Origin of the sequence: Nostoc sp. DedQUE05 (genome assembly GCF_034530955.1) — a bacterium.
Taxonomy (GTDB): Bacteria; Cyanobacteriota; Cyanobacteriia; order Cyanobacteriales; family Nostocaceae; genus Nostoc.
In genome coordinates this window covers 5,186-47,946 of record NZ_JAVRCB010000057.1, presented here as the reverse complement: position 1 = coordinate 47,946, position 42,761 = coordinate 5,186, and the positions used below count along the sequence as shown (strand labels likewise).

The 42,761-nt window shown below is 40.7% G+C and carries 39 protein-coding genes and 1 pseudogene; 21 read left to right on the top strand and 19 right to left on the bottom strand.

Annotated elements, in window-relative coordinates; translation table 11 throughout:
• Window positions 1–42 precede the first annotated feature (42 nt).
• Window positions 43–1,263: a glycosyltransferase family 4 protein gene (locus tag RMZ42_RS30535; protein ID WP_322674939.1), complete on the bottom strand. Its 1,221-nt coding sequence runs from the start codon at window positions 1,261–1,263 to the stop codon at window positions 43–45.
• 1,062 nt (window positions 1,264–2,325) lie between these two features.
• Between RMZ42_RS30535 and RMZ42_RS30530 the strand changes: the two genes are divergently transcribed.
• Together RMZ42_RS30530 and RMZ42_RS30525 are read left to right on the top strand one after the other, a co-directional pair.
• Complete coding sequence (locus tag RMZ42_RS30530; protein WP_322674938.1) at window positions 2,326–3,321, top strand: DUF1517 domain-containing protein; 996 nt, start codon at window positions 2,326–2,328, stop codon at window positions 3,319–3,321.
• 305 nt (window positions 3,322–3,626) lie between these two features.
• A complete protein-coding gene (locus RMZ42_RS30525; protein WP_322674937.1) occupies window positions 3,627–4,007 on the top strand; it encodes a calcium-binding protein in 381 nt (126 codons plus the stop codon).
• Between the two features lie 2 nt (window positions 4,008–4,009).
• Here the strand turns inward: RMZ42_RS30525 and RMZ42_RS30520 are convergent, their stop codons facing one another.
• The 3 genes from RMZ42_RS30520 to folB all read right to left on the bottom strand — a co-directional run bounded on the left by RMZ42_RS30520 (window position 4,010) and on the right by folB (window position 7,381).
• Window positions 4,010–4,570 (bottom strand): sugar O-acetyltransferase, encoded by a 561-nt coding sequence (locus RMZ42_RS30520; protein WP_322674936.1) that lies wholly within the window; start codon window positions 4,568–4,570, stop codon window positions 4,010–4,012.
• A gap of 69 nt (window positions 4,571–4,639) precedes the next feature.
• Complete coding sequence (locus RMZ42_RS30515; protein WP_322674935.1) at window positions 4,640–5,923, bottom strand: diguanylate cyclase domain-containing protein; 1,284 nt, start codon at window positions 5,921–5,923, stop codon at window positions 4,640–4,642.
• Between the two features lie 1,089 nt (window positions 5,924–7,012).
• Window positions 7,013–7,381, bottom strand: coding sequence for a dihydroneopterin aldolase (gene folB / locus RMZ42_RS30510; RefSeq protein ID WP_322674934.1), 369 nt, complete (start codon window positions 7,379–7,381; stop codon window positions 7,013–7,015).
• Between the two features lie 167 nt (window positions 7,382–7,548).
• On the opposite strand from folB, the gene menD reads away from it, so the two are divergent.
• Window positions 7,549–9,297, top strand: a complete 1,749-nt coding sequence (menD, locus tag RMZ42_RS30505; RefSeq protein ID WP_322674933.1) for a 2-succinyl-5-enolpyruvyl-6-hydroxy-3-cyclohexene-1-carboxylic-acid synthase — start codon at window positions 7,549–7,551, stop codon at window positions 9,295–9,297.
• Between the two features lie 51 nt (window positions 9,298–9,348).
• Here menD and RMZ42_RS30500 read toward each other — a convergent pair whose 3' ends face one another.
• The 3 genes from RMZ42_RS30500 to RMZ42_RS30490 form a co-directional block, all read right to left on the bottom strand.
• Window positions 9,349–10,011 carry an alpha-ketoglutarate-dependent dioxygenase AlkB family protein gene (locus tag RMZ42_RS30500; RefSeq protein ID WP_322674932.1) on the bottom strand — a complete coding sequence of 221 codons (663 nt, stop codon included), beginning with the start codon at window positions 10,009–10,011 and terminating at the stop codon, window positions 9,349–9,351.
• A gap of 26 nt (window positions 10,012–10,037) precedes the next feature.
• Window positions 10,038–10,952, bottom strand: coding sequence for a hypothetical protein (locus RMZ42_RS30495; protein ID WP_322674931.1), 915 nt, complete (start codon window positions 10,950–10,952; stop codon window positions 10,038–10,040).
• 266 nt (window positions 10,953–11,218) lie between these two features.
• On the bottom strand, window positions 11,219–12,055 hold the full coding sequence (locus RMZ42_RS30490) for a DUF2887 domain-containing protein (protein ID WP_322674930.1): 837 nt from the start codon (window positions 12,053–12,055) through the stop codon (window positions 11,219–11,221).
• A gap of 140 nt (window positions 12,056–12,195) precedes the next feature.
• Between RMZ42_RS30490 and menB the strand changes: the two genes are divergently transcribed.
• The gene (gene menB / locus RMZ42_RS30485) at window positions 12,196–13,029 is read left to right on the top strand and encodes a 1,4-dihydroxy-2-naphthoyl-CoA synthase (RefSeq protein WP_322674929.1); all 834 of its coding nucleotides are present in this window, start codon (window positions 12,196–12,198) and stop codon (window positions 13,027–13,029) included.
• 128 nt (window positions 13,030–13,157) lie between these two features.
• Here menB and RMZ42_RS30480 read toward each other — a convergent pair whose 3' ends face one another.
• Together RMZ42_RS30480 and RMZ42_RS30475 are read right to left on the bottom strand one after the other, a co-directional pair.
• The gene (locus tag RMZ42_RS30480) at window positions 13,158–13,472 is read right to left on the bottom strand and encodes a hypothetical protein (protein WP_322674928.1); all 315 of its coding nucleotides are present in this window, start codon (window positions 13,470–13,472) and stop codon (window positions 13,158–13,160) included.
• A gap of 427 nt (window positions 13,473–13,899) precedes the next feature.
• Complete coding sequence (locus RMZ42_RS30475) at window positions 13,900–14,457, bottom strand: DUF721 domain-containing protein (RefSeq protein WP_322674927.1); 558 nt, start codon at window positions 14,455–14,457, stop codon at window positions 13,900–13,902.
• A 323-nt stretch (window positions 14,458–14,780) separates the two neighbouring features.
• Here RMZ42_RS30475 and RMZ42_RS30470 point away from each other — a divergent pair, with 323 nt between their 5' ends.
• From RMZ42_RS30470 to RMZ42_RS30440, 7 genes are all read left to right on the top strand, one after another.
• Window positions 14,781–16,136: a hypothetical protein gene (locus tag RMZ42_RS30470; RefSeq protein ID WP_322674926.1), complete on the top strand. Its 1,356-nt coding sequence runs from the start codon at window positions 14,781–14,783 to the stop codon at window positions 16,134–16,136.
• A gap of 323 nt (window positions 16,137–16,459) precedes the next feature.
• The gene (locus tag RMZ42_RS30465; RefSeq protein ID WP_322674925.1) at window positions 16,460–17,209 is read left to right on the top strand and encodes a PspA/IM30 family protein; all 750 of its coding nucleotides are present in this window, start codon (window positions 16,460–16,462) and stop codon (window positions 17,207–17,209) included.
• A gap of 162 nt (window positions 17,210–17,371) precedes the next feature.
• The gene (locus RMZ42_RS30460) at window positions 17,372–18,148 is read left to right on the top strand and encodes a PspA/IM30 family protein (RefSeq protein WP_322674924.1); all 777 of its coding nucleotides are present in this window, start codon (window positions 17,372–17,374) and stop codon (window positions 18,146–18,148) included.
• Window positions 18,149–18,322: 174 nt separating this feature from the next.
• A complete protein-coding gene (locus RMZ42_RS30455; protein WP_322674923.1) occupies window positions 18,323–18,658 on the top strand; it encodes a thioredoxin family protein in 336 nt (111 codons plus the stop codon).
• A gap of 134 nt (window positions 18,659–18,792) precedes the next feature.
• On the top strand, window positions 18,793–20,079 hold the full coding sequence (locus tag RMZ42_RS30450) for an LL-diaminopimelate aminotransferase (protein WP_322674922.1): 1,287 nt from the start codon (window positions 18,793–18,795) through the stop codon (window positions 20,077–20,079).
• A 604-nt stretch (window positions 20,080–20,683) separates the two neighbouring features.
• On the top strand, window positions 20,684–21,982 hold the full coding sequence (locus tag RMZ42_RS30445; protein ID WP_322674921.1) for an NF038130 family PEP-CTERM protein: 1,299 nt from the start codon (window positions 20,684–20,686) through the stop codon (window positions 21,980–21,982).
• A 556-nt stretch (window positions 21,983–22,538) separates the two neighbouring features.
• Entirely contained in the window at window positions 22,539–22,961 is a 423-nt protein-coding gene (locus RMZ42_RS30440) for a response regulator (RefSeq protein ID WP_322674920.1), read from the top strand.
• A 20-nt stretch (window positions 22,962–22,981) separates the two neighbouring features.
• Here the strand turns inward: RMZ42_RS30440 and RMZ42_RS30435 are convergent, their stop codons facing one another.
• The gene (locus RMZ42_RS30435) at window positions 22,982–23,161 is read right to left on the bottom strand and encodes a hypothetical protein (RefSeq protein WP_322674919.1); all 180 of its coding nucleotides are present in this window, start codon (window positions 23,159–23,161) and stop codon (window positions 22,982–22,984) included.
• Window positions 23,162–23,900: 739 nt separating this feature from the next.
• Between RMZ42_RS30435 and uvrC the strand changes: the two genes are divergently transcribed.
• Window positions 23,901–25,778 (top strand): excinuclease ABC subunit UvrC, encoded by a 1,878-nt coding sequence (uvrC, locus tag RMZ42_RS30430; protein ID WP_322674918.1) that lies wholly within the window; start codon window positions 23,901–23,903, stop codon window positions 25,776–25,778.
• 267 nt (window positions 25,779–26,045) lie between these two features.
• Here uvrC and RMZ42_RS34845 read toward each other — a convergent pair.
• A pseudogene (locus tag RMZ42_RS34845) lies at window positions 26,046–26,135 on the bottom strand (hypothetical protein); the annotation flags it as partial.
• A 295-nt stretch (window positions 26,136–26,430) separates the two neighbouring features.
• On the opposite strand from RMZ42_RS34845, the gene RMZ42_RS30425 reads away from it, so the two are divergent.
• Entirely contained in the window at window positions 26,431–26,610 is a 180-nt protein-coding gene (locus tag RMZ42_RS30425; RefSeq protein ID WP_118168842.1) for a replication restart DNA helicase PriA, read from the top strand.
• A gap of 80 nt (window positions 26,611–26,690) precedes the next feature.
• Here the strand turns inward: RMZ42_RS30425 and RMZ42_RS30420 are convergent, their stop codons facing one another.
• From RMZ42_RS30420 to lgt, 5 genes are all read right to left on the bottom strand, one after another.
• The gene (locus RMZ42_RS30420; protein ID WP_322674917.1) at window positions 26,691–27,209 is read right to left on the bottom strand and encodes a hypothetical protein; all 519 of its coding nucleotides are present in this window, start codon (window positions 27,207–27,209) and stop codon (window positions 26,691–26,693) included.
• A gap of 474 nt (window positions 27,210–27,683) precedes the next feature.
• The gene (gene rlmN / locus RMZ42_RS30415; protein ID WP_322674916.1) at window positions 27,684–28,775 is read right to left on the bottom strand and encodes a 23S rRNA (adenine(2503)-C(2))-methyltransferase RlmN; all 1,092 of its coding nucleotides are present in this window, start codon (window positions 28,773–28,775) and stop codon (window positions 27,684–27,686) included.
• Between the two features lie 79 nt (window positions 28,776–28,854).
• On the bottom strand, window positions 28,855–29,208 hold the full coding sequence (locus RMZ42_RS30410; RefSeq protein ID WP_322674915.1) for a phenylpyruvate tautomerase MIF-related protein: 354 nt from the start codon (window positions 29,206–29,208) through the stop codon (window positions 28,855–28,857).
• Between the two features lie 140 nt (window positions 29,209–29,348).
• Window positions 29,349–30,131 (bottom strand): precorrin-4 C(11)-methyltransferase, encoded by a 783-nt coding sequence (cobM, locus tag RMZ42_RS30405; RefSeq protein ID WP_322674942.1) that lies wholly within the window; start codon window positions 30,129–30,131, stop codon window positions 29,349–29,351.
• 214 nt (window positions 30,132–30,345) lie between these two features.
• A complete protein-coding gene (gene lgt / locus RMZ42_RS30400; protein WP_322674914.1) occupies window positions 30,346–31,245 on the bottom strand; it encodes a prolipoprotein diacylglyceryl transferase in 900 nt (299 codons plus the stop codon).
• Window positions 31,246–31,657: 412 nt separating this feature from the next.
• Between lgt and coaD the strand changes: the two genes are divergently transcribed.
• The 3 genes from coaD (at window position 31,658) to RMZ42_RS30385 (ending at window position 33,261) form a co-directional block, all read left to right on the top strand.
• A complete protein-coding gene (coaD, locus tag RMZ42_RS30395; RefSeq protein ID WP_322674913.1) occupies window positions 31,658–32,209 on the top strand; it encodes a pantetheine-phosphate adenylyltransferase in 552 nt (183 codons plus the stop codon).
• Window positions 32,119–32,787 (top strand): DivIVA domain-containing protein, encoded by a 669-nt coding sequence (locus tag RMZ42_RS30390; protein ID WP_322674912.1) that lies wholly within the window; start codon window positions 32,119–32,121, stop codon window positions 32,785–32,787. The genes coaD and RMZ42_RS30390 overlap by 91 nt, the downstream gene beginning before the upstream one ends.
• Before the next feature lie 147 nt (window positions 32,788–32,934).
• Window positions 32,935–33,261, top strand: a complete 327-nt coding sequence (locus RMZ42_RS30385; protein ID WP_322674911.1) for a Ycf66 family protein — start codon at window positions 32,935–32,937, stop codon at window positions 33,259–33,261.
• A 70-nt stretch (window positions 33,262–33,331) separates the two neighbouring features.
• Here RMZ42_RS30385 and RMZ42_RS30380 read toward each other — a convergent pair whose 3' ends face one another.
• The 3 genes from RMZ42_RS30380 to cysS form a co-directional block, all read right to left on the bottom strand.
• Window positions 33,332–34,678, bottom strand: a complete 1,347-nt coding sequence (locus RMZ42_RS30380; RefSeq protein WP_322674910.1) for a TldD/PmbA family protein — start codon at window positions 34,676–34,678, stop codon at window positions 33,332–33,334.
• Window positions 34,679–34,920: 242 nt separating this feature from the next.
• Entirely contained in the window at window positions 34,921–36,360 is a 1,440-nt protein-coding gene (locus tag RMZ42_RS30375; protein WP_322674909.1) for a TldD/PmbA family protein, read from the bottom strand.
• A 59-nt stretch (window positions 36,361–36,419) separates the two neighbouring features.
• Window positions 36,420–37,913, bottom strand: a complete 1,494-nt coding sequence (cysS, locus tag RMZ42_RS30370) for a cysteine--tRNA ligase (RefSeq protein ID WP_322674908.1) — start codon at window positions 37,911–37,913, stop codon at window positions 36,420–36,422.
• 137 nt (window positions 37,914–38,050) lie between these two features.
• Here cysS and RMZ42_RS30365 point away from each other — a divergent pair, with 137 nt between their 5' ends.
• The 5 genes from RMZ42_RS30365 to RMZ42_RS30345 all read left to right on the top strand — a co-directional run bounded on the left by RMZ42_RS30365 (window position 38,051) and on the right by RMZ42_RS30345 (window position 42,719).
• Window positions 38,051–39,163 carry a GTP-binding protein gene (locus tag RMZ42_RS30365; RefSeq protein ID WP_322674907.1) on the top strand — a complete coding sequence of 371 codons (1,113 nt, stop codon included), beginning with the start codon at window positions 38,051–38,053 and terminating at the stop codon, window positions 39,161–39,163.
• Window positions 39,164–39,318: 155 nt separating this feature from the next.
• The gene (dtd, locus tag RMZ42_RS30360; protein WP_322674941.1) at window positions 39,319–39,771 is read left to right on the top strand and encodes a D-aminoacyl-tRNA deacylase; all 453 of its coding nucleotides are present in this window, start codon (window positions 39,319–39,321) and stop codon (window positions 39,769–39,771) included.
• 103 nt (window positions 39,772–39,874) lie between these two features.
• Window positions 39,875–40,216, top strand: a complete 342-nt coding sequence (psb28, locus tag RMZ42_RS30355) for a photosystem II reaction center protein Psb28 (RefSeq protein ID WP_322674906.1) — start codon at window positions 39,875–39,877, stop codon at window positions 40,214–40,216.
• A gap of 101 nt (window positions 40,217–40,317) precedes the next feature.
• Window positions 40,318–40,830: a MogA/MoaB family molybdenum cofactor biosynthesis protein gene (locus tag RMZ42_RS30350; protein ID WP_322674940.1), complete on the top strand. Its 513-nt coding sequence runs from the start codon at window positions 40,318–40,320 to the stop codon at window positions 40,828–40,830.
• 137 nt (window positions 40,831–40,967) lie between these two features.
• On the top strand, window positions 40,968–42,719 hold the full coding sequence (locus tag RMZ42_RS30345; protein WP_322674905.1) for a diguanylate cyclase: 1,752 nt from the start codon (window positions 40,968–40,970) through the stop codon (window positions 42,717–42,719).
• Window positions 42,720–42,761: the final 42 nt, after the last annotated feature.

The window sequence follows — 42,761 nt, the reverse complement described above, 5'->3', positions numbered from 1 at the left end:
AAGTATAGAGAAATACCCGTGTTTCCATGATTCATCCCGCATTTATGCAACGCCTGCTTTATAAAGCGAGCGATGGAGAGTTTTACGCTTGGCTAATTCTTTACCTTTACGACCGAGTTGCTCGCGTAGTTGTTGGTCTTTGCACAACCGATTGAAAGCTTGAAAAACTTCATAACCAGAATTGGGATTAACGAGTATCCCATTTTCTTCATGCTGAACTGTATCTAGAACACCACCTAAACGAGGGGCAATTATCGGCTTACCGAAGTAACTTGCTTCTAAATAAGCCATACCAAAACCTTCCATATTATTAGGTTTAGTATCTGATAAAGTCAGCATGGCAAATATGTCGCAAGCTGCATAATAACCTGCTAATTCTCGCTCTGGCACATATCCGGCAAAGTGGACGCGCTTATCTACTCGCAAACGATGCGCTAGAGATTTCAGTTCTGACTCAGTTGGCCCTTGCCCGCAGAGTATATAGTGGACATCAACCCCAAAAGTTAGCAATATTGGGATGTTATCAATTACTCGGTCGAAACCTTTATGTTTTACTAGTCTGCCGATGGAGAGAATCACTATTGCTGAATCAGGAATGTTGTATGCCTGACGCACGCGAACCCGTAAATCATCAAGGCTACTGGGACTGGCTACATTATTACCAAATTTTTCTGGTCTGATTACGGGGTTAATGACGTGGGTAGGAGTATTTAATCGGAAAGCAGTTCTGAGGTAATCTCTTGTATAAGAACTGTTACAAACAATGCCTTCGGCTCTATGAAGTGTTAATTTAAATAGCGATCGCAGCACGGGATTGTGTAAAGTGCAAAGAAGATCGTTGCCGTGCAGATAGATAAAAAAGCGAATAGGTAACAAATAGCTCAATAGCAACAGTGAAGGAAAATCATAGCCGTGGCCCCACTCTATATAACGATAGTGATAGCGAAAATAGAGTTTAATTGCTAGGACAAATGAGCAGACGATATTGACCAAAGGTTTGAGGATATTTCCCACATAGCCACTACGCCAATATTTAGGATAATACCAGCGATACACAGGAAACTGTTGACTCTTATCAAATACTCGATCTCCCGAGCAACTAGCTGCCAGTACAATTATTCGTTCTGGATCTTGCAGACAACGATTGTAGATATATTCCCCAATTACAGCTTCTTTCGGCAGAAAGATCCGGGATATGACTAGGATATCTGGGTATGCAGCTTTATCTCTGATTTCGGCTGTTAGTTGAGAAATATGTTCCATAATAAAATTGATGACTATATTTCAAATAGTTTTTAATATTTACAATTAGAATTACTTTCAAAGCCATCATTATTATTTTATTTCTTTTAAAACGAATTTGGTAGACAAATTTGAAGCCTATTTTAGAAGATTAGCCAAAAAGATTGTTTTTTTGTTGTGTTGATTTTATTTTTGTTGCAAATTTCTCATTCTTTGAGAGTTTCTGTGCATAATGAACAAAAAATCAAAGCTAACACTTGTAGCGAAAATGCTCAGTAAACATCTGCTGTGAAAATTCCGAAATTTAGCTACGTTCAATAAAATATCCTAAACACTTAAAGTAGATGTGCCAAAATGCCAAAATTTTTATAGCTACTTAGTTGCAACATTATGTCTATTGTGAAAAATTATAAGGATTACAGACACTTATTATCTTTCTACGTACACGTAAATTATCAGCCTCTAAATGTATTAATGAGTGCTGTTGGTGGGAGCTAGGCGTTTTGCCCGTGCTAAATATTGAGTAATAATAGGACTTACGCAAGTCACAAAAAAATCGGATTTGTAGTTTGTAGTAAGCGGCTCTAGCCCTTATTTTGAAGACTTTAGTCCTCTCTGCGAGACGCTACGCGAACACTACGAACTGAAAATAAGATGATATGCCAGTTGCGTAAATCCTGTAATAAGTTCAGAAGTAGTACTACTTATTCAGTGAAGGATTAAAAAATTAGTCAAAATAATCACTAAAAATTAAAATCATCTGTATAATTCAAAACTGTAGTCTGAAACTAGTCCGAGGCATAGCAAACCATTGCCCGTAGACGTAGCGCATCATAGACATCGCAATTTCTGTGAGGATAAACATGTCTTCCGGTACGGTTCCCCAGTCGAGAAATCCCCCCTGCGATCGCTACTTACCCAAGATAAGACGCGGTAAATTGAATATGTAGCCTCGAAAAGGTAATACTACGTGAATGCTACAAACTTGCTTGTTACGGGCTAGCGTTAGCAACATCCTGCAAGACTGCTCCCACCATCGGGAGAAATGATAAATAATAATTTCGTTTTTCAAGCGATTGTCTTATGCGTAAAAAACTACAACAAACCATCAAACCGCTGTTAAAAACCTTCTTAGCCCTAAGCTTGGTGTTAGCTTTGGCTCTTGGTCACGCTGACGGCGCGTTAGCAGCCCGCAGTGGGGGTCGTATCGGTGGTGGCTCCTTTAGAGCGCCTTCTAGCCGCACCTATACACCGCGCACCTATGCACCTCCTGGCGGAGGCGGATACTATCCTGGGGGTGGTTACGGTGGTGGCTTTGGTGGTGGCTTTGGCTTTCCCTTCCTACTTCCCTTCTGGGGTATTGGCGGAGGATTTGGTGGTCTGTTTAGCATCTTAATTTTCTTTGCGATCGCTAATTTCTTATTGCAAACTTTCCGCCGCGTCTCTAGCGGTGAAACACCAGAAGCAGATTACAGCAGTAACTCTCCTGTTTCTGTAACTCGTTTGCAAGTAGGTTTGTTAGCTCAAGCGCGTGAATTGCAAAATGAACTCAACCACATTGCTGAAACTGCTGATACTAACACCCCCGAAGGTAGAGCAGAAATTCTCCAAGAAGCCAGTCTAGCTTTACTCCGCCATCCAGAATACTTTGTATATGCAGGCGGTGGCACTCAACAAGCCAGTTTAAATTCAGCTGAAAGTCAGTTTAATCGGCTGTCACTGGCAGAACGCAGCAAGTTTAGCGAAGAAACTCTTTCTAATGTCAACAACCAGCTAAGAGCAGCTGGAGCTAAAGATGCTTTACCTCCAGCTGGCGAACTCGACAACCCCACCCGCCTATTTACCGAAGGCCCTGGCGAATACATTGTTGTCACCTTGCTGGCGGCGACACTAGGTAAGTTTGACATCCCCACAGCTATCAATAGTGCTGATGATTTGCGTCAAGCTTTACGGCAAATTGGTAGTATCCCTAGCGACAAGCTTCTAGCAATTGAAGTTCTTTGGACTCCTCAAGCTGAAAATGATACCCTCACATCTGATGATGTGTTAGCAAATTATCCAGATTTGAGACTTGTTTAATTTCTGAAAAATTTTGCATCTATCTTAGTGCAACGAATAAGTTCCCCTTAAGAACAATAACTAGAAAACCGCTTGTCAATGACAAGCGGTTTTTTGTAGAGTTTATATCATTTACAGATAATTAGTTATGATTCCCACAGCCATTTCACCCCACCCACCCCTAAGAGTTTGCAAAGAGGGGATTAAAGGGTGGGGTTTTGGGAGGTTAATAAGTAATTAAGCGGACATCATAGATATATTGAAGTATGATTTTAGAAACATTTTGGTAGTATTATCAAAATGAATTATACGCAAAGTGTTATCTTATGCCTAGTGTTGAAGCCGACGAAAACCGAGAGCATCGCATTAAAACAGAGATTGTTGTAGATGCTGAAGACAAAGAAGACCGAGCTATGGGTTGGTACTACTACCTTGAAGAGACTTTGAATTTTCCCTTTATGGCTACATGGACTAAGAAGGGACGCAAATCAGGTGCTGTCGAGGAGAAACAAGTGGAAGTACTGGGAATGGCCCCAGATGATGAGTGCTTGAAAGATATGTATGTAGAAGTGGCTTATATTAATGGTAAGGATGATGATGTATATTCTGCAAAATTATCTGAAATAGCAGCCATTGATGCTGACAGTGAAACTCAAGACGCGATCGCAGACTGGCTCTATTGGATTGCTAGAGGTTATAAATTTTAAACCTAGGATAAATACCGAATGACGCGGCAAGGATTGCCAGCAGCGACAACATTCTCAGGTATATCTTTGACACCTACACTACCAGCACCAATGGTTGTGTTATCACCAATAGTTACGCCTGGACAAATAATTGCATTGCCACCAATCCAGACATTATTACCAATGTTAATTGGGGCAGCTAATTCTCTATCAGAAAGACGAATTTCTGGATCTATAGGATGATAAGCAGTATAAATTTGCACATAAGGAGCGCACAAAACATTTTCACCAATGTGAACTGTATTACAGTCTAAAATTACACAGCCATAGTTCATATACAATTTGTCACCAGCAAAAATATTACTGCCATAGTCACAGTGAAAGGGTGGCACAATTGCTACTTTTTGACCGATTTTTCCAAATAATTCTTGCAAAATTTGCTGCCGTTGCTCTTGCTGTTCTTCGGTTGTAGAATTGTACTTTCGCAACAGACGACTGGCTAGGTTCTTTTCGGCAGCCAATTCTGGATCTTCGGCCAGATATAATTCGCCTGCGAGCATTTTCTGTTTTTCGGTTTTTTCCATGACAGAATTATGGGGCTTCTCGGTTGTGTATGATAACCTTAGTAGCCGCTAGAGTATCATATTCCATCCTTAACTAAATATGGCATAAGTAGCTTTTCCCTGCCGTTTAGCTTGGTACATCGCAATATCAGCATCCCGCAGTAGAGTTGCAGGCTCCTCATAATTACTAAAATTCCAAGTAATACCAATGCTAGCTGTAGCAGATAATTGATATCCATTCAGGTTAACTGGCAATCTTAAGGAGTCTTGAATACGTTTGGCAACATTGGTAGCATCGGTAATGTCTTTGATATCCTCCAAAAGAACAGTAAACTCATCACCACCAAATCGTGCTACAGTATCGCCACTACGTAAGCATGACTCTAAACGTCTAGCGATCGCTACTAAAAAATCATCCCCTATTCCATGCCCAAAGCGATCGTTAATCTCTTTGAAGCCATCTAAATCTAAAAATAAAACTGCAAAATAATAGTCGCTTCTGCGTTTGCTACGTTCAATAGTTTGTCTGAGCCGATCTAAAAATAAAACACGATTAGGTAATTCTGTTAGCCCATCATAAAATGCATTGCGGATCAGTTGTGCCTCTGTCTGCTTACGTTTAGTGATGTCTTGAAACACTAAAACCGCGCCAGTAATATTGCCATCTCGATCGCGGATAGGTGCAACATTATCTCCAATCGCTATTTCTTTACCATCTTTGGTAATCAATGTACAGTTTTCTGGTAAATTGAAAATTTCACCTGCTTCGATTACATAAGTAGCTAAATTTTCAATTTTTTCTCCTACATCTTTATTAACTAAGTTAACGACTTCTATTAAATCTTTCCCCAACGCTTCACTTTGCTTCCAACCAGTGATTAGTTCTGCTATGGGATTCATCATTTCAATACAACCATTTGCATAGGTAACAATCACCGCACAGCCCATACTATTAATAATTGCCATCAACCTCTGTTTTTCTTCGTATAATATTTTTTTGCTCTGATGTTTGTACAGTGTCATTTCAATCACAAAATGTAAATCACTTTCAATAAATGGTTTGGCTATGTAACTAAAAGGCTCACTTAGCTGATTTTTATGTAATCTTTTATATTCCGAATACTCCGTTAGATATACTACAGGCACATGAAAGTGATTCTGAATAATATCAGCTACGTGGAAACCGTCTATTTCTCCAGCTAGACAGATATCAATTAATACTAAATGTGGATGATTTTCTGCTACCTTTTTTATTGCCTCCTCACCAGACTCAGTTATTTCTGATACTAAATAACCTAATTTTTGTAAACTTTTTCTAATATTTGAGGCTAGATTTTTTTCATCCTCAACAATTAAGATTTTGCGGGCGAACATGTTACGATAACCTGTTTGCTAAAGTTCAGATTCTTGTTGTCAGTGTCAACTCAAGTCAAAAGTGCTTATCTTCTCATAAACAATCTCTAACTATCCTGTATTCTTACTTGATATTAATACTGACTAATGAGTAAATAGCATCATATTATTAATCTCCAGAAATTTATAGAAATCCTATTTGATTTACAAACTACCCTTTGAGGCAGGAAACAGGGAACTTTTAACAGGGAACATATTTGTTTGGATCTCATTTAGGATTGCTATATATGATTATCAAAGCTAATTTTGATTAATTTATGTAGCTAATATGATGCTACTAACAGCAAATCAAAATTAGAATGCAATTATCAAGCACTCAAAAACTGATTTTAAAATGTATACAATAATTCTATTGGGAAAGTATAAATACTAAGTATAATATCTATATACAAATTAATCAAGAAAAATTTTTCATAAAATCACAGGATATTACTTTAATATAATTAAAAAAATCTAGAGTGTTTTGGATATAATATATTAATCTACATTAATTTAATTATTAATAATAATTAATTTTAATCTTTGATTAAAAAGTTTGATGCTGCTTTACCTAAAAATAGCTTTTATATCATATCAGAGGAGTTCTAGATGAGAGTTTAAGCTATCTGAAATATTTAATGAGCAGTCAACTCGTATTACTTAGAAATATTCATCTAACAACCATAATTAAAAAAATCTCAGTATTATTGTATTGTAATAGCATGGTAAGCCTAAATATGTGCAATATAAAAATAGTTATGTGTCTGACATATCAATAGCTGAGATATTTTTAATGCACTATTTTAGCCTTGCCACGCCACTAAGCGTATTTTAAAAATAAAATACTAGCCCTACAGCTTCTGGTTAATACTTAATCACAATTCCTCTCCTCTAAAAATATGTAAGTTAAATGTTTATCAGCCGTTCGCGGTATTTTTTAGTTTTTTGTTAATCAATAGGTACTGGTGCCAATGGCAGGAAAGATTCTTATTGTGAGACACTTCCAAGCTCCACGTAAACCCCCTGTTCTTTGCTGGCTGATAGATATTGCAAAAAAACACATTTTGTGAATTAAAGGTTGGACTTGATTTTAGTCAGTTCAATGCTAATTCTGCCACCAAAGTCTGGAATAGGTGCGGCAGGTTTGCTGAGAGTGACTTGGACTTTTGTTACACGATCGCACTCTTGGAGGATAGAATCTGCGATCGTTGTTACCAATTTCTCCACCAAAACAAATTTAGACGTTTTGATCAGATGTTGTGTCAAGCTAATGACGCTGCGATAATCTAAAGTGTCTTCGATCGCGTCAGTCTTGGCCGCTGTGGAGATATCCAACCATAACCTCACATCCACCTCAAACCATTGTCCTAGCACCTGTTCTTCTGGTAGATACCCAGTGTAGCCATAGCCGCGAATTCCCGTTAAATGAATGCAGTCCATAAAAGTTTGAGAGCAAATTGTGCATTTTGTAGAAAGTTCAGCAAGTTTGCTTGGAGATTTTCTTTCCCAGAAACTCGCGTGGCGGTGATGGAACTCAACACCGCATTGATGGATTTTAAATTGAATTTCCCTAGACAAAATCTAAAATTTAAGATTGTTTTATAGCTATGTTTGATTTAATGCCGATCGCTTATACGAATGTTAATCAACTTTGGGCTTATATTTTAACAGAGACCTTAAAGCGGTTGGGATTGACTTGTGCTATTATTTGCCCTGGATCGCGCTCTACACCCTTAGCGATCGCCTTTGCTCAACAAGCACTTGAGATTGAAGCGATTTCCATTCTTGATGAACGTTCCGCCGCCTTTTTTGCTTTGGGACAAGCTAAAGCAACCGAACGTCCTGTGGTAATTGTTTGCACCTCTGGTACAGCAGGGGCAAATTTTTATTCAGCAGTCATTGAAGCCTCGTATAGTCGCGTCCCATTGTTGATATTAACTACCGATAGACCCCCAGAATTGCGAGATTGTCACTCTGGGCAAACTGTAGATCAATTGAGATTATATGGAAACTACCCAAATTGGCAAACAGAGTTAGCTTTACCCTGCGCCGATCTGGGAATGCTAGCTTACCTGCGACAAACAGTAATTCATAGCTGGGAAAGAGCGCAAACTCCTACAAAGGGGCCAGTACATTTGAATATTCCCTTTCGCGATCCCTTAGCACCTGTTCCTGATGGAACCGACTTGAGTTATTTGCGATCGCAGTTAGAATCAGAAGACTTTTTCGCAAGAATAGCAAACCCATGCCCCATGCCCTATGCCCTATTCCCCATTCCCAAAGAATGGAAAGAATGCGATCGCGGCATTATTATCGCAGGTGTTGCTCAACCACAGCAACCAGAGGAATATTGTAGAGCGATCGCGCACCTTTCCCAAACTCTCAAATGGCCTGTGCTAGCAGAGGGACTCTCCCCAGTCAGAAATTATGCCGAACTCAACCCTTATTTGATTTCCACTTATGACCTGATTTTGCGAAATCAGCAACTAGCAAAGCAGCTAGCGCCGGAAATGGTGATTCAGGTGGGTGAAATGCCTACGAGTAAAGAACTACGTAACTGGATAGATGCAACTCAACCGCGACGCTGGGTAATTGACCCTAGCGACCAAAACCTCGACCCTTTGCACGGGAGAACGACGCATTTACGGATATCTGTAGAAGACATAAAGGCAGAGGAGAGAAGTTTATCTTTATCCTCAGACTATGGAAAGCAATGGTGTGATGCGGAAACTAAGGTTAGGTTAGTTGTTGACCAGACGATGGAGAAAATAGATGAAGTCATTGAAAGTAAAGCAGCTTGGTTAATTTCTCAGATTTTACCGCCCGGAACGCCACTGTTTATTGCCAATAGTATGCCTGTGCGGGATGTGGAATATTTCTGGAAACCAAATAATTTAGGAGTGCGATCGTACTTTAACCGGGGTGCAAATGGCATAGATGGCACTTTATCCACAGCTTTAGGAATTGCCCATCGCCAGCAAAGTAGTGTGATGTTAACCGGAGATTTAGCCCTGTTACATGACACCAATGGTTTTTTAATCCGCAATAAATTTCTCGGACATCTCACGATTGTGTTAATCAACAACAATGGCGGTGGGATTTTTGAAATGTTACCCATTGCCAAGTTTGATCCACCGTTTGAAGAGTTTTTTGGCACTCCCCAGGATATTGATTTTGCTCAGTTGTGCGCTACTTATAATGTGCAACATGAATTCATTACTTCTTGGGAGCAGTTGCAGCAAAGATTAAACCCGCTCCCAGCTACAGGAATTCGGGTTTTGGAGTTGCAGACAAATCGCAAAGCTGATGCCAAGTGGCGACAGGAAAACTTGAGGAGATTTGCCGCATATATTTAATATTTAAGTATCTCGTTAGATATTGCTAAATAGCAGTATGAGATATACCGATTAGGTCAAACAATTGATCATTCTAAATGTTAAATTGATTCTTGGCATCATAGACTTTGAGGTTTTCGGTATTTGGTGCTGCCAATATTCTTGTGTTTTACCTTTCATAATCAAAAGGCTACCATGAGTTAAAACCAGCTCTACTTTTTTTAATTTATTATCGAATTTATGTCTAAGTTGGAATTTTCTTTGACCTCCAAAACTAATAGAATAAATAATTGGATATTTCCCTAATTCCGGCTCATCATCAGAATGCCAAGAAACACTGTCTTTGCCATCACGGTAAAGATTGAGAAGAACACTATTAAAAGAGAGTTGGGCTATCTCTTCAACTCTCTTCTTTATTAATAACAACACTGGTGTCCAAGATATTGGATTCATTTTAATTTTTGAATATGTATAACATTTCCCAGCGTCACCATACCATGCAGTCAGTCTGGGTAAGTTTATCTCTTTGCCATAGCATTTTATTTTGTCTTGTTGCCAATTAACTTCTGTGAATAATCTTTGGAGTATTTCATTACTTTCCTCCACTGTAAAATAGCTAGGATAAAATATAATTTCTGCGTCAGGTACAGAAAGTTGTTCTACCTGCAAGTGTGGAGTATGTGCAGATTGCTGCCAAAGGTTCAGGCTTAATTGAGTATCGGTATCATATTTCATTCAATAAATGAAATCTTTATTCTAGGTTATTGCTTAACGCCAATACTGTATACAACATTCCAAGTCAAACGCGGCTTTCTACTTTCTTGAATAGCATCATATATTTGACCTAAATTGCTTGGCTCTTCATTAACTAGTCTATCACAACGTGACTCCATGAAGGGAGAAAGAGTTAAACCTGATTCTTTAGCAATATTTTTAATACGTTGTTCCCACATAGGGCCACGTCTTTCTATAAAAATAAACCTTGCTCCAGTAGGTGCAAATTTTACAACTTGAGTTAAAAATGAGCGTAATAAAGGATTGTCATTAAATATTTCAGACAATAAAAAATTTAATACATATATATCTTGACCCCATACACTTCCAAGATAAGGTAATTGATCCAAATCGGTAACATCACAAGGTAAAAGATTACCTGATGGGATTATTGGCCATTTCGAGCGATTAGTACCATATAGATTTTTGAATGACTCATTAACTTGCTCTCTTATGCCGTACCATGAGCTTGCCCATTCTTTAACCTTGTCGAGTAGTTGAAAATCTACACTAACAGAAATTCCAAGTTTTTGTGTCTCAAAAAACTTTGCCATTGCCATTAACTCTGTACCAGGGCCAGCACCGAAGGCACAAATTTTCAACTCATGACGCTCTTTGGCAATTCCTAAAACATAATTAAGCAAATCTTTATTTGATTCTATAACGTACTGAAAGGTACTAGCATTAGCAGCCGCAACAATATATAAATACGCAAGTCGGCAAGCAGGTTCTTCATAGTTCAGGTCAGGAACTCTGTCTGAGTACCACTCTGTTTGGTTACGTTCAGCTTCATCTAAAATAAGTTGATAGACTTCATCTATAGATATTTCTAACTGATTTGAAATAAAAGCTATTTCTTTATTTAGTATAGGGTTCAGTAACTCAAAAAAAGTAATTGCCATGTAAAAGATCCTATTAAAGTAGGATATCATATTCTTTTTTTTACATATAGATAAAAACCGTATAAATACTGATTTCAATAATTATGATGAATTTCTGCGTAGCTGGAAACAAAGCAGGGAATAGTCGTTTTAACAGTCAGAGGACAAGCGATCGCACTTTTTGTTCCACCGCTTCGTATGCTTCTTCACTTGGGGAAACTTTATTTGTAGCCATCATTATTTTACGGAGTGCGATCGCTCTTCTCCTCTGCACCTCCGGGTAAAACTTACCCGCTTACTTCACCTTGTAACCATCCTTCCAAATCAGCAAGAGTAGAGAAATCCAACAAAGCATCACCTAAAGCTTCCAACTGTTCCACCGATAACCCTTGAATCTGGCGCTGAAGCGACTCAGGAAACTCACCCACCCGTCGGTTTAATAGTCTTAAGATGAGCGATCGCGCTTCTTCCTCTCGTCCTTCTTCCTTCGCTTCCCGAATCGCCCGTGGTTCTTCCAAATTCAGTCCCAACATCGTTGCAATCTCCTCTCGACTAAGCTTAGAAAACTTGTAGACAATAATCGTCGTCACTAAATCAATTATCGCTTGCTCCGACTGTTGCCGTGCTTGCTCTAACAAAAACCGCGCCCCTTCCATTGCTTCTGTTTCAGAAGTAACATTCGTCAGCAACATCAAACCCAATCCCAAAGGTTGTTCTCGCAAATCCCCCAACTCATCCAGATAGACCCGCCTGACTTGGCCACTTTCCAACAAAGCGCGGTGAATTGTTGAGTTAGAAGGTTCTAGGCTGCGAGAAGCAAAAATTATTACACCAAACCAGTCATCGTAACGAATAGAGTTACGGTAGAGAAACAAAAACAATTCGCTGAAGAAGCGGTGATATAAGTCTTCGTCCTTCTGAAACTGCACTTTTGCAAAAAATACGGTTTTGGAAACTGCATCAGCCGGAGGTAAAAATACTCCATCAATCCGAAACGCCGTTTCTTTCACTTCAACTGATTCAAACTGGTAATTTTCTGCTTCTGGAGGTGGTTCATCTACTAATTCAAACAGCAAACCCGGAAATTGCTTAAATAATTTATAGAAAATGGTGTCGCGCCGCATTTTTATTCCTCAACACCCAGACAATTACCAGATTGTAAAGGCTTGAGACACCAATTTTAGCGTAGGCGTAGCCTACCGCAGGTATCGCTTGTCCCTACGTCCGCGATAAAATTCTTGAAGCAACAGCGCACTCCATACCAATGCAAATTAACTGGCAAACTGCCAAAACCTACGAAGATATTCTGTATCAAAAAACTGATGGCATTGCGAAAATCACCATCAACCGTCCCCATAAACGCAATGCTTTTCGTCCTGAAACCGTCTTTGAACTGTACGACGCTTTCTGTAATGCTCGTGAAGATACTACTATTGGTGTTGTTCTATTTACTGGTTATGGCCCCCACACTGATGGTAAATATGCCTTCTGTTCTGGTGGCGATCAAAGCGTGCGGGGACATGCGGGTTATGTGGATGATACTGGCATCCCTCGCTTGAATGTGCTGGACTTACAACGGCTGATTCGTTCGATGCCGAAAGTGGTGATTGCTTTAGTGGCTGGATATGCGATCGGTGGTGGACACGTCCTACACTTAATTTGCGACCTTACCATCGCTGCCGATAATGCCATTTTCGGACAGACGGGCCCGAAAGTCGGCAGTTTTGACGGTGGTTTTGGAGCCAGCTATCTTGCCCGCATCGTGGGACAAAAAAAAGCTAGAGAAATTTGGTTTCTCTGCCGTCAATATGATGCACAACAAGCTTTAGAAATGGGTTTAATTAATTGCGTCGTTCCAGTGGAACAACTAGAAACCGAAGGGATTCAATGGGCGCAAGAGATTTTAGAAAAAAGTCCGATCGCAATTCGATGTCTCAAAGCCGCCTTTAACGCTGATTGTGACGGACAAGCTGGTTTACAAGAACTTGCTGGCAACGCCACCCTACTTTATTACATGACAGAAGAAGGATCTGAGGGAAAACAAGCCTTTCTCGAAAAGCGTCCACCAGATTTTCGCTCTTTTCCTTGGCTACCTTAGAATTGCAAAAATCGCCCCCCTTAAATGAGGTGCGATTTTTGTAGATATCAACTTTTACAGCACTAAAAATCTTAAAAACAAATCTTATTTTAAGCAGACTACAAACTCAGTCCAGTAATAATGGATGACTAAATAACCACTGCTTTAGTTTTTACCTGTTCAGATATGGAGGCAGCTATTTCCTCTAGAGGGGCAAGAGCAGCATTATCGAAATCTGAAGCTAAAGATTGACAAGATGTTAAAACTGGAGATGCATCTGGTAAACCCCAAGCATCTTCTAAGGTTTCCCAAGAAGGTGCAAAAGGTGGAAGCGCCAAAGAGCAAGCTTTCCAAGTCGCTTTAACTGGTGCGCCCAACTGCTGGCACGTTCCACCACGGCGACCTTCTGGCTGGTAATGACGACAATATCTACAGGCAGATGCTAAAACTTTAATGGGTTTCATTCGGATTCATCTTTAGTGTTGTTTCTGGCTGAATTTCATCTTTATATTCTGCTTCTATATATAAAGACAGAGAAAAGCCAAAAAGTCATTATTTTCCATAGGTTTCAGCGATCCCAAGTAAAAAATAAACTTCAGGATATTTTTATAATCTTGTTATATATTTAAATAATTCCTAAAGCAGTTACATATACGTATCGTCTAAAACTTATTAGGGATCAAGAGTAAAAGTAAAGCTTTTGATTTATTCAACCTTTTAAATTCCTCCTTAAGCCATCCTTAAGGCATAGAATTTCACATAAATAGTCTGCTTTACATACCACATTTGGCATATTTTAGCGGCAAATTATACTTTTTCTCAAGAATCAGAAAAATTTGATGTAATGGCAGCAAGTTATTTCAGGATAAACTCTGCTCAACAAATAATCGCTCAACTATTTTGCTTTGAAAACTGTTTAGCAGCACAGACAGAACAGACTTCCCAGCGCTGGAGTTCACCGGGAGGGGTGGGAGATTGACACTGGGGACAAAGGGGTAAGCCATGCGATCGCGATCGCACAATCTTCGTCCAATGTCCAAAAGCCGCATTTACATCCTTGGTAGGTATAGCAGCATCAGGGCGGTTAATCTCATCACCAAGGTAACTGGGATGCTCATGAGGCGAAACCGTTTGTTGCTGTTTTCTTTCCACCAACGGATTCTGCCAGCCAGCAGTAGAGAAGCGAATATCAACCAAAGGCGTTGGCAGCTTTTTATTCAACTTTAAAAGTAGAGATGTGCGACCAAAAGTCAGGTTTTGCGCCCAAGCAGCACTAGAAGTTGCTACCGACAAAACATCACGCTGAATTGATAATGGTCTAGTATTTGCGGCAACTACTGGCCCAACAACTTCTGCCCAACACTTGAGCAGGCGTTGAAATGGTTGCTCCTGCCATTTCGACTGCTTTTCCAGAATCCTTAAAACATCATTAATTGATTTCAACGACATTATTCAAAGTGGGGAGTAGGGATTGGAAAGTGGGGGAGCAAGGGAGCAGGGGAGCAGAGGAGCAGGGGAGCAGCACTTCGGCTACGCTCAGTGACCGAGGAGAAGTTGCAGTAAGTCTTTCCCCTCTGCCCCTGTGCCCCTCTGCCTCTTGTGCCCAATGCCCCATATCCAATGACGGCAGTTGCTCCACTTGGGGAGACCCCAAGACCGCACTGCCTCCCCAATGCTCACTCTATCTATTTAAATAATTTCCGCTACTATTATCACAAAATATATCTATCTAAAAGTTGATTCCAGTAATCTACGTTTGAGGCAAAAAGGCAATGACTCAAAACTCCCTGAACGACTCCAGTACTCATCAATCGTCTAAAACACCTGGGTTGAAACCAGTACTAGCAGCAGCACTAGCAAGTTTAGAGGTGCCGCTAGATCAAGAGTTAGCTCGATACCGACGCACGCGAACTGGTTTGGTGTCATCTAAGCAGTCCCGTGTTGCAAGTTACATCAGCAAACAACCCCAACCCTTAACTACCATTTCGACAATATTGGGCGCAACTCAGTCATCAGCAACGGAAATTAAAACCAACGTATCGCCTGCATCTGTACCCGTGAATCCTGAGATGAATCCAGCGCCAGCTACGGCAAAAATTGATGTCTCACCCGCATCTGTAGCTGTGAATACTGAGATGAACCCAGCACCAACTACGGCAAAAACTGAGGAACTGAATAATCTTAATCTGCCCTCCACCGCCAATGCAGCTAAAACACAAACTCAACTTCCACCACCTCCACCCAACTTTAATAGCAGCATTGTGCCAGCGATCGTTAAAAATACTAAAAGCGAAAATCACTTGCAAACAGATGATAGCCCCAAGCACCCAGATGACTATTTAGAATCTAGTGAAGCACTGCTGCGAAGTCTGACAGAAGAACAACCAGAAACCAAGAAACCAAGCAATTCTAGCGACAGTCTGCTATCACCTTTGGGTATTGGCTCCATGTTGCTGCTATTGGTGGCTAGTCTGATCTTGGGTTATGCAGTCTTCAATCCCAAAAGCTTGCCACAATGGAATTTAGGCAACTTATTTAACGGCAACTCCTCTCCCACACCAGAAAATACTGAGGAAGTTGGGAGTAATGTCCAACCTCAAATTCAGCCACCAAGCACATCTATACCCAAATATCCCAATCTAGCTACTGAAGAGTTTCCTGAAGTAAGAGATCCCAATGATGTAGTAGGCTTAAAACCCAAAGTCCAACCAACCCCCGCAGTAGTGCCCAATCCAGTTGTTCCCCAAAATCCCGTAAATCCTCAAGGGGCATTGTCTAACCCCAATACAGCCCAACAGACTAACCCGATCGCCTTAGCACCAGTACCGAGACTACAATCCTTGCCTCCTCTTTCTTTACCTTCTACTTCACCGACAAAAACCTCACCCAAGCCAATCGCAACCTCACCAAAGCCAGATGCAGAAATGAAACTAGGAACAGATGGGTTTTATCATGTAGTGATAGATAATAAAGGCGCAGCTTTTGCCTCAGCACGGCAGGTAATTCCTGATGCTTATTTATCGCCTAACAAAGAATTGATTTATCTGGGTGCTTTTAAAACTAAAGAGCAAGTAAAACAACAGATGAAACTGTTAGAAGCGAAAGGAATCAAGGCACGAGTTCAGTAACTATGAATTGCAAAAATCTACGATACCATGAGATAACAGTCCTGAGTCAATAAGTGCTGAGTTGTGTTAGCGGATAGCTAAGGTTTAGCCCGTGCTGAGTGGTAGAGACAAAATATTGTTTGTTTGCGACCCCACAACAAAAAATATTATACTCAAAACTTTTATTAGGCACTCAGCACTCCATAACTACCCTATGACAAAAAATATTACTATACTCAGGACTTTAACTAGGCACTCAGCACTCTATAACTAAATTCATTACTCAGCACGGGCTAAACGCCCTGCTAACAGCACTCAGAACTGGATTTCGTTGGAGAGCCGATATGGAATTAATCAAGCGTATCCTGCGGGTGATTCGCGCTAATCTCAATAGTTTGATCGGTGGTGCAGAAGATCCAGAAAAGATTTTGGAGCAAGCTGTGCTGGAAATGCAGGAAAATCTGGTGCAGTTGCGGCAGGGTGTAGCACAAGCGATCGCTACCCAGAAACGCACCGAACGACAAGCAGCGGCCGCTCAATCTCAAACAGAAGAATGGTATCGCCGCGCCCAATTGGCCCTGCAACAAGGTAATGAACCTCTAGCACGTGAAGCTTTGACCAAGCGCCAAGCCTATAAAGAAACCACTACAGCCCTCTTTTCGCAGATAGAGCAGCAAAACGAGATAGTTGCTAGGCTAAAAAAGGATATGCGATCGCTAGAGTTAAAAATTTCCGAGGCGAAAACTAAAAAAGATATGTATATTGCCCGCGCCCGTTCTGCTGAAGCGTCTTATCGCCTCCAAGAAATGCTCGGTGGAGTTTCTGCTACTAGCAGTCTGAGTGCCTTTGAGCGCATGGAAGAAAAAGTTTCACAGATAGAAGCTCAATCAGAAGCCATAGCTCAACTTAGTAGCGACGACTTGGAAACACAATTTACTTCTTTGGAATCTAATGATGTAGATACCGAATTGGCGGCGATGAAGGTACAGGTTTTCAAGCAGTCAGAAAACACACAGCACAAAATCCTAACTGAGGAGAGCCAAAAGACAGAGCAGCCTCCCCAACAGGAGTTACCCAAAACTCAGGATTCTTGAAGTTCTACTAATTACCCCAGTTTGGCGATATCTTAACAATTAAGAGTTGTTAGGAGGTACTGATTCAAACTGGAAAGATTACATTGAAATAGGTAGCTATAAAAAAGTAAAAAAGCTAACTGTCCAAGAAAAAGCGTAAATCACACAAGGAAAAACAAAGTTATGGGATTATTCGATCGCATTAAGCGAGTAGTTAGTTCTAACCTCAACGACCTGGTTAACAAAGCCGAAGACCCCGAAAAAATGCTAGAGCAAGCCATCCTGGAAATGCAGGAAGACTTGGTGCAGCTGCGTCAGGGAGTAGCCCAAGCGATCGCCGCCCAAAAACGCAGTGAAAAACAGTATAATGATGCCCAAAATGAAATCAATAAATGGCAACGCAATGCTCAACTAGCGCTACAAAAAGGTGATGAAAACTTAGCACGACAAGCTTTAGAGCGTAAAAAAACTTATACGGATACCAGCACAGCCCTCAAAGCTAGTTTAGATACCCAAAGCACCCAAGTTGATACCCTCAAACGCAATTTAATCCAACTGGAAAGCAAAATTTCTGAGGCTAAGACCAAGAAAGAAATGCTCAGAGCGAGAATCACCACTGCCAAAGCCCAAGAGCAACTCCAAGGCATGGTGCGTGGGATGAATACCAGCAGTGCAATGTCTGCCTTCGAGCGGATGGAAGAAAAGGTCTTGATGCAAGAAGCCAGGGCCCAGGCACAAGGAGAGTTAGCGGGTGCTGATTTAGAAAGCCAATTTGCTCGATTGGAAGGTAGTAGCGATGTTGATGATGAATTGGCAGCCTTGAAAGCCCAGATGCTACCACCCGCCGCTCCACAAAATCAAGCCCAACTGCCACCGCAACAAGAAGCCACTGCTCCTAAATCTAATGAGGTGGTTGATGCTGAGTTAGATTCCTTACGCAAGCAATTGGATCAACTGTAAAATTGACAGAAAACTTATTTAAGCTAGTCCCACACCTGTTGGCTGTGGGATTTTACGTCATTAGTCAATAGTTAACAATCCTAATCACTATAAATTATTAACTATGGACTATTGACAACTTTGGGATAAAGTATTGTGTGTGCCAACTTCGATCGCCACCTGATGGAGACTGCAATGAGTAAGGCTGTAATCACCATAACCGATGCTGAGTTTGAAACCGAAGTGTTAAAAGCCGAGCAGCCTGTATTAGTTTATTTTTGGGCTTCCTGGTGTGGGCCTTGTCAATTGATGTCGCCCCTGATTAACTCAGCTGCTACCCAATATAGCGATCGCCTCAAAGTCGTTAAAATGGAAATTGACCCCAACCCATTGACTGTTAAGCAGTATCAAGTGGAAGGCGTACCCGCTCTCAGACTATTTCAAGGCCAGGAAGTTTTGATATCCACCGAGGGAGTCATCGGCAAAGATAAATTACTCGAACTCTTAGATACGTACTTAAATAGTAATTAGTCATTGGTCATTAGTCATTGGTCATTGGTCACTTGTACTGAGCGTTGCCCTTGGCGCAGCCTCTGGTAGAGAAGTATTGGTCATTCGATCAAAGGACAAAGGACAAATGACAAAGGACAAATGACAAAGGACAAATGACTAACATACAGTTTGCAAAACGTTTACAACCCCTAAAATCTAATGTATTTGCTGATATGGACAGAGCCAAGGCAGTCGCTTTGGCCGCTGGCCGAGAGGTAATTGATTTATCCTTGGGGTCTTCCGATTTACCAGCCGAGGCCCACGTTCTTGAGGCGATAGCCCAATCTCTTGGCGATCGCAGTACCCACGGTTATCTATTATTTAACGGTACCCTTGGATTCCGCGAAGCCGCAGCCAACTGGTACGAACAAAAATTTGGGATCGAAGTCGATCCTCAAACTGAGGTACTACCTTTAATTGGTTCTCAAGAAGGCACAGCCCATTTACCCCTAGCAATACTTAATCCAGGAGATTTTGCCCTGTTGCTCGATCCAGGTTATCCATCCCATGCGGGGGGAGTCTACCTAGCCAGCGGTCAAATCTACCCGATGCCACTACTGGCAGAAAATGGTTTTTTACCAGTTTTTGCTGATATTCCTGTCCCAGTTTTGGCGCAGTCGCGGATGATGGTATTAAGTTATCCTCATAATCCTACCGCTGCGATCGCACCTTTATCTTTTTTCCAAGAAGCTGTCGCCTTCTGCCAACAACACAATCTCGTGCTGGTTCACGATTTCCCCTACGTAGATTTGGTATTTGGAGAGAGTGGGGACTGGGGACTGGGGACTGGGAGACAAGGAGACAAGGACACAAGGGGAATCATTAATTTCCAATCCCCGATACCCAATCCCCAGTACCCAATACCCAATACCCAGTCCCTAGTCCCTTCAATTCTGCAAGCCGATCCAGAAAAAAGCGTCTCGATTGAATTTTTCACCCTTTCCAAGTCCTACAATATGGGTGGCTTCCGCATTGGCTATGCCATCGGTAATGCTCAGTTAATTAACGCCTTACGCCAAGTAAAAGCCGCCGTTGATTTTAACCAGTATCGGGGAATTTTGAATGGTGCGATCGCAGCCTTAACTGGCCCTCAATCTGGCGTAAAATCTGCTGCGATCGCCTTCCAGAGGCGGCGTGATGCTTTTATCAATGCTTTACACCGTATTGGCTGGAATGTTCCTACTCCCGAAGCCACAATGTACATCTGGGCAAAATTGCCCTCACCTTGGAGTGAAAACTCCGTAGAATTTTGTACCCAGCTAGTCAAACAAACTGGTGTAGCAGTTTCTCCAGGTGCTGGCTTTGGCAAATCTGGAGAAGGGTATGTCCGTTTTGCCTTGGTGCATGAGCCACCTTTGTTAGAAATTGCTGTAGAAAGAATGGCTGAGTTTCTTCATTAAATTTCTTCTCAAGCTGAACGCCAAGGATTTTTAGTGGCAAAGTTTATCAATGGAACACGCGCTAGGGCACACATTTGTGCATTGGTGTCAACTTCAGGTAAAAGTTAGGTTTAGCAAACGTTTTGGAGTTGCCCTCATCCCCTAACCCTTTCTTCCAATTTGGGAGAAGGGGAGCTGGAGAATTTCCTCCCCCGTTCCAAATGGGGAGAATATCTGGGGGTGAGGGCAAAACTCATACAGTCAGGAGATTTCAGCATTAGTTGGCACTAATGCACATTTGTACATCTCTAATAATCACCGTATTGTACTGATCTGAAAAAGATAATACTGTATTTTTTGTAACTATATCTATCAATATAAAATACGTAATTAAACGTATAAAACTATCAAAACATTCTTCATCTTTTTATTGATAATCAGCGTTAACTTTACCCAATCAGGTCTCCTCGTTTCTTAAACTGGGTTTGTACGCTCAGATACCAAAGACGGCTAACAATGCAGGTAAGCATCTGTATAGCCAAAAAACCTGTGGTCAAGAAAGCCTAAGCCTAAAAACGACAGTAGTTTAAAACTTAACTTCCAAACTGACAGAGACTTGAAAACAATGAAAACGACTTTTCAGACACTTATAATTGGTGCCTCAATGGCTATTGGTGTGAGCGCTCTTGCCACCGCCCCAGCACACGCTACATCTTTTAGTTTCGATAATAATGGAGAAATTAACACTTACACTGGTGGCTCAAATGGTACCTTCATTAAAGGGAATGCCCAAGGTGGTACTAAAGCTGCGATCAAAGCTTTGACAGATAACGACTCCAGTTCTAACGTTGAGCTCTGGTATAGTAGCGAAACCCCAGATTCTAACGTTGGCTTCACCGCCACAAAAGGAAACTACAGTGCCACCGTTAGTAGTGTCACTGCTAATGACTGGAATAGTTTTGGTTCCCAATGGCTAGGCGATTTATTGAGTAGCTACACACCATTTCAATCAGTTTGGAACGGGTTTTCAGCCGACAGCAAATCACTAATAACTAGTTATTTTCCTTCCTTGGGAATGGGAGATCCGAACATTGGTGGTTTCCAATTCGGTCAGAATGGCGGTGTGGAACTGAAATTAGTTGGTCACTTGGATGTAAAGACTAAACTTGCAACAACTATTTCTACTAAGGTTGATGAAAAGTGGAATGCAATTAAATCACAGTTTCCTTCACAAACAACTCAACCAACCCTTTCACAACTTGAAAGTTCAATTCCACAACTACAAACACAACTAAACGCAATTCCAGGACAGATTACCACACTACAAACAAAACTGGATGCAATTCCAGGACAGATTACCACACTGCAAACACAACTCAACGCAATTCCAGGACAGATTACCACACTGCAAACACAACTCAACGCAATTCCTAATATTCCAGCCAATCAAACAAAAAGGCAACAACTGACAAGTCAAATCTCTCAACTGAATACTCTCAAAAATCAAACACTACCAGGTCAAATTTCTCAACTGAATACTCTCAAAAATCAAACACTACCAGGTCAAATTTCTCAACTGAATACTCTCAAAAATCAGCTACCAGGTCAAATCTCTCAACTCACATCATTTAAAGATGTACTGACTCTGCAAGCTGCATTAAATGCATATCAAGGTGAAATTGCGGCTAGTGAAATTGCTAAGGTAGTTACTGGTGGTCAAACTTACTATGCCTATAGCTTTAACTCCACTGCATCCGGTATTACTGCTTCTGATGATGGTGTATCCTATAGTGCAATTTATACTTGGTCAACACCTAAGTATGTCTCTCCATCCTCTGTACCAGAACCCTCAGTAGTATTTGGGATTTTAGGTGTTGCTGGTATCTTTGTTACACAACGCAAGTTAAAAAAAGTATCTGGTTGAAACTCCGGTTTCCATTCCAAAAAATAAGTAAGGGAGCTAACAGCTCCCTTTTTTGATGAATAATTCCTTGCAGCTATAATAAATTTAATCTTCTAGGTTATACTATTTCTAAAAATACTTGCAACAAATAAATCGGTTGCAAAATTCTACATCTGTATGTCCCTAGAAAGTTAATTTATTTATAATATGGATTTTGCACAATAGTATTGCTTACCCTCACGGTTTGAGGAAGGGCTATTACCATAATGTTAGTAACAGTATTATTTAAGTAGTTTTACTCATAAAATTTAGGCAACTAAATTTGTAAAAACAGAAGTTAACTTAATATTCTAGATTAAAAAAAATTAGTAAAAAAAAGATTAATTTTTGATTTAACTACATTTAATAATACTATCATTTTAGTATTGTAGTGCAGCTAAATTGAATTGATTGATATTTTTGATTTGGATTACATAAGTACAATTTATATTTGTTTCACTCTTTAAATGCCCTACTGTTTTAGTTTATGGTAATAATGACTAGCTTTTAATTAAGATAATCAGATAATAGGTTAGCAATGACAGTACAATTACTCAATATAAATCAGCCATTGCAGTCACACAAAGTTAAACGAATTTTACTAGTTGAAGACCATTACCTCAATCGGATGTTACTTAGTGACTATCTAAGTTACTGTGGTTATGAAGTCCAAAGTTTATCAGAAGGTTCTGCTTTTTTCTCAACCATAGAGAAATTCGAGCCAGATTTAATGTTATTGGACTTGAAATTGCCAGATGTTGACGGTTATTCACTCTTAAAACAAGTCCAGCAAAAACCTGATTTGTCAAAAATACCTATCATTGTGGTTTCAGCCTTTGCTTTTAAAGCAGATCGAGAACTAGCTCTGAGTTTGGGCGCACGTAACTATTTTGTCAAACCTTTAAAACTCAAGGATCTCATTCTTGCAATTGAAGAACAGTTTACTTGCCGCAACAGATAATTTTTTTGTTATGTGTGTCTTTATTCTGCTTTTTGGCCAGCAATAAATTCTTCAACGCACTCACTAAGAGTTTGTACAGAACTGCCAATTGTTGAAATTTTCTGTTGTACTTGCGCTAATAACAAAACTGCTGTTTGCAATTCATTGAGAGTCTCAGCCATAGCCTCACGATACTGGACTTCAAAATCTTGTAAATTCATAGTTTAGCTCTTGTCCTAAATTATTATAATAACTATAGTATTAATCATAATAGTAAAATTAACTGACTAAATCCGTCAATTCGCTTAATGTTATAAATTTAAGAAATAAACATAAATAGTATCAATAGATAAAATTTTAATTTAATATTTATTAAACCAATATACAAGCATATTATTTATTAATTAAAACACAAATCAATACAAGAATATTATCATTTAATCTAAAATATAAAGTTTCAGATAATAAAGTATTATCAATATAAAAATGTTAATTATAGATTTAAAAAGCAAAGTTTTTATTCTGACAGTAGCAGCCAATGACTAAGATTGCAATCACTCTTCTAGCAAGGCTCTAGCTTAGAAGCCGACAACCCTGCAAGAAAGCAAAGAACTAGCTACAGCAGACTTATCTTTGTGCAGACTAAAAGCCTACCTGACTTGAGAGTGCTGTTAATGGATAGCTAGGGTTTAGCTCGTGCTGAGTTAGGAGTTATATCATGTCCGCCTAATCAGTTATAATTCGCGCATCTGTGCAAAAACCAGGAAATCCTCTTTCCCCCAGCTAAGAGCTCCCAGCAAGAACTGCGGTCTTAATGATAAGTCTTTAACCGGACACGATATTATTATTTTCCCCAGTCCCTCATGACTGCTACTTTGTATTTACTTGATAAATAATTTATTAAATCGGCACGAAAAAATAATTTTTCTTAAAATAGAGAAAGATTACCTAATTTTGGTTGTGACAATATCTACTCAAATATTACCACTGGTTAAAGAGCCAGAACGACTAGAAAACCGTCTAGCCGAAATTCCACCGGAACCGGGGGTTTATTTCATGCGGGACAGGAGCGATCGCATTATCTATATAGGTAAATCGCGTAAGTTGCGATCGCGTGTCCGTTCCTATTTCCGGGATGGCTACAACAAGACTGAACGTATCGCCACGATGGTCAAGTTAGTGACAGAAATTGAATTCATCGTCACTGATACTGAAGCCGAAGCTTTAGCGCTAGAAGCCAATTTGATCAAGCAGCACCAGCCATACTTTAACGTGTTGCTCAAAGATGATAAAAAATATCCTTATCTCTGCATTACTTGGTCAGAAGATTATCCGCGAATTTTTATTACCCGTAAACGCCAATTCGGTAAAGAAAAGGATAAATTTTACGGGCCTTATACTGATGCTGGTTTATTACGAGAAATTGTCCGCATCTGCAAGCGCATTTTTCCCCAGCGACAACGACCCCAACCACTTTTTAAAGATCGCCCTTGCTTGAATTTTGATTTAGGGCGTTGTCCTGGTGTGTGTCAACAGATGATTTCACCAGAAGAATATCGCAAAATTGTCCAAAAAATCGCGATGGTTTTTCAAGGTCGAACCCAGGAACTGATTGATATTTTGACCCAACAGATGAATGCAGCCGCTGAGAACTTGAATTTTGAGTCAGCGGCGCGGATTCGCGATCAAATTTCTGGCTTAAAGTCTCTGACAGCCGACCAGAAAGTTTCCTTACCAGATGATACTGTTTCGCGGGATGCGATCGCACTGGCAGCCGACGAACAGCACGCCTGCATTCAACTATTTCAGATTCGCGCTGGGCAATTGGTAGGACGTTTAGCCTTTGTGGCGGATACTCACGCCGAACCAGGAGCGATTTTACAACGAGCTTTGGAGGAACATTACCAAACTGCTGATTCCGTAGAAATCCCTTTAGAGATTTTAGTACAGCATGATTTACCAGATGCGGAAATATTGGCAGATGTCTTAACTCAACGTAAAGGCAAAAAAGTTACAATACTGACTCCTTTGCGCCAAACTAAAGCAGAATTAATTGAGATGGTAGAGCGAAATGCTCAGTATGAATTGCAAAGAATGCAGAAATTTGGCGATCGCAATCACCAAGCAATGCAAGATTTAGCCACCATTCTCGATTTACCAGATGTACCTCACCGCATCGAAGGTTATGACATTTCCCATATTCAAGGGTCAAATGCTGTAGCTTCGCAAGTCGTGTTTATCGACGGATTACCCGCAAAGCAGAACTATCGCCACTACAAAATTAAAAATCCTACGGTGACAGCAGGACATTCAGATGATTTTGCTAGTCTTGCTGAAGTCATCCAGCGGCGGTTCCGTAAATATGCCGAAGATCAGCAATTAGCGCGTTTGGGTAATCCTGACTGGCCTGATTTAATCATGATCGATGGTGGTAAAGGTCAGTTATCATCAGTTGTCGCTGTCTTGCAAGAAATGAATTTATTAGAAGACTTGCGAGTGGTAAGTTTAGCAAAGCAGCGAGAAGAGATTTTTTTACCAGGAGAATCTAAACCCTTAACAACTGATGCAGAACAACCAGGGGTACAGCTGTTACGGCGGCTGCGGGATGAAGCGCATCGGTTTGCAGTCAGTTTCCATCGTCAACAGCGTAGTGATAAATTGAAGCGATCGCGTTTAGATGAAATTCCTGGCTTAGGACATCATCGACAAAAGCAGCTACTAGGGCATTTTCGCTCAGTTGATTATATTCGCCAAGCGACAACCCCACAACTTGCCGAGGTTCCAGGAATCGGGCCGCGTTTGGCTCAAGAAATTTACGATTATTTTCATCCTGCTTGAGGAGATTAGTAGTCTGTCAAATTTCAATTTATGTATGAATAAACAAGTTTGTAGTAAGAGCTAAAGTCCTTACTACACACACTTAAAACTAGCTTGAAAAAGTATTAGTTCCACTCTCACAGAGGATTCTGTTAAGTTTGTCTGCGAGAATTTAAGATGTGTATATACCGTAAATTTACGGGATCTCGTAACTATATCTCGTAACTATGGTAATTTTGATTAAATTTTCACACCAGAATTCCACCTCATAAATCTTGCCAGCAAAAATTAACTAATCCTTAAGATAACTATTTTGTTACTAAATATACAGTATTTTCTGTAGTTTAACTTTTGAATACAAGAACGGCTATTTTTTGTATCTGTCCAAGATGACTATAAATAAGCCTCTCTCAAAGCATTCGTCATAGGGATCAGTAAATATCTAAGCGTCATTTAATTAAAAAAGAATTTATGTACCTAAAGTAAGAGGGTAAAATCACTTAAATTATAGGATAGTATAGAGAGAAATCGAAGTTTTTTCAAATCTGAAATTTTGTTTAAAATAATTAGCCAATATTAAAGTCGTTTGTTAAGTTGGGTCAAACCAAAATCTTTTCTACTTTAACTGGCAGTTTTCTCAAATAAAAAATAAATTACAACCAGGGGTTTTAAAATGCAGACAGTACAAAAAATTTACTGCCCAAATTGCGGCAGCCAAGCAGAACGTTATTATATTTCTGATAGTCAATTAACTCGAACACAATGCTCTAGTTGTGACTACTTGATGATTAGTTGCACTCGCACTGGCAAAGTAATTGAGGCTTATGCACCAGGAATTTATGCACAGCGCTAAATAATAAAAATCAAAAAAAATTAGAGAATATTTTCTCTAATTTCTAATAATAAATTTACTTGTCATAAATTTTAAAGACTTTACAGATTATTCTGTTGTCTGAGTTGTTGCTGTCGGATCTGTTCTTGTAACCTAAATTGTTGCTGTTGTCTAATTTGTTGATCTTGTCTAAGTTGTTGCTGTTGTATTCTCAGTTGTTGCTGTTGTGAAAAGTCCTGCTGTTGTAGTCTTGTTCCTTCCTGTTGTAGTCTCAATTGTTGCTGACGCAACATTTCTTGCCGTTGTCGTGTAAATTCTTGTTGTTGGATTATCTGTTGTTGTTGTAGTTGTTGTGGTTGTTGAAAATTTTGCCGTAGCCATGTTTCGTTCATTCGTTCTTGTGTTTGCTGATTTTGCTGTTCTTGTTGTTGTCTGATTCTTTCTTGAAGCGAATCTTGTGTCTGGGGATTCGTCCGAATTATTTGTTGGGGATTTGTCCGAATTATTTGTTGGGGATTCGTCTGAATTATTTGTGCAGATGCAGGAAAATTAATCGATAAAGCTTTGGCAAGCACAATCAATGGTAGCCATACTTTAACCAACGATAAGCGATTCAACATATAATTATTTCCTCAATTGTTATAGGTTGGGTTGAGCGATCGCTAAACCCTTAAAATGTCAACAGAATTTCCCTATATATCAATATAGGGGCTTGCAATAGTTAACTGAAGCTAATGTCTTATTTACCGTTATGGGCTTACGCGCTACTTACGGCTGACTACGCCAACATTCTTCAGTCGACGACGTGTTCTAAATATTAGTGCGTTGGGAATAGCTTTCTAAATCAAGGTTATATCCAGTGCATTCTCTTGATTTTTCATAAAACTCTTGCTTCTTAGATATTCATCTTAATTAAATTATATATTTAAATTTTTTACATGATTTGCCGGATTCCCGTAAATCTACCTGCGGTAGGTAAGTTAACAAAGGGATCTCAAGCGGTTTTACGCCAGAGATAAACAGAGATGTATCTGAAGACATATCTCTGTTTATCTGCGGTTTGATATTCATTCATAGAATTGATTGCAACAAGTTTAATTTTTACTTGCTCTTAGTTGCCCGCAAGCAGCATCGGCTTCTAAACCACGGGAATAACGGACACTCACAGCAGTATTTTGTTGCTTAAGAACGTTGACAAATGCTTGAATGCGATCGCGATTAGGGCGTTTGTAGTCTACTTCTTGGATAGGATTATAAGGAATCAAATTCACATGACTTTGGAATCCTCGCAAGCATTTTGAAAGTTCTAATGCGTGTTCTGGTAAATCGTTAACACCAGCGAGGAGAATGTACTCAAAGGTAACTCGACGCCCAGTGATTTCTACATATTCTCGACATTCAGCCAGTAAATCTTCTAGAGGATAGGCGCGGGCGCTAGGGATGAGTTTTTCTCGTAGTGCTTGGTTGGGTGCGTGGAGACTTACAGCCAAAGTGATTTGCAAATTATTTTGCGCGAACTGACGGATGCGATCGCGAATCCCCACTGTAGAAACTGTAAGCGATCGCTGCCCAATACCGACATCTTGATTCAGGGATTTTAGGGCTGCTAAGACATTCTCAGTATTCAACAACGGTTCGCCTAGCCCCATAAACACCACATTGCTAACCCGTTGTTGAAAATCTTCTTGCACAGTCAACACCTGATCGACAATTTCATGCCGTGCTAGATTGCGTTTGTAGCCTCCCTTACCAGTAGCGCAGAAATCACACGCCATTGGGCAACCCACCTGAGTAGAGACGCAAACTGTCAAACGGGCTTTTGGGCCTTCTCCCCTTTCTGCAAAGGTGGGGATACCAACAGTTTCAATAATTTGCCCGTCTGTTAATCGTAAAAGATATTTCACTGTACCATCGGGAGCCTCAGAGCGGTAATGTAAAATTGAGCGCCCAACGGGAACTTCTGCTACTTCTTGCCGCCATTGCTTGGAGAAGACAGAAATATTAGCTAGCGATCGCACCCCCTTGTCATAGATCCATTCATGCAGTTGCTTTCCTCTGTAAGCAGGTTGTCCTTGTTGCTGCACCCAAGTGCTTAACTCCGCCAGAGAAGCGCCTAGAAGGGGAGGAATTGATTCTGATTTTTCTGAGTTGAAGTCAACCTGAGATACAAGAGGCGTAGCAGACATAAAAAAATCACGAGTTGATGTAGGATCTCTATCCTACACCTGCCAGATCGAGTTAGTCTTGACCAAAGAAGATGAGGAATTAACCAAAAGTTGTGCCGTTCCAGCCCCACATTGCCCCTTTAGCGTCTGCAAACTCTATATAAATGCGATTTTTAGGTACACCTAGAGTTTGGTTAATCTGCTGGCAAAAGTCTTGACTCATTGCTACGGTTTGCTCTGGCTTCATCGTGCCAACGCTCTTAATTTCAATGTAGCAAACTGGGTCTGTATTCCCTGCAAAAGTCATCGGAATTCCTGATTCAAAAGCAGTCATTACATAAGATTCTGGTTTTCCCAAATGTTTCGCTAACTTGGCTGAGAGGTTTAAAAGCATTGACTCAATTTCAGCTTTTTGAGGAGCAGACGCAGAAGTTTGCACTTTAATTAAAGGCATAGTACCGAATTGGAATTTTGGATTTTATTACACTGTTAAGTTTACCGAAACGCAGAGGAAATGAGGGATGGGGCGACAAGGGAGATGAGGAGAATAACCCATGCCCAATGCCCAATGCCCAATGCCCAATGCCCCACTATTTAGTAATGAGATGAGCGAAATAGGTGATTATGTTCGGGATGATATAAACGCGATCGCCCTTTTGCTGTCGAGGCTGTCGAGAGGGCTGGACTGATTATATAAAGTGTAGTGCGAATTAGTTTTTCTTTATGAGTGCAGTCTGCCATTTGATTTAGGGGGACAACCCTGATTTTTTCATCGGGCCATCCGATGCGAAAGCAAATCGCAATGAGAGTTTCGGCTGGATAGTGTTCGAGTAGTTTAGCTTGGGCATTTTCGACATGACGCGCACTTAAATACAGGCAGAGGCTAGCCTGATGTGCTGCGAGAGTAGCTAATTCTTCGGCGGCGGGGACTTCTGTACGTCCACTGATGCGTGTCAAGATAATGGTTTGAACTAAACCGGGTACAGTCAGTTCTACTTTGAGTTTGGCAGCAGCAGCTTGAAAAGCGCTGATACCTGGTATGACTTCAAAAGGAATATTTGCCTCTGCCAAGAGGTGCATTTGCTCGTGGATGGCGCTGTAGAGACTAGGATCGCCAGAATGGAGACGGACTACAGATTTGTGCTGCGATCGCACTCTATCGATCATAATTGGCAAAATCTCTTCTAAAGTCTGATTCGCAGTTCTAATTATCTCGGCATCTTTTCGGCAAAGTTCTAAAATTTCTTCAGGTACTAAAGAATCAGCAAATAAAATTACATCAGCAACAGCCAGTAATTTCTGCGCCTTCACCGTTAATAAATCAGGATCTCCAGGGCCAGCTCCGACAATATACACAGATGGGTCTATGGCATACAGTGTTTTTTTATAGCTTAGGTCTTCTGTACATTCACTTTGAAAAGAACCCACGACAATCCCTCAAAAAACTTTTTTGATATTTTCTCAGTATCTTTCCGGATTCCCCCTCTTTCCCTAGTAGAGAGTAATGGTAGATGCACCCTGGTTAAGCCCTAGAGAATACTCTGGGGCATTTTTTATTTTTTAGTCATTGGGAATTGAGCATAGGGCATAGTTATTCTCCTTGTCCCCTTGTCCCCTTGTCCCCTTGTCCCCCATTTCCTTTAGCAGTAGGAACTACATCGGGTAAAGGGCGTTTGAGTAAGTAAAGCCAAGCTAATCCAACTAATCCCAATAAAATTCCTAGACTACTGACTACTTGCGCCATCCGTAATGGCCCCAGCATCAAGCTATCAGTGCGAAAGCCTTCAATCCATAAGCGTCCTAAGCTATAGGCTGGCCAGTAAATGAGAAACAGTGTGCCTACCTTCAGACGCGGCTTACCGGATAAAGACCGGAAAAATAACGTTATTAGTAGCGTAAACACCATTAAATCCCATAGAGATTCGTAGAGGAAGGTGGGATGAAAGTAATCGAAACTAACATACTCTAAAGGACGATGGTCTGGTGGAATATACAGCTTCCAGGGTAAATCAGTCGGATCGCCAAAAGCTTCAGAATTAAAGAAATTGCCCCAACGTCCGATCGCTTGCCCTAAAATCAGCGAAGGTGCTACTAAATCTGCCAGTTGCCAGAAAGAAACCTGCTTGATTTTGGCAAAGATTAACGCAGCCACAACGCCACCAAGAATCGCTCCATGAATGGCAATACCCCCTTCCCAAATCGCAAAAATTTTTCCTGGAGTTGGAGCATATTTTGACCACTCAAAAAAAACGTAATATAGCCGTGCGCCAGGAATTGCCCCAATCAACAACCAAAAGAACAAATCGCCTAGCAACTCAGGATTAACATTGCGCCGCTTTGCCAAATTCTGGGAAAGGATGACGCCAATTAAAACTGCTGTGGCAATCAACAAGCCGTACCAACGAATACTTAGTGGCCCTATTTTCACCAGAATCGGTCCTGGAGAAGTAAATTGAAACGCCAAGGGCAAAGTGGGAAAATCCAGTGCCATGAAAAATTACCTAGAAAAGTTCGTTAACTACCCGCGCACTTTGCTAAGTACGGAGTTTCTTGTGTCTCGAATACTGTAACTACACTTAAATCTTCCACAACATTGTGGGGACGTAGGTAAAAATCCAGTATTCATATTTAGGAGTCTAGTGGAGTGTGGTAGAAATAACTATGCAGTCAACAATAATGTAAAGGCTTATGCTATAAGCTTTCTTTCCTTCTGCCTCCTGCCTCCAGCAAGAACTGCCTTCTGCCTTCTTGCACTAGTTCCTAACGCTTAGTTGAGCATAACTTGTACCACTAAAACAATTGAGTTTACCATCATTACCGAGAGCGCAAGATGGTAGATTTGAGTAAGTTACACAAAATGATTTCAATATAATCACCTAAACAACTTTGATATATTTAAAATTGTGATTGCTATTTATCCTGGTAGCTTCGACCCCATTACTTTGGGACACCTCGATCTCATCGGGCGCGGTAGTCGGCTGTTTGAGCGGGTGATTGTCGCTGTACTACGGAACCCTAACAAGATGCCACTTTTTAGTGTGGAGCAACGGCTAGATCAAATCCGTCTTTCTACAGAACATTTACCTAATGTAAAAGTAGACAGCTTTGATGGTCTTACTGTCAATTATGCTCAAATGCAACAAGCACAAGTTTTGATCCGGGGTTTACGGGCTGTGTCAGATTTTGAAGTGGAACTGCAAATGGCTCACACCAACAAAACTCTTTCTACTCAAATAGAAACAGTTTTTCTCGCAACCTCAAATGAGTATAGTTTTTTAAGTAGTAGTGTGGTAAAAGAGATTGCAAGGTTTGGTGGCTCTATCGATCATCTCGTTCCCCCACACATTGCCCTAGATATATACCAATGCTACAATCAGAAATCTCCAATGTTGAACCCAATCTCAACGGAAGCAATCCCCCCCCTCAAGAATATCTCGGTGGAGAGGGAAGCATAGATATTCAGCAGGAACTCAACCGCCTAGAGGAAATGGTTCTCTCTAGTCTCAGGATTCCGCTAACGGGACGCACACTCATAGATGAGGAAAAGTTGCTAGATCAGCTTGATTACATCCGGCTGGCTTTACCATCACTTTTTCAAGAAGCAGCAGCAGTTCTTGACCAAAAGAACGAAATTCTGCTGGAAGCGGAAGAGTATGGACAGCAGGTTGTTGAGGCTGCACAAGCAAAAAGAGCGCAAATTTTAGCTGAAAGCGATATTATTCACCAGGCGGAACAAGAAGCTGAACGATTGCGGCGACAAGTGCAACAAGAGTGTGAGGGAATAATGCAAGAAACTCTCGCCGAGATTGACCGCAAGCGGTATGCTTGTCAGCAAGAGTTAGAGCTGATGCGACAAAATGCGATCGCTCAAGCTCAAGAAATTGAAGATGGTGCTGATGCTTATGCCGATGGCATTTTGGGAAATATCGAGCAGGATCTCAAAGATATGTTGCGAATTATCACCAATGGACGGCAACAATTGCAAATTGATAACCTCACCCAGCGTAATTCACCTCCTAGCAAAAAACGATAAAGGCTCTAATAAGAGATGATGAAAAATTATAAGTTGGGTTTTAAGCAATAGTGAAACCCAACTATTTTTATTAGGGAAGTTTTTTGGGAAATCTACCGAGAAATAGATTTAAATTTGTGGATTGTAATTAAACAGGATCTCTAATAAATGATTACTTTCGCTCAAGTTAATTTTGGATTAAATTTAGCTGGTTTAATTGGAATTATTTATTTTCTTTTGGCAGTTATTTACTTTATTTTAACAGTAGTTTGGCTTGCCCAACGTGGAACTAGGCTTACAGGTTGGGCTTTAGCCCTTTACATTATTCAAGTGATATTTACACCAATTATAATGTTAATATGCGGAGTCATCTTGTTTTTTCAAGGTTGGCGTTTAGATCCAATTCTTCAGTTTGAGCAATTTTTATCGTTGCTTTTAATTATTTATTTCGCTATTAAAGATATTGTAATTAATGCCGTTTACAGAGATAGATAATTTTATAATTTTTTGGTAGAGACGTGAACTGTGCGTCTCTACCAAAAATAAATATTTATACAGAAGAAAACTACAAAGTGTAAGTAAAATCTTCCACCAACATACCAGGAACTAAACTACCTCCAAGTTGGCGACTTTCATAAGTACCTACTTCGGGAATGAATTCTTGAAAAGTAGTCAAATCTATTAGATTTTCTCCCCAGAAACGATAGAGACTTTCATCAAAACGTAAGTTTTCAATGGGGGCAGTAATTTCTCCGTTTTCTACCCAAAAACAAGCATAACGAGTCATACCTGTGATTCTACCAGTGTGGCGATCGCTCCAATTCAAGTAATGCAAATTTGATAAATATAATCCTGTATCCAATCTCGGAAGAATCTGCTCAAATATTAAATTTCCGGGACTGATTTCTGGCGCGCGCAGAGTCTCTGAACCATTAGCGCCGTTGGCAATTTTTTGATATTCCTTAGCAGTGCGAGAATTCACCAGAGTATTTACCAAATATCCTTTTTCTATTACAGGTAACTCTGGTGCTGCCATTTCTCCCAATTCATTAAATCGCGGTACTAATCCGCGCTGAAAGTTTTCTTTCAAACTAAATGCCGTCGAAAGTTGTTTTTCTTGACGCGATAAAGCAGCTAAAGCACTGTTCCCTTGTTGAATATCAGCTTCGCTTACTGCTCCCCAAGAAAGCATTACTAATAAATCTGCAACAGCAGCAGGTGCAAAATAAGTTTTGTATTGTCCTCGTGGTAATTCTTTAATTGGACGAGCTAGCAATTCAATTTGCTTTTTAGCTTCGCTGATTTTGGTTATATAAGCAGATTCATCCCAATCACTTCCGGCAAATGTGCCCTTAACTGCTTGCTCAGAGGTAGAAAATAAAGAATAATCTAAACTAAAAGAATCAGTAGCAAACCAGTGTTTTTGACCACTGGAATCACCATAACCTTTAATTACTATTCCTCCAGCATATATACCAGTAAAATCTAATTCAGTAACTTGTTCTAATACACTTGTTACTACTGCTTCCTCTGGTAATAAATTTCCAGAATGTATTTCCCGGCTGGTATTATTGCCTGATGGTAAAACTAGATATGGATCGATGGGTAATAAAATCAGTTCGTCGCGTAGTTCCTGCAAAGCAGGATATGCTAATTGCCAGTCTAACTCCCAATTTCCAGTAAAGGGAAACTGCCTAATACTGCTGCGTTGATCTGCCATCAGAGTCAGTTCTATCCAACCATCAGCAACACAACCAGTTTGTCGCACTTTCGCATGGTTGAAACGAGTAAATTGACTTCTTTCACTACTAAGTCTCACAGTGAATTGTTCATTTTCAGCTTTTTTAATCAGCAGACTTTCAATCAGTCGATTAAAACTGACTTCTAATGCAGATAATTCCTCAATTTTCATAGAAATTAAATATCAATAGGGAATAAAGAGGGGGAAAAAGTTAAACCAATTCGCAATTCGCAATGGGCTACGCCCCGCTGCGCTAACGCAATTACGTTTTGTGACGTGGATTTAGACCTCGACACAAAACCTGCTGCCTGTAGAGACAGGGGACTTGAACCCCCACCACTTGTTAAAAGTTATGAGTTGAAGAAATTGTTAACTTCTAACTCCTAACTTCTAACTGCTGTATTTGCACTTTTTCAACTTCCTCCACCAAAAACTTCGACATTAGCAAATACACAAACAGGTGAACCGTGTCCTACCGAAATGGCCTGATTTGGTTCTCCTTTACCACAATAAGGAGTACCATACATTTGCCAGTTTGTTGCATCTCCTACTTGGATTAAGCTATGCCAAAATTCTGGTGTTGTGGCGCGATAGTTAGGATTACGAAGGGTTTTGGTGAGTTTGCCGTTTTCAATTAATTTAGCGTACTCGCAACCAAATTGGAATTTGTAGCGGCGATCGTCAATTGACCAAGAACGGTTAGATTCCATGTAAACGCCGTGTTCTATCCCGCCAATAATGTCTTCAAAAGTGCCGTTTAAAGGCTCTAAATTCAAGTTTGCCATACGATCGATCGCTGGTCGATTCCATGAGCAAGCACGGGCACAAGCAACTCCTGATACACCTGCTCTTGCTTGACTTTCCAGACTGCCTAAACCCCGTTGAAGTACTCCTTCTTTAACCAAGTATTCCTTTGTTGCTACAGCACCCGTATCATCAAAGCCATAGCTAGAAAATTCACCAGGCACGGTAGGATCAAAGGTAATGTTCATCAACGGCGAACCATATACTAGGTTGCCGAAATCACTTTTATTAACAAAGCTGCCCCCAGCATAGTTACGCTCATCTCCCAAAATTCGGTCAATTTCTAGGGGATGCCCAACACTTTCATGGATTTGCAGCATCATTTGGTCTGAGGCTAAAACTAAATTGGTACGGGTGGTTGGGCATTCTTCTGCTGTCAAAAGTTCTACTGCTTGTTCGCCTATTTGCCGCACCCGATGCCATAAGTTTTCTTGTTTTAATAGTTCGAGTCCGCCTTGGTAACAGTTTGCTTGCGAACCGTTATTGCTGCGCTGTTGTACAACCGCTCCATCTTGGGCAGTAGCTCCGTAATTTGTGCCTATAGATAGTATTTTTTGATAGACTTCTGAGCCATTGCTGCTAATAAACCAAGATTCTCGCTCAGTTGTGCTAGCACTGGCTATGGTTTGCACAATCTTGTCATCAACTTTGAGTGTTTGGCAAATACGAACCAGTAAATCGTTGATTTCTCCTGGACTCAGAGCATCCAATGGCTCAATAAATGGAGATTTATATTCGCCAATAACTTTAGGACGCTCACTTTCACGGAAGGGATGTATCCACCATTCACTGGCTGCTAGTGCCTGTTTATAGGCTGTTTGGGCAGCGGCTTCTAGAGAAGACAATTCTAGAGAGTTAGTAGCTGCATAACCCAGACAGCCATTGACTAAAACTTCCAGCATGGCTCCAACAGTGAAGGATTTGCCATTTAGTTGGGGTAAGGCGTCACGGACTAAACGGGTAGTAGAAGTTTCCTTTACGGCTCTAATACCGATCCAATCTGCGGGAATATCGAAACTAGCGATCGCTTTTTTGAGTTCAGACCACATAAAGAATGGGGAATAAAGAATGGGAAATGGGGAATTTTCTACCTACTCCCCATTCTCCTCTAATTCCGGTGCCAGCGTGTGCCATCACGGCTATCAATTAGCGTAATACCTTCTGCTTGGAGTTCGTCACGAATGCGATCGCTTTCGGCAAAATTCTTGGCAATACGTGCTTCTTGCCTTTGCTGAATTTTCACTTCAATTTCTGCATCGCTAAAACCATTACTTGTTTGAGTTTCGGCTTCTATCTCGGCTTCTAAACCCAAAACTCCAGCTAAGGTAACGAGTGTTTGCCATTGACGCTGTAACTCATCTGCTGATGTTTCGGTTTTCCCTTCATGCACAAGAATATTTCCCTCACGGCGCAGTTCTTTGGCTAATTCAAACAGCACTGTTAACCCACCAGGAAAATTAAAGTCGTTATTTACGGTTTCTTGAAAGCGTTCAATATAGGGATTGGGTACTGGGTATTGGGTACTGGGTATTGATATATTCCCAGTCCCTAGTCCCCAGTCCCCAGTCCCTAAATCCCAGCCTAGTAATTTCCCGTATTGGTAGCCGAAGAGTAAACCTTCTTTAATGGTGTGCCAGCCATTGGTTGCTGCGGCGATCGCTTCGTCGGTAAAATCAATTGGTGTACGATATTGAGCGGTTAGCACGAACAACCGTACTGCCATCGGGTCAACGCCTCGATCCAGTAATTCTCGAATAGTGATAAAGTTGCCCAAAGATTTGGACATTTTTTCACCATCTACCTTTACCATGCCGTTATGCAGCCAGTAACGCGCTAGGGGTTTTCCGGTTACAGCCTCAGATTGGGCAATTTCGTTTTCGTGATGGGGAAAAATTAAGTCAGCACCACCAGCATGAATATCTATGGTATCACCCAAGCGATCGCGCACCATTGCCGAGCATTCTATATGCCACCCCGGACGACCTGCGCCCCACGGTGATTCCCAAGCAGGTTCTCCCGGTCTTGCTGCTTTCCACAAAGCAAAATCAAAGGGGTCTTTCTTTTTTTGGTATTCTGGATCTTCTACGTTAACGCGATCGCTTTTGCCAGCTTGCATATCCTCTAACTTGCGTCCCGAAAGTTTGCCATATTCAGAAAACTGCCGCACTGGATAATACACATCACCATCAGCAGGGTAAGCAAAACCTTTATTTTCCAACTCATGAATTAACCGCAAAATGCCATTCATCGTGTGAGTAGCACGGGGATATTCATCGGCTTCTTTGATTCCCAATCGCGCCATATCCTCAAAATATGCTTTGATAAAGCGATCGGCCACAGCTTCCATTGAAGAATGTTCAGCACAGGCTCGATTGAGAATCTTGTCATCAATATCAGTAAAATTTTGGATATATCGCACTTCATAACCGATAAACTGGAGGTATCGGCGTACTACGTCCCAAACGATGCAAGCTCTAGCATGACCCAAATGGCAGTAATCGTACACCGTCACGCCGCAGTAATACATCTTAACCTTGCCTGTTTCGACTGTTTCAAACGGTTCTTGACGACGGGTGAGGGTATTGTAAAGGGTTAGGGTCATAACAGAGTAATGCTGAAATAGGGAGATACGTAATAATAGGGTAAGGCAGCTGGGATGACAGTCCAGCATCCCTATGCTAGTGTTTTCTGGACTATCTGCGCTACATTACTATTTTTTGACTATTTGATAACAGCGCTATGCAATCAGCAGTTACACCCGAATCTTCGGCAATGGATACGCCCAAACAAGGAATGCCAGTAACAATTATTACGGGTTTTCTCGGTAGTGGCAAGACGACTTTACTTAATCATATCCTCAACAACCAACAGGGGTTAAAAACCGCTGTTCTCGTAAATGAATTTGGCGAAATTGGCATCGATAACGAGCTAATTGTTTCCACTGGTGAGAACATGGTGGAGCTAAATAATGGTTGTATCTGCTGCACTATTAATAATGATTTAGTAGATGCAGTTTACAAAGTTTTAGAACGCCAAGAACATCTAGATTATCTAGTAGTGGAAACAACTGGATTGGCAGATCCGCTACCAGTAGCTTTAACATTTCTGGGTACAGAATTGCGGGATTTAACCCGCTTAGATTCGATTATTACCGTGGTAGACGCGGCTAATTACAGCCTAGATTTATTTAACTCTGAGGCAGCATACAGCCAAATTGCTTATGGCGATGTCATTGTGCTGAACAAGGCAGATTTGGTTGATGAAGCCACTTTGAACGAGTTAGAAAGAAAAATTAACGAAGTCAAGGAAGGAGCAAGGATTATCCGCGCTACGCGATCGCAAGTGCCACTTCCTTTAATTCTGAGTGTTGGTCTGTTTGAGTCAGATAAATATTTTGACACAGTGGTGGATGAACACGACCATCACGATCATCACGACCATGACCATGACCATGACCACTCAACATGCGGTCACGATCATCACGACCATGACCACGACCATCACGATCATCACCATCATTCTGACCATTTAGAAAATGATGGTTTTACTTCCATCTCTTTCCAAAGTGACAAGCCTTTTTCTATTAGGAAGTTTCAGTATTTCTTAGATAACCAGCTACCCTCAAATATCTTCCGAGCCAAGGGGATTATGTGGTTTGATGAAAGCCCGAAGCGTCATATTTTCCACCTTTGCGGTAAACGCTTCACCTTGGATGATGATGAATGGAAAGGCCAACTGAAAAACCAGTTAGTACTGATTGGTCAAAATTTGGATCGTGAGACTTTAATTAGTCAACTCGAAAAATGCATTTGTCTACCTTCAACCTCTCGCGGTAAAGGGTTTGGCAAATAAAAGTTAGAAGTTAGAAACTTACTACTCGTTCCCAGGTTCCACCTGGGAATGCATTCTCAATGGCTCCGCCATCAATTTTGAGCAATGGAAAATCGTTGTTTTTAGTTTTTATATATTGCTCTAAAATCAAAACGTTGATAAATGTTCTGATTAAAATGCGCGTTGTTATCCAGCGAGTTAAATCATCTCAAGTTACAGTGAATGATGAAATTGTCGGTAAAATTGGGCAGGGGCTAAATTTGCTCGTAGGTATTGCTAATACCGATACTGATGCTGAAATCGACTGGATGGTGCGTAAATGTTTAGAATTGCGGCTTTTTCCTGACGAAGGAGGAGACGACCGATGGCAAAAATCTATACAAGACATTGGTGGTGATTTGTTAGTAGTCAGTCAGTTTACCCTTTATGGTGACTGTCGTAAAGGTCGCCGTCCTTCTTTTGACCGTTCAGCGCCTCCCCAATCGGCAGAAGATTTGTATAATTGTTTTGTTAGTAAGTTAAGAGCTAGCGGGTTGCAGGTAGAAACAGGTAAATTTGGTGCAATGATGCAAGTTATCATCGAAAACGATGGCCCCGTAACTTTGTTACTTGAAAAAGAAGCAATTTAAGTATATACACTAAAAAGTGAATCACAGTAGCTTCTAGACTGTGGTGTTCTAATTGATGAGAGAATATTAAATTAACCATCAGCAAAGTTTAAATTCATTCATCATGGCGAAAATCCAGTTTTCTAGAGGTCTTGACGAAGAGGTAACTCCAGATGTGCGCTTGACGCGATCGCGTACTGGGGATAGTGGTACAGCGACGTTTACTTTTACGAATCCGAAAATTTTAGATCAAGGTACTACCGAAGATATTACCGGAATGTACTTGATTGACGAAGAAGGCGAGATAATTACCCGTGAAGTTAAAGCTAAATTTATTAACGGGAAACCGGAAGAATTAGAAGCATTTTATGTAATGAAATCTGCCCAAGAATGGGATCGCTTTATGCGCTTCATGGAGCGGTATGCTGAAGAAAACGATCTGGGACTGAGTAAAAATGAGTCATAGGGCTTAGGGCTTAGGGCATAGGGCATCGGTAATTGTCATGTTCAATGAATGCGCCATTTACCATGCCCAATTATCCATTATTAAAAGTTCATGAGTGACATATAATGCCACAACCCCATCCAGACTTGCCTGGAGTTTTAGTAACTTGTGCTGTGGTTACTGTCAGCGATACACGCACTTTGGAAACAGACAAAAGTGGCCAGCTAATTCAGCAGTTACTCCTTGGTGCAAACCATGCTGTAGGAGCCTACACGATTATCAAAGATGAACCAACACAAATTCAAGGGCAGATAGAAAATCTGGGCAAAAGCTCAAATTTGGATGCTGTAATTTTTAATGGTGGTACAGGTATTGCACCAAGAGATACCACCTATGATGCTATTGAGAAGTTACTAGAGAAAACTTTGCCGGGATTTGGTGAGTTATTTCGTTTTTTAAGTTATCAAGAAATTGGTTCGCGGGCGATCGCTTCTCGTGCCGTTGCTGGTGTTTATCAAAATAAATTAATCTTCTCGCTTCCTGGTTCTAGTAATGCTGTGCGACTGGCGATGGAAAAACTGATTTTACCCGAACTCACTCACTTGGTAAGTCAGGTTGCTAAGGGGGTAACATGAGCAGCCGTTCAAAAAGTTACCATGATAACTTTTGTAAAACTAAGCCATGAGGCACTGAAATCATCCTTTATCTACTTACATATTGAGGCTACCCAGAATTATAGTCAAACGAATGAAATATTAATACCAGATCAGTAATGGAACCTATTTACTGGAATTGCATAATTGCTCATAGCATTACTGCATTTTCATACTTTGGTATACCCATAGTAATAGGGGTTTTCTTTGGCAAAACTAAGGCAACTATCCCTCCTAAGTTTTGGCTAGCCTTTTTCTTATCGGGTGGATTCGTACTATTTTGCGGATTTCATCACTTTCTGGCAATCTTTGAGCCATATATGGCAGTTTCTCTGCTGCATTTAGGCGTACTTGATGTAATGGCGTTTATTTCTTTATCTGCTTTACTCTACCTAATGCCAACCGCTTATCAAATTGTAGAGGCGATCGCTAGATATCAAGAAGATACCCGCGAACTGCAACGTAGCCAGCAGATGCAACGGCTATTCCTAGATCGGGGCCCCTTTGCAGCATATATCAAAGATGAGCAATCTAGACTGCTTTACTACAACCAGGAAATACAGTCTAGATTTTCTATAAATTCACAAGAATGGTTGGGAAAAACTGATAGTGAATTCTTGCCAGATCCAGAAGAGGGACGGCAGGTTATGGAGAACGATCGAGTTGTTTTGAAGACTCTACGTCCTTTGAAGCTAATTGAAGAGGTAAAAGTATCTGGTAACAATCAGCCGTGCTATTGGCTATCGTTTAAGTTTTCGTTTAGCGATTACGCAACGGGCGCTTACCGTATCGGTGGAATCAGTATTGATATTACAGAATCTATAGAAGCACAGCGATCGCTAACTGACTTAAATCGGCAGCTAAAAGAAAAAACACTGGAATTGGAAGCAAAAAAACGAGAACTTATATATCTCTCAGATATGGCGGATATGCTTTATTCCTGTGAGTCTGAAGATGAGGTCTATCAAGTAGTAGCTTTAACCTGTTCCAAGCTGTTTCCTACAATGAGTGGTTGTATCTGTATAATTGCTAATTCCAAGAATTATGTTCAAATTAATAGGATTTGGGGAGATGAAATAAGCAGTAAAGAAATATTTTCACTATCTGATTGTTGGGCATTGCGGAGAGGAAAATTCAACCTTTTATCGTCTCGGAATTCAGGATTAATTTGCAGTCACTTAATACAGCCAGTTAGCGGCACACATTTGTGCGTTCCATTGTTTGGACAAGGCGAAATAGTTGGGATTTTACACCTCGACGCACTTGATGAAATCAGTCCAGAAGATCGACAAACTTCTGAGATTATTGCTAGAACATTAGGCATTGCACTGAATAATTTATCGATCAAACAACGTCTAACCCATGAAAACTTGCGGGATGGGATGACCCAACTATTCAATCAAAGCTATATGGAAAGCATAACGGAACAAAGGCTAGCTGAAGCTGAACGATTGGGACAACCTCTTAGTATTATTTTTCTTGATATCGATAACTTCAAATCTTACAATTCGCGCTATGGACACGTGACTGCCAACATTGTTCTCCAGGGATTAGCACAGTTACTGTTAAAATCTATTCGCTCCTTTGACATTGCTTGCAGATGGGGTGGTGAAGAATTTGTAATTGTCATGCCTAATATGACACTGGAAACGCTTAGAAAGCGAGTAGAACAATTAAGGCTAGATATTGAACAAATGCAATTGAAGGACGGCGATCGGCTCCTCGAAAGCATCACCGCTTCTTTTGGAATAGCTGTATCAGAACCTGGGATTACGGTTAAGGATTTTCTAAATCGGGCGAATCAAGCGATGCTTGAGGCAAAGCGAACAGGGAAGAATCGAGTTAGGGAATATGTAAATACTTATAATTGAAGAATAAAAAATTTAGAATACCTCAAGCAGTCAAACAATTTG

Coding starts and splice junctions, on each gene's coding strand:
- cysS (WP_322674908.1), bottom strand. CDS start 37,913: ATGACCCTAACCCTTTACAATACCCTCACCCGTCGTCAAGAACCGTTT.
- RMZ42_RS30500 (WP_322674932.1), bottom strand. CDS start 10,011: ATGAAATATGATACCGATACTCAATTAAGCCTGAACCTTTGGCAGCAA.
- RMZ42_RS30535 (WP_322674939.1), bottom strand. CDS start 1,263: ATGGAACATATTTCTCAACTAACAGCCGAAATCAGAGATAAAGCTGCA.
- RMZ42_RS30490 (WP_322674930.1), bottom strand. CDS start 12,055: ATGCGGCGCGACACCATTTTCTATAAATTATTTAAGCAATTTCCGGGT.
- RMZ42_RS30450 (WP_322674922.1), top strand. CDS start 18,793: ATGACTAACATACAGTTTGCAAAACGTTTACAACCCCTAAAATCTAAT.
- RMZ42_RS30460 (WP_322674924.1), top strand. CDS start 17,372: ATGGGATTATTCGATCGCATTAAGCGAGTAGTTAGTTCTAACCTCAAC.
- lgt (WP_322674914.1), bottom strand. CDS start 31,245: ATGGCACTGGATTTTCCCACTTTGCCCTTGGCGTTTCAATTTACTTCT.
- dtd (WP_322674941.1), top strand. CDS start 39,319: ATGCGCGTTGTTATCCAGCGAGTTAAATCATCTCAAGTTACAGTGAAT.
- RMZ42_RS30465 (WP_322674925.1), top strand. CDS start 16,460: ATGGAATTAATCAAGCGTATCCTGCGGGTGATTCGCGCTAATCTCAAT.
- RMZ42_RS30455 (WP_322674923.1), top strand. CDS start 18,323: ATGAGTAAGGCTGTAATCACCATAACCGATGCTGAGTTTGAAACCGAA.
- RMZ42_RS30495 (WP_322674931.1), bottom strand. CDS start 10,952: ATGGCAATTACTTTTTTTGAGTTACTGAACCCTATACTAAATAAAGAA.
- RMZ42_RS30410 (WP_322674915.1), bottom strand. CDS start 29,208: ATGCCTTTAATTAAAGTGCAAACTTCTGCGTCTGCTCCTCAAAAAGCT.
- RMZ42_RS30525 (WP_322674937.1), top strand. CDS start 3,627: ATGCCTAGTGTTGAAGCCGACGAAAACCGAGAGCATCGCATTAAAACA.
- RMZ42_RS30475 (WP_322674927.1), bottom strand. CDS start 14,457: ATGTCGTTGAAATCAATTAATGATGTTTTAAGGATTCTGGAAAAGCAG.
- RMZ42_RS30345 (WP_322674905.1), top strand. CDS start 40,968: ATGGAACCTATTTACTGGAATTGCATAATTGCTCATAGCATTACTGCA.
- psb28 (WP_322674906.1), top strand. CDS start 39,875: ATGGCGAAAATCCAGTTTTCTAGAGGTCTTGACGAAGAGGTAACTCCA.
- RMZ42_RS30440 (WP_322674920.1), top strand. CDS start 22,539: ATGACAGTACAATTACTCAATATAAATCAGCCATTGCAGTCACACAAA.
- RMZ42_RS30530 (WP_322674938.1), top strand. CDS start 2,326: ATGCGTAAAAAACTACAACAAACCATCAAACCGCTGTTAAAAACCTTC.
- RMZ42_RS30385 (WP_322674911.1), top strand. CDS start 32,935: ATGATTACTTTCGCTCAAGTTAATTTTGGATTAAATTTAGCTGGTTTA.
- RMZ42_RS30425 (WP_118168842.1), top strand. CDS start 26,431: ATGCAGACAGTACAAAAAATTTACTGCCCAAATTGCGGCAGCCAAGCA.
- menB (WP_322674929.1), top strand. CDS start 12,196: ATGCAAATTAACTGGCAAACTGCCAAAACCTACGAAGATATTCTGTAT.
- RMZ42_RS30420 (WP_322674917.1), bottom strand. CDS start 27,209: ATGTTGAATCGCTTATCGTTGGTTAAAGTATGGCTACCATTGATTGTG.
- folB (WP_322674934.1), bottom strand. CDS start 7,381: ATGGACTGCATTCATTTAACGGGAATTCGCGGCTATGGCTACACTGGG.
- RMZ42_RS30365 (WP_322674907.1), top strand. CDS start 38,051: ATGCAATCAGCAGTTACACCCGAATCTTCGGCAATGGATACGCCCAAA.
- rlmN (WP_322674916.1), bottom strand. CDS start 28,775: ATGTCTGCTACGCCTCTTGTATCTCAGGTTGACTTCAACTCAGAAAAA.
- menD (WP_322674933.1), top strand. CDS start 7,549: ATGTTTGATTTAATGCCGATCGCTTATACGAATGTTAATCAACTTTGG.
- RMZ42_RS30435 (WP_322674919.1), bottom strand. CDS start 23,161: ATGAATTTACAAGATTTTGAAGTCCAGTATCGTGAGGCTATGGCTGAG.
- RMZ42_RS30470 (WP_322674926.1), top strand. CDS start 14,781: ATGACTCAAAACTCCCTGAACGACTCCAGTACTCATCAATCGTCTAAA.
- RMZ42_RS30375 (WP_322674909.1), bottom strand. CDS start 36,360: ATGTGGTCTGAACTCAAAAAAGCGATCGCTAGTTTCGATATTCCCGCA.
- RMZ42_RS30390 (WP_322674912.1), top strand. CDS start 32,119: ATGCTACAATCAGAAATCTCCAATGTTGAACCCAATCTCAACGGAAGC.
- RMZ42_RS30515 (WP_322674935.1), bottom strand. CDS start 5,923: ATGTTCGCCCGCAAAATCTTAATTGTTGAGGATGAAAAAAATCTAGCC.
- RMZ42_RS30380 (WP_322674910.1), bottom strand. CDS start 34,678: ATGAAAATTGAGGAATTATCTGCATTAGAAGTCAGTTTTAATCGACTG.
- RMZ42_RS30480 (WP_322674928.1), bottom strand. CDS start 13,472: ATGAAACCCATTAAAGTTTTAGCATCTGCCTGTAGATATTGTCGTCAT.
- RMZ42_RS30520 (WP_322674936.1), bottom strand. CDS start 4,570: ATGGAAAAAACCGAAAAACAGAAAATGCTCGCAGGCGAATTATATCTG.
- RMZ42_RS30445 (WP_322674921.1), top strand. CDS start 20,684: ATGAAAACGACTTTTCAGACACTTATAATTGGTGCCTCAATGGCTATT.